The organism is Paraburkholderia sp. SEWSISQ10-3 4 (assembly GCF_030464785.1).
In the GTDB taxonomy this organism is placed as follows: Bacteria; Pseudomonadota; Gammaproteobacteria; order Burkholderiales; family Burkholderiaceae; genus Paraburkholderia; species Paraburkholderia aspalathi.
The window spans coordinates 56432-114102 of sequence record NZ_JALPRI010000024.1; the positions used below are offsets into that span (position 1 = coordinate 56432).

The window sequence follows — 57671 nt, forward strand, 5'->3', positions numbered from 1 at the left end:
GATTACCGCATTGGCGTCGCGCTACGTGACACGTCGCGCGCGCGCCGCCAAAACCAACCACAACACGCTGGTCATTCGCACGTCCCCGTATTCCGAATCTCATCTACCGATGTAATCTCACGCGGGTCGTTTTCTTCTATTACGCAATCCGCATCATCAACAGGAACGGACCTTGCGGTTGCGCGCGCCGTCGCGTATAACTTTCGAAGACCGAGATTTACCGTGTGCGCCCGTCGCCGGGCATTTGCCGCTGTATTGCACTACCGCCGTTCAATCAGTCGAAGGCAACTCAACCAGCGAGGAACATCTTGGATCTCGAAACCGTGCGCGTATTCATCATGACCCGAGGCATCGACCTCGGCACCAAAGTACTCGGCGCAATTGTCTTGTGGATCGTCGGCCGGTGGGTCATTGGCCTCATCACCGGCTTGCTTCGCAAACTGTTGTCGAAAAACGGCCGCGTCGATCCAACACTCGCTCATTACCTCGGTTCGATTCTCGGCGCACTGCTGAACCTGCTGCTGATCCTTGCAATCCTGCAGGTGTTCGGCGTCCAGACTACTTCGTTCGCCGCGTTGCTCGCCGGACTCGGCCTTGCAATCGGCACGGCGTGGGGCGGCTTGCTCGCCCACTTCGCGGCAGGCATCTTCATGCAGGTGCTGCGGCCGTTCAAGGTGGGGGATTTCGTGATGGCGGGTGGCGTCACGGGCACGGTCTCGGAACTGGGGCTATTCGGCACGACCATCGTAACGCCCGACAATGTGGTAACCATTGTGGGCAACAACAAGATCTTTTCGGACACAATCTCGAACTACAGCGCATTGCCGGTGCGGCGCGTCGAGCTGACCGCGAAGATTGCGAACGGCGTCGATCCTACGGATGCGATGGTCCGGTTGAAGGCAGCCGTTACGCAGATCCCCAACGTGGCCGAGAGTCCTGCACCGGATATCGAAGTGTTGAGCTTCACGCCGGAGGGACCGTTGCTGTGCGTGCGGCCCTACACGCACACCGACCATTATTGGCAGGTCTACTTCGACACCAACCGCGCGATCATCCAGACCTTCAAGGATGCGGGCTATCCGACACCGGAAACACCGATCGCACCGCGCATCATCAGTTGAGCATGATCGGGGTTTAGTAGGTCTCTAGATCCAGCCCGACGTCCGCTAAGGTGAAGCGTTCTTCGCTGTCTCAGCGCTTCAACCGATCAGACGCCAGAGCGCAAAACGAAAACGGCGTCGCGAGATTCGCGACGCCGTTTGTTCGTTCAGCTTCTTACTAGGTGAAGCGTTAGTGGCTACCCGGCTTGGCCGCGGCGTTTTTACGTGTCATCTTCCATACCGCGCCGAGCACAACCGGCACCACGGCCGCGCCGATACCCACCAGCACGATCAGGTTCAAATACTGACGGATGAACGGAATGTTGCCAAAGAAGTAACCGAGAAACACTAGCAACAACACCCAAAGCAGCGCACCCAGAATATTGAAAAGCTGGAACCGGCTAACCGTCATCTCCGACGCGCCCGCCACGAATGGCGCGAAAGTCCGCACCACCGGAATGAAACGCGCCAGCACGATGGTCTTGCCGCCGTGTTTTTCGTAGAAGTTATGAGTCTTCTGCAGCGCGCTGCGGTCGAGGAAGCGTTCAAGGAAAGGGATGTGCGAATTGAACACCCGAGGCCCGATAGACCGCCCGACCATGTAATTAACCGTGTTGCCGACGACCGCAGCGATGAGCAGCAGCACGATCAGCAAACCGAGATTCATCTCGCCGGTCGCGCAAAAAGCGCCACCGATGAACAGCAGCGAATCGCCCGGCAAAAACGGCAGAACGACCAGCCCGGTTTCGCAGAACACGATCAGAAACAGCACCGCGTAAACCCAGGCGCCGTACTCGTGAATAAAGACTCCCAGAAACTTGTCGATGTGCAAGACAAGGTTGGCGAACTGTAGCAGCGTGTCCAAAAAGCGTCCTTTATTAAGCGAATGTGAGCGTGGCGGGAGCGGCCGCGTCAGCAGCCTTGCGGGCGATGCGCAGCGAGCGCGTGCTCGTCGCCGGAAATTGACCGCGTCATGATACCGAAAGTGCCCGGCTGCGATTAAAAAACTGCCGTGCGCGGGCAATTTCGGCGCCGTGCAGCGATTCGGCAGTTCTGTGGTCCCCGGCCGCAAGACCGCGGCGATTCCTACCTTCGGCCCGCATCCAGCCTGTTCGCGCCGAATCGCTATAATTTCGCCATGTCAGAATTCTCCGAAACGCCTGCCGGCATCGCCGACGCGGCCGCAGTTTCCGCCGCAGCGCCCGTCCCACGCCCGTTGCGGGCGATCCAGCCCCTGCCCGATCAGTTGATCAGCCAGATTGCCGCCGGCGAAGTGGTCGAGCGGCCGGCCTCGGTGGTCAAGGAATTGCTGGAAAATGCGCTCGACGCCGGCGCGCAGACGCTGCGCATCCTGCTCGACGAAGGCGGCGTCAAACGCATCTCTATCACCGACGACGGCTGCGGCATCCCCGAAAACGAGCTCGCGCTCGCGCTGATGCGTCACGCGACCAGCAAGATCCGCTCGCTCGCCGAACTGGAAGCGGTTGCCACGCTGGGGTTTCGCGGTGAGGCGCTGGCGTCGATTGCATCCGTCGCGCAGATGGCCATCACGAGCCGCACGGCCGACGCACCGCACGCCGTGCGCGTCGACGCGCAGACCGGAGTGCTCAGCCCCGCCGCGGGCACCCAGGGCACCACGATCGAAGTCCGCGAGCTGTACTTCAACACGCCCGCGCGCCGCAAATTCCTCAAAAGCGAGCAGACCGAACTCGGCCATTGCCTCGAACAGATTCGCCGCGCTGCGCTGGCGCGGCCGGATGTGGCGATTTCGGTCCTACACAACGGTAAGGCGGTCGAACACTGGAACGCCAGCGAACCGCCCGCGCGGGTCGCGAAAATTCTCGGCGAAACCTTTGCGACGGCTCATTTGCCGCTCGACGAATCCGCTGGACCCCTCGCCGTCTACGGCTGCGCCGGCTTGCCGACCGCGAGCCGCGGACGCGCCGATCAGCAGTATTTTTTCGTCAATGGCCGATTCGTGCGCGACAAGCTGCTCACGCACGCCGTGCGCGCCGCCTACGAAGATGTGCTGCACGGCGACCGCTATCCGTCCTACGTGCTGTTTCTCGATCTGCCGCCAGAAGCGGTCGATGTGAACGTGCATCCGTCGAAAATCGAAGTGCGGTTTCGCGATTCACGCTCGATTCACCAGTTCGTATTCCACGCCGTGCAGCGTGCGTTGGCGCGGCACGCGGGCGCGTCGCCGGAAACGACCGCCGGTGGGCACGCGGCGCATCTGGAAGCATCGCCGGCTGGTCCGGCTTCGTTCGGCGCTACACCGCTCGGCGGCGCGGGCGTTGGAAGCGGCGGTGGCTTTGGCACCAGTGCAGGCGCAGGCGGCTTCGGCGGCGGCTTTGGTGGCGGATCCTCGCAGCCGGGCAATACCTGGATGCGTCAGGCGCGCATGACACAAGGCACGCTACCGGTTGCCCAACCGTTGGCCTTCTACGACGCCCTTTTCGGCCGTAGAGACACGAACACCGGCACAGCGGAAGGCGCGACGCTCTTCGAAGCGCGCGACTCGGCTACGGACGCGCCGTCCCTGTACAACACCGCAGCGCCATACGCATCGCCTGCGTTCAATGCCCCAGACGAGCAGCCGCTGGGCTTCGCCCTCGGCCAGATTCACGGCATCTACGTGCTCGCGCAGAACGCGCATGGACTCGTAATTGTCGATATGCACGCCGCGCACGAGCGCATCCTGTACGAGCAGTTCAAGAACGCGCTAGCCGATCGCACGATTGCCGTGCAGCCGCTGCTGATCCCGCAAACCATGCAGGCCGATCCGATCGAAATCGGCACAGTCGAAGAAGAGCGCGACACGCTGGACGCACTCGGCTTCGACCTCGCCGTACTGTCGCCAACTACGCTCGCGATCCGCGCCGTGCCCGCCTTGCTGAAAGACGCCGATCTGCAGGCGCTGGCCCGTGCGGTCCTCACGGACCTGCACGCGTTCGGTGGTTCACACGTATTGACCGAGCGTCAGCACGAACTGCTCGGCACGCTCGCCTGCCATCACGCGGTGCGCGCGAACCGGCGTCTGACGCTCGACGAAATGAACGCCCTGCTGCGCCAGATGGAGGCGACCGAGCGCGCCGACCAATGCAACCACGGGCGTCCGACGTGGTATCAGTTGACGCTGTCCGATCTCGATCGGCTGTTCATGCGTGGGCAATGACGGTGCGCCTGATTACGTTGATTTGGTGCGCGCCGTCTTGCCCATGACCTCAAGCATTTCACGCACACCCACGCCGATCCCTTGCCTGCTCGGCCCGACCGCGTCCGGCAAAACCGCTGCCGCGCTGGCGCTGGCCGCACGGCGGCCGGTGGAAATCATCAGTGTCGATTCGGCGCTGGTGTACCGCGAGATGGATATCGGCACCGCCAAGCCGACAGCGGAAGAACGCGCGGTGGCGCCGCATCATCTGATCGACATCGTCGATCCGACGGACGCATATTCGGCGGCGGAATTTCGCAGTGACGCGTTGCGCCTGATCGGCGAGATCAGCGCGCGCGGACGGCTGCCGTTGTTGGTCGGCGGAACAATGCTGTACTACAAGGCGCTCACTCAAGGGCTAAACGACCTGCCCGCCGCCGATGCCGATGTTCGCGCGACACTCGACGCCGATGCCGCACGCGACGGCTGGCCGGCAATGCATGCGCGGCTTGCCGCTGTCGACCCCGTTACGGCCGCACGCCTCGCGCCGAACGATTCGCAGCGAATTCAACGCGCGCTCGAAGTTTTCATGCTGACAGGGCAAGCAATGTCCACTCTGCTAGCCGCGCCCGCACAAACGGATGACGCCGCTTTGGCTTGGCGCTTTGTGCCCATTGCGCTCGAGCCATCCGATCGGAGCTGGCTGCATGCGCGCATCGAAAAGCGCTTCGACGCCATGCTGGCCGACGGCTTTATCGACGAAGTGGTGAAATTGCGCGAGCGCGGAGATCTATTGCCCGAGATGCCGTCCATGCGCTGCGTGGGATATCGGCAGGCCTGGGAATATCTCGACGGAGCGGTCGATTACTCGACCATGCGAGACAAGGGGGTGTTTGCTACCCGGCAATTGTGCAAACGACAGCTCACATGGCTGCGCAGCATGACAGAGCGGGTTGTTGTTGATTGCTGCGACCCCAATGCTACTGGGCAGGTCGTGAGTTTGATTGAAGAGCTAACTTGAGGTTTCACCCGCGCGGCGCGTTCTTTCTGTACGCCGCGCAGGCAAACCAGCCTTGGGTCAAGCTGAGGCTGGTTACACGACTACCGTCTGCGCTTCACCGGGCGCGCTTTCGCGAATCACGCCGATTTTCCAGACCTGCTCGCCAGCCGCCGACAAAGATGCGATCGCAGCGTCAGCATCCGCAGCTGCAACCACCACCGCCATGCCGATCCCGCAGTTGAACACACGGTGCATTTCCGCATCCGCCACGCCGCCGTGCTTCTGCAGCCACGAGAACAGCGGCGGCATCGGCCAGCTATGCTGATCCAGCTCAGCCGTCAGACCTTCACGCAAAACGCGCGGAATGTTCTCGACCAAACCACCGCCGGTAATATGCGCCATACCCTTCACAGCGATCTGCTGCATCAAGGCCAGCAAAGGCTTCACATAAATATGCGTGGGCGCCATCAGCGCATCGGCCAGCGAGCGGCCGTCGAAATCCGCATTCAGATCCGGCTGTGCGCGCTCGATGATCTTGCGCACCAGCGAAAAACCATTCGAATGGATGCCGCTGGAGGCCAGGCCCAGCACCACATCGCCGGGGGCGATCGTGCTGCCGTCGATAATCTTGCTCTTTTCCACCGCGCCGACCGCAAAACCGGCCAGATCGTATTCACCGTCCGGATACATGCCCGGCATTTCAGCCGTCTCGCCGCCGATCAGCGCGCAACCCGACAGTTCGCAGCCATGCGCGATACCCTTCACGACCGTCGCCGCGGTACCGACGTCCAGCTTGCCGCAAGCGAAATAATCGAGGAAGAACAGCGGCTCAGCGCCCTGAACCAGAATGTCGTTCACGCTCATCGCCACCAGATCCTGGCCGACGGTGTCATGTTTGTTCAGTTGGAACGCGAGGCGCAGCTTGGTGCCGACACCGTCCGTGCCCGAAACCAGCACCGGTTCCTTATATTTCTTCGGCACTTCAAACAGCGCGCCAAACCCGCCGATGCCACCCAGTACGCCGTCGCGCATCGTCTTTTTGGCAAAGGGCTTGATCGCGTCGACAAGGGCGTCGCCTGCGTCGATGTCCACGCCAGCGTCGCGATACGACAAACCTTGGGCCGAATCAGTTGAATTCGGGGCGGATTTCGGTTGATTCATGGGGAAGCGCTCGAAGGTCGGTAAAATGCGATTTTACCCGATGCCGACCAGAGTTGGCGCTTCGGCGCTTACTCTGATCCCATACAGTTGCCGGCCGGCTGGCTGGAATTTGAATCATCCTGAATCCTCCGGTCACGACGACACCAGGGAAATAACTTTGCAACAGAACTCCTCGATCCTGACACCTGTGCAGCGCCGCGCCTTTATCTGGCTGGCGATCGCGCTAGTCGTCGGCATTCTGCTCTGGCTCCTGAGCCCGGTCCTCACGCCGTTCCTGCTGGGCGCCATTCTCGCGTACATTCTGCAACCGGGCGTCGCGTGGATGGTGCGCCGGCGCGTGCCGCGCGGACTCGCCGCCTTGCTCATGATGCTGCTGTTCTCGTTGCTGATGACGCTGCTCGTACTGCTGGTGCTGGCCGTCATCCAGAAAGAAGGGCCACAACTGAAACAGCAGGTGCCCGTGCTGTTCGCCCACGTGAGCGCCTGGCTGCAACCCAAGCTGGCGCTGCTGGGCCTCGCCGACTCGCTCGATTTCGCCAGCATCCGCGATCTCGTGATGGGCCAGCTCGAAGGCAGCGCGCAGCAGGTCGCGCTCTACGTATGGACCTCCGTTCGCACCAGCGGCAACGTGATGATGACGGTGGTCGGCAATCTCGTGATGGTGCCGCTCGTGCTGTTTTATCTGCTATACGACTGGAACCGCATGCTCGCTCGCATGCAGAGCACGGTGCCGCGCCGCTGGCTCGACAAGACGCTGCAACTCGCGCGCGACATGGACCAGATGCTGTCGCAATACCTGCGCGGCCAGCTGCTCGTGATGGGCGTACTCGCGGTCTATTATGCGATTGCGCTGACCATCGCCGGCTTCGAGATTGCGCTGCCGGTGGGTATTTTCACGGGCCTCGCTGTGTTCATCCCGTACATCGGTTTTGCAACCGGTCTCGCGCTGGCGCTCCTCGCGGCACTGCTACAGTTCGGCGACTGGTACGGCTTCGGCGCGGTCGCGCTGATTTACGGCGTCGGCCAGATCGTGGAGAGCTTTTATCTCACGCCGCGCCTCGTCGGCGAACGGATCGGCCTGCACCCGCTCGCGGTAATCTTCGCGTTGCTCGCGTTCGGGCAGCTGTTCGGCTTTTTCGGTGTGTTGCTGGCGTTGCCGGTCAGCGCCATTCTGTCGGTAGCCATGCGCGAGTTGCGTCAAAGCTATCTGACGAGCACGCTTTACAACAACTGAGTCACTGATTGCTCATTGACTCTTCATGGACGTTTTAGGGCCCGCGATCCGGGCCATTTGCGGCCTAAGCCTCATTTTCGGCATTAACCTACTGTGCTTCGTCAACTGACGCTCGATCTCGGCACCCCGCCGCCATCGACATTCGACAATTTCTTCGCAGGCGCCAACGCCGAGCTGGTCACGCGGCTGCGCGAGCTCGACAACGCGCTCGCGGCCGGGCCAGTGGCCGATCGCACCTTCTATGTCTGGGGCGAAGCCGGCAGCGGGCGCACGCATCTGCTGCAGGCGCTGGTCCACGAAGCGCCGCCGGGTCATGCACGTTTTGCCGGTCCGCAGAGCAGCCTCGCCGCTTTCACGTTCGACCCGCGCGTCGCGCTGTATGCAATCGACGATTGCGACGGCCTGTCTGCGGCACAGCAGATTGCCGTGTTCAATCTGTTCAACGAAGTGCGCGCACATCCTACCAGCGCGCTCGTCGCCGCAGGCAATGCGGCACCGATCGGCATGACGGTACGCGAGGATCTGCGCACCCGCCTCGGCTGGGGCCTCGTGTTTCACCTCGCGCCGCTGCCGGACGAAGGCAAGGCCGCGGTGCTGAAACACGCGGCGCGCGAGCGCGGCATCATGCTCGCCGACGACGTCCCCGCCTACCTGCTCACGCATTTTCGCCGCGATATGCCGAGTCTGATGGCCTTGCTCGACGCGCTCGACCGCTTCTCGCTCGAACAGAAACGCGCGGTTACGCTGCCGCTCCTGCGCACCATGCTGGCCTCGCCCGACGCCGACGATCGGCGAGCCGCGCCGCCTTCATCCGCCTCATCCGCGTCCCCCGCCGCCGCTTCAAGTAAAATAGGCCCCCATGGCTAACCTCGCACTCTTCGACCTCGACCACACCCTCATTCCCACCGACAGCGACCACGAATGGGGCCGCTTCATGGTGAAACAAGGCATGGTCGACGCCGAAAACTTCGCTCGTGAAAACGACCGCTTTTTCGCCGACTACAAGGCCGGTAAGCTGGACATTCACGCTTATCTGATCGCCATGCTCACGCCGCTCGCCAAGTACACGCGCGCCGAGCTCGCCGACCTTCACGCGCAGTACATGCATGAAGTAATCAAGCCGGCGATCTTTCCGGTCGCGCTGGAGCTGGTCAGGGAGCATCGTGAAGCCGGCGATCTCTGCTGCGTGGTCACGGCAACCAACGAATTCATCACCCGTCCGATCGCGCAGGCGTTCGGCGTCGACGCGCTGATTGCCTGCGAAGCGGAAACCGTCGACGGCCAGCCGCATTCGCCGTACACCGGCCGCCCCACCGGCACGCCGAGCTACAAGGAAGGCAAGATCGTCCGTACCGAGGCGTGGCTGGCATCGCTCGGCAAGACCTGGAGCGACTTCGAGCACAGCTATTTCTATAGCGACTCGCACAACGACATCCCCCTGCTCGAAAAGGTCACCGATCCGATCGCGACCAATCCCGACGACACATTGCGCGCCCATGCGCAGGCCAAAGGCTGGCGCATCCTCGAACTCTTTCAACCCTCGTGATCAAAAAACTTATCCGCAAGCTATTCGGCCAGGACCCGGCGCCCGCTGACGACACCCCGCCCGCCGAAGCAGACGAAGCCGGCGAGGCGCCGGCACGCAACGCGTCCAGCGCCACCAAAGCGCGCCGCAAACCGGCGCGCCCGGCCGCCAAAACCGTGCGGGACCCCGACGTGCCGGTCATCATTCCGCACGACGTGCATGGCATCGATCAGTCGCTGATCTCGAGGAACGCGATTCGCGTCACCGAGGGTCTGCAGGAAGCGGGGCATCGCGCGTTTATCGTCGGCGGTGCGGTGCGCGATCTGCTGCTCGGCATCAAGCCGAAAGACTTCGACGTCGCGACCGACGCCACGCCCGAACAGGTGCAGAAGCTGTTCCGCCGCGCGCGCATCATCGGCCGCCGGTTCCAGATCGTGCACGTGCAGTTCGGCCAGGAAATCATCGAAACCTCCACGTTCCGCGCGCTGGTCGATCCGCCCGCAGCCGACGCGGCGCCGCCGCGCCGCCTGAAGCGCGACGAGCTCGACCGCCGCACGCACGCCGTGGACGCCAGCGGCCGCGTGCTGCGCGACAACGTCTGGGGCGAGCAGCACGAAGACGCCACGCGCCGCGACTTCACGATCAACGCGATGTACTACGATCCGGCCACGCAAACCGTGCTGGACTATCACAACGGCATGGCCGACATGCGCGCGCGTCTGTTGCGCATGATCGGCGACCCGGCCACGCGCTATCGCGAAGATCCAGTGCGCATGCTGCGTGTGGTGCGTTTCGCCGCCAAGCTCGAGTTTGAGATCGAAGACACGACCCGCGCGCCGATCGCCAAAATGGCCGATCTGATCAACAACGTGCCGGCCGCGCGTCTGTTCGACGAGATGCTCAAGCTGATGCTGTCGGGCCACGCGCTTGCCTGTTTGAAACGTCTGCGCCAGGAAGGCCTGCATCACGGTCTGCTGCCGCTGCTCGACGTGGTCCTGGAGCAGCCGATCGGCGAGAAATTTATCACGCTCGCGCTGACCAATACGGACGCCCGCGTGCGCGCCGGCAAACCGGTTTCGCCGGGCTTCCTGTTCGCCACGCTGCTGTGGCACGACGTGCAGACGCGCTGGCAGCAATTTGAAGCGAACGGTGAATATCCGGTGCCGGCCCTGCATCGCGCGATGGACGAAGTCCTCGACATGCAAACCGAGAAACTCGCGATCCACAAGCGCTTTTCGTCGGATATGCGCGAGATCTGGGGTCTGCAGCTGCGCCTGGAGAAACGCTCGGGAAGAAGCGCGCTGAAGCTGCTGGAACACCAAAGATTTAGAGCGGGGTATGATTTCCTCCTGTTGCGCTGCGAATCGGGCGAACTCGAAGAGTCGGTCGGAGCGTGGTGGACGGAGTTCATCGAAGGAGACGTCGCTGCGCGTGAGACATTGCTCACGCAAGGCGGGAAGGACCGAAGCCCCAGAAAACGACGGCGGCGCAGCAGTGGCGCGAGGAGCCGCAAACCGGGCGACGGAATGGAGGGCGGCACGCAAGCCGAACGCACAGCCAGCGATGCGGGTCATGACGGCCCGCACGAAGACTGACACAGCGTTGGCTATTGCCGTCGAACGATAGTTGCAGGAAGTTATGCCATGACGGTTGCCTATCTCGGCCTCGGCGCGAATCTCGGGGACGCGCGCCAGACCCTGAAAGACGCGGTGGTGTGCCTGGCACAACAGCACACCATCTCCGTGCTCGCCAAGTCGAGCCTGTATCGCACTGCCCCGATCGACGCGGGCGGTGACGACTATTTCAACTGTGTCGTGAAGGTCGAAACGACGCTCCCCGTGCGGCATCTGCTAGCGCTATGCCACAAAATCGAGCATCAGTTCGGCCGTGAACGGCCGTTTCGCAACGCCCCGCGCACGCTCGATCTGGACATCCTGCTATACGGCGATCAATCGATCGACGAAGCCGATCTGATCGTGCCGCATCCACGTTTGATCGAACGCGCCTTTGCACTCGTGCCGCTCATCGAGATCGACCCAACGCTGATCATCCCGCAACACGGCCGTGCCGAGGCGCTGCTGAATGGCGTGAGCGATCAACGCATCGAAAAGGTGAAGGGCCCCTGCCAGTGTCCGATGCTCAATGCATTGAGCGCCGGCGCCCCAACTGTGGACAAGGGCCGTTGCGAATGAATTCGCCGCCACTCACTGTCACTGCACCTCAATTACGACCGCCCTTCGGCTATCTGGCGATCGAAGGGCCGATCGGCGTCGGCAAAACCTCGCTCGCGCGGCGGCTCGCCCAGCGCTGGTCGATGCAGGAACTGTTCGAGCGGCCGCAGGACAATCCCTTTCTCGAACGCTTTTATCGCGACACCACGCGCTATGCGCTGCCCACGCAATTGCACTTCGCCTTGCAGCGCGCGCAGCAGGCCCAGGAGGTGGCAGCCGCGCATGTGGCGGGCACACCGCTGATCGCCGATTTCATGACGCAGAAGAACGACATTTTCGCGCGTCTGACACTGCAGGAAGACGAGTGGCAGCTTTATCGCGCCCTCGCCGCGCGAATCGACGTGAGCGCGCCAGCGCCGGATTTCGTGGTCTACCTGCAAGCCAGTCCCGAAGTGCTGTTCGCGCGCATCCAGAAACGCGCGGTGCCAATGGAACTGCAGATTTCCGATGCATATCTGCACGCGCTCTGCGACGCCTACAACGAGTTTTTCTATCACTACGACCGCACACCCGTGCTGACGGTCAACGCTGAACACCTGAATCCGCTCGACTCGGACGCGGACCTTGCGCTACTCGCCGAACGCATCGAAACCATGCGCGGCCGCAAGGAATTCTTTGTCAAAGGCACGTCGCTTTAAGCGACGCGCCGCTCTTCTTTCCAACGGATTTCCCCATGACCTATTTGCAGGAAGCGAGCCGGAACGCCATCACCGTGCCGAAACTGCAGGCAATGCGCGACGCCGGCGAAAAGATCGCCATGCTGACCTGTTACGACGCGAGCTTCGCCGCGCTGCTGGATCGCTCGGGCGTCGACGTGCTGTTGATCGGCGACTCGCTCGGCAATGTGCTGCAAGGCCAGACGACCACGCTGCCGGTCACGCTCAGCGAAATCGCGTATCACACGGCGAGCGTCGCGCGGGCGCGGCCCTCGGCGCTGGTGGTCGCCGATCTGCCATTCGGCACGTATGGGACGCCGGAAGACGCCTTCAGGAGTTCCGTAGAACTCATGCGCGCCGGCGCGCAGATGGTGAAACTCGAGGGTGGTGAGTGGCTCGCGGACACGGTGCGCTTTCTGGTCGAGCGGTCGATTCCGGTGTGCGCGCACGTCGGCCTTACGCCGCAATCGGTGCATGCGCTTGGTGGCTTCAAGGTGCAGGGCAAGACCGACGCCGGCGCGAGCCAGGTTCTGCGCGATTCCCTTGCCGTGCAGAATGCAGGCGCCCAACTGATCGTGATAGAAGCGATTCCCACGCTGCTCGGCAGTGAAGTCACCAAGCAATTGCGGATTCCGACGATCGGCATCGGCGCGGGTCTGGATTGCTCGGGTCAGGTGCTGGTGCTGCACGACATGCTGGGAATTTTCCCAGGCAAGCGGCCACGCTTTGTGAAAGATTTCATGCAGGGGCAGCCGAACATTCAAGCTGCAGTGGAAGCGTATGTGCGTGCCGTGAAGGACGGCTCGTTCCCGGGGCCGGAGCATACGTTCTGACCATGCGGTCCGTTCGCGGACTACATTGATCGGGCGCGGTTGCGCGTGTTTGGGACCCGTCCGATATCGCCTGAAAACGTGGTCGTCTATCTTCGTCTACCCATTAACGCGGCGCTGCCGCGAGCCGAAGAGAGATGACCATGAGCCCCTTTTGCCTGATCGACATAGCGGGAATCCGCGAGCACACGACCGCACCGCATGATGTGCGGGAATCGACTTGGCGCGAACGCCTGTTTGGATGGGTGATGCGCGTGCTACATGTTCGCCAGAGTTGAGCCGCCGTGGCGGCATGCGGCGCCCGAAGCCGGGAGCGCGGCTGTCGCGACGCCACGCCCCTTTCGCCTTAGCCCAGCACGCGCGCCTTTGCCGCGCCTCGCAGCGCGTTGCACACCAGAAGCGCTTCAGCATTCTGCACATCGACTCGAGTCAGTACGCGTTCAGCAGCGCGAAGGTCGGTATCCTCCAGCAACACACCTCGCATGATCCCGGGCAGCACGCCCGACTCTAATGGCGGCGTCCACCACCATCCCGCCAGCTTCACAAACACGTTCGACCGGCCGCCTTCGGTCAACTCACCGCGCTCGTTGAAGAACAGCGTGTCGAAAGCACCCTTCGATTCGGCTTCGCGCCAACCGCGATCGTATTCGGCGCGGCGCGTGGTTTTGTGGCGCAGCAGCGGATCATTGGCGTCCATCGTGGGGAAATTGTGATCCGGCCCGAGCAGCACGCCGACCGTCGCGTCGACCAGCGGCGTCAGCACTACCGTCGTTATTTGTAGCGTGCCGTCTTTGCTCAACGCGAGTCGCATACGGTGCGGAGTTTGCATTGGCAACGCCGCACATTTCTCCGCGATTTGCGCGCGAATGTCGTTTTCGTCGTCGAGCTTGAAACCCAGCGTCGCGGCGCTCGCCGAGAGTCGCGCGAGATGACGCGACAGATGCCGCACGCCTTCTTCCCGCGTCGCATACATCGTTTCGAAGAGCTCGAAACCCGGCTCGGCGCCGGTTAGAAAGCTGGCCTTCAATTGGCACTCCGCATATTCGTCGGCAGCGACGCTGTCGAGCACGATGCCTGCGCCGACCCCCATCTTGCCTTGCAGTTCGCCCGGTTGTGCGCTCGGGGTCAAGGTCAACGTGCGGATCGCGACGGATAGGCAAAAGTTGCCGCAAGCGTTTTCGCTTGTAGTGGCATCGAGCCAGCCGATCGCGCCAGTGTAGAGGCCACGCGGCGTGCTTTCCAACTCCTCGATCAGTTGCATCGTGCGATGCTTCGGCGCACCGGTGATCGAGCCGCATGGGAACAGCGCACGCATGATCTCGGCGAAAGACGTGCCGGCGCGCAACGTCGCATGCACCGTCGACGTCATCTGCCAAACCGACGCATACGGCTCGACCGAAAACAGCGCCGGCACGCTAACCGAACCCGTCTGCGCCACGCGCGACAGATCGTTGCGCAACAGGTCGACGATCATCACGTTTTCAGCGCGATTCTTCGGGTCGTTCGCGAGGAAATCGGCGGCACCACGATCGACGACAGGATCTTCCGAGCGTGGCGCCGTGCCTTTCATCGGACGGGCGCGCAACAACGAGCCTTCCTTCTCGATGAACAACTCCGGCGAGCACGACAGCACCCACTCGTCGCCCGGCAACCCGATCAACGCGCCGTACGGAACCGGTTGACGCACTCGCAGCCGCCGATAAAGCGCGGTCGGCGAGCCGAATACATCGAAACCAAGCCGATACGTGTAGTTGACCTGATAAGAATCGCCCGCGCGCAGAGCGGCATGGATCGCATCGATCGCTTCGTTAAATTGCTTTGGATCGACGCTCGCACGCACGTTTGCGGTACCCGCCACCGACGCCTCAACGGTTCCGCCGTCGCGCGCCATGAGCCACGCGTCGACCTCGTCGCGTGACAGCTTTTCGCAACGTTCGAACAATAAAAAACGCAGCGTGGCATGGCCACGCTGCGTTTCTTTCAATGCCTGGTGAGAAAGGCCGCCGTCCAGAAGATGCCGGCCAAACTCATAGTCGGCGAGCACGACAGCATGCAAACCACACCGTGTGTCCGCGGCCACAGTCTCGCACACATTTTCGAGTTGCGCGGCGTCCGCACAAACCCGTTCATGCACAAAACCCGTGTACAGACGACTCGAACGGCGCGCCGCCGTCGCGTCGCAGTCGTCGAGCAACGCGAACACTGCGTCGCGCTCATCTGCCGTCATGCTTACCGCCACATCAAACCGCTATTAATCGAAGAAGCTCTTCACCCGATCGAACCAGCTCTTGCTCTGCGGGCTATGCCGCGCGCCGCCTTCCACGAGTGCCTTCTCGAATTGCTGAAGCAACTCGCGCTGCGGCTCGGTGAGCTTGACCGGCGTTTCGACTTGCACGTGCACGTAAAGATCGCCGGCAATACTCGAACGCAGCCCCTTGATCCCCTTGCCACGCAGACGGAACGTCTTACCCGACTGCGTGCCTTCCGGCACCGTGAAGCTCGCGCGACCCGCAAGGGTCGGCACTTCGATTTCGCCGCCGAGCGCCGCCGTAGTAAACGGAATCGGCATCTGGCAATGCAGGTCATCGCCGTCACGCTCGAACACCGAGTGCTGCTTGATGTGAATCTCGACGTACAGATCGCCCGACGGACCGCCGTTGATGCCCGGCTCACCGTTGCCGGCCGAGCGGATTCGCATGCCGTCGTCGATACCTGCCGGGATCTTCACTTCCAGCGTCTTGGTTTCCTTCACCTTGCCCGCGCCGTGGCAATGGCCGCACGGCTCGGGGATATAGGTGCCGGTGCCGTGACACTTCGGGCAGGTCTGCTGGATGCTGAAGAAGCCCTGCGACATCCGCACCGAACCCGAGCCGCTACAGGTCGGGCAGGTTTCCGGCTTGGTGCCGGGCTTCGCGCCCGAGCCGTGACAGATCTCACACGACACCCAGCTCGGCACGCGAATTTGCGTGTCGTAGCCGTGCGCGGCCTGTTCCAGCGTGATTTCCATGCTGTAGCGCAGATCGGCGCCGCGATACACCTGCGGGCCTGCGCGGCCGCCACCGCCGCGTGCGGCACCGCCGGCCGCCTGGCCGAAGATGTCGCCGAAAATATCGCCGAATGCATCGGCAAAACCGCCGAAGCCTTGCGCACCCGCGCCGCCCATATTCGGGTCGACGCCCGCGTGGCCGTACTGATCGTACGCGGCACGCTTTTGCGAGTCCGACAGCATTTCATAGGCTTCCTTCACCTCTTTGAAATGCTCTTCCGCATCCTTGTTGCCGGGATTGCGGTCGGGGTGGTGCTTCATCGCAAGCTTGCGATAAGCCTTCTTGATTTCGTCGTCGCTCGCGTTCTTTGCGACGCCCAGAACCTCGTAGTAATCCCGTTTCGCCATATCGGTTCAACGCCACTCGCGCAATGCGACGCGGTGGCTCCTCTTGAATGCTGGAGTCTTGCGACTCGTCCGGCCGCTGCTCACGCCGTTTTTACGCGGCTTAAACAACGCCCTCCATAAAACAAATGTGCCCGGAGAGCCCAAAAAGGCTCACCAGGCGCGATAACCGCTTTGCAGGTTCATGCACCCGGACGGGAGCAAACCGTTTTGCAGCCAGGCCGCACACATCGCTGTGTGCGGCTTTACGGTCAGATTGCGACCCGGCTTTAGTCTTTCTTCACTTCCTTGAACTCGGCGTCGACCACATCGTCCTGCTGCTGGTGGCTCGCGCCACCTGCCGATGCGCCCGCACCTGCCGCGCCCGCTGCCGCAGCTTCGGCACCTTGCGCAGCCTGCATGTCGGCGTACATCTTTTCGCCCATCTTTTGCGAGGCGGTGGCCACCACTTCGATCTTGGCTTCGATCGCGGCCTTGTCGCTCGAACCGCTCTTCAGCGTTTCTTCGAGGTCCTTCAGCGCGGTTTCGATCGCTTCCTTCTCAGAGGCTTCCAGCTTGTCGCCGTATTCGGTGAGCGCCTTCTTCGTGCTGTGGACCAGCGCGTCGCCCTGGTTGCGGGCATCAGCCAGCTCACGCAGCTTGTGATCTTCTTCCGCGTTCGCTTCGGCGTCCTTCACCATCTTCTCGATTTCGGCTTCGGACAGACCCGAGTTCGCCTTGATCGTGATGCGGTTTTCCTTGCCGGTCGCCTTGTCTTTCGCGCCGACGTGCAGAATGCCGTTCGCGTCGATGTCGAAGCTCACTTCGATCTGCGGCGTGCCGCGCGGTGCCGGCGGAATGCCTTCAAGGTTGAACTCGCCCAGCAGCTTGTTGCCCGCTGCCATTTCGCGTTCGCCCTGGAACACCTTGATCGTCACGGCGCCCTGATTGTCATCAGCCGTCGAGTAGACCTGTGCGTGCTTGGTCGGGATCGTGGTGTTCTTGTTGATCATCTTCGTCATCACGCCACCGAGCGTTTCGATGCCGAGCGACAACGGGGTCACGTCGAGCAGCAGAACGTCCGTGCGGTCGCCCGACAGAACCTGGCCTTGAATCGCGGCGCCAACGGCCACGGCTTCGTCCGGGTTCACGTCGCGGCGCGGATCCTTGCCGAAGAATTCCTTAACCTTTTCCTGCACCTTGGGCATGCGGGTCATACCGCCGACCAGAATCACGTCGTCGATTTCGCCGACCTTCACGCCTGCGTCCTTGATAGCCATGCGGCAAGGTTCGATTGTGCGTTCGATCAGCTCTTCAACCAGTGCTTCCAGCTTGGCGCGCGTGATTTTCAGGTTCAAGTGCTTCGGACCCGACGCGTCGGCCGTGATGTACGGCAGGTTGATTTCGGTTTGCTGGCTCGACGACAGTTCGATCTTCGCCTTTTCAGCCGATTCCTTCAGGCGTTGCAGCGCGAGCACATCTTTCGACAGGTCGACGCCTTGTTCCTTCTTGAACTCGCCGATGATGTAATCGATGATGCGTTGGTCGAAGTCTTCACCGCCGAGGAACGTATCGCCGTTCGTGGACAGCACTTCGAACTGCATTTCGCCGTCAACGTCAGCGATTTCGATGATCGACACGTCGAACGTACCGCCGCCCAGGTCATACACCGCGATCTTGCGGTCGCCCTTTTCGGCCTTGTCCAGACCGAATGCCAGCGCAGCTGCGGTCGGTTCGTTGATGATCCGCTTCACTTCCAGACCGGCGATGCGGCCTGCGTCTTTGGTAGCCTGACGCTGGCTGTCGTTGAAGTACGCGGGAACCGTAATCACAGCTTCGGTGACCGGCTCGCCGAGGTAATCTTCAGCGGTCTTCTTCATCTTGCGCAGCGTTTCCGCCGAGATTTGCGGCGGTGCGAGCTTCTGGTCGCGCACTTCGATCCATGCGTCGCCGTTATCGGCTTTCATGATCTTGTACGGCATCAGCGCGATGTCTTTCTGCACTTCCTTTTCTTCGAAGCGGCGGCCGATCAGGCGCTTAACCGCGTACAGCGTGTTCTTCGGGTTCGTGACCGACTGACGCTTCGCAGGCGCGCCGACGAGAATTTCGCCGTCTTCCATGTAAGCGATGATCGACGGCGTGGTGCGCGCGCCTTCCGAGTTCTCGATCACCTTGACCGAATTGCCTTCCATGATCGCCACGCACGAGTTGGTCGTGCCGAGGTCGATGCCGATGATTTTGCCCATTTTTACTAATCTCCTGACTTTGATCGCTGCGGGAATCGCCGTTTTTGCCCATCTGGCGGTACGGCGATCCGCTCTGAATTCCTACCTGCACTCAACATAAGTGCGTCCGCATCGTTTTCAAGACCTCTTTTGCGATGCGGTCTTTAATTTTTTTCAATCGGTCGAACTTTTGCCGCTTTTTTCACCATTTGCCGTGCTGCCGACCACATTGGCCGCACGGATCGTTTCCCGCGCGACCACAACCGCCGCCTCGAACTGCCCGAGACTGCGCCAGCCGGCTGCCCGGCCGAGCCGCTTGCCTCGATAAAAGAAGAGCCATGTGGGCACGCTGTGAAGCATGACCGCAGTGGCGTCGACGGGAATGTTGGCCATGACGGCGCCTGTCAGCCGGACCGGCTGATACACCGCTTCTGCAGTAGCCCGTGCCGCGGCGCGGGCTGCTTACTTCGGTGCCGCGACAGTCACGAGAGCCGGACGCAGCACGCGGTCGGCGATCACGAAGCCTTTTTGCAGCACAGCAACGACAGTGTTCGGTTCCTGGTCGGCCGGCACCATCGAAATAGCCTGGTGACGGTGCGGGTCGAACTTCTCGCCAACCGGGTTCAGGGCGACGACGCGGCCCTTCTCCAGCGCGCCGGAGAGCTGGCGCAGCGTGAGCTCGACGCCTTCGCGGACCTTCTGCAGGTCGTCGGACGAGTGGGCAACCGCTGCTTCGAGGCTGTCGACCACCGGCAGCAAATGCTCAGCGAAGCTTTCGATCGCGAACTTGTGGGCCTTGGCGACATCTTCCTGGGCGCGGCGGCGCACGTTCTCAGTCTCCGCCTTCGCCCGCAGGAAGCTCTCCTGCATCTCGGCAAGCTTCGCTTCTGCCTCGGCCAATGCGGCTTCCGCGCCGGTTGCCGGCGCTTCAGGCGCTGCGTTTGCAGCCGCGTCCTGCTGGGGTGCCGCAGCCTCGGCGGCCTGGCGCGCGGTTTCGTCGGCGGGCGTGGGATTCTGGCTCGTCGGGTTCTCTTGCGTGTTTTCCATGTCGCTGAAAGTCGTTTAAAAGTTAAAGCTATCGGTGGCGGCAACGCGTCAAAAACTGCCGCAATTTGTGCGTTGCAAAATTGCGACAGACAACTTACTACGTTAACGCGTATCGAAACGCCAGATGGGGCCGGAAAGACCCAATTCAAGCGCCTCTCCCGGAACTTTTCACACCGCGGACGTGCGGCAGAAATGCCCGGTTACAACCATTATTGCGTCGCAATCAGATTGAGATTGAGTGCGCTCAACAAGTGGCCTATGCTCCATTAAAGCGTCGGAAAAGACACGTTAACCCTAATCTAACGTAAGCCTTACCGATAATTTTCAATTCCACCTGATTCGCCTGTTTCCATCTGAATCTTCCCAAGGGGAGTACCGTGAAACTGACCTTTGCAATATCGGTGGTCGCATTGGTACTGATCGCGGGCACCACGACCATCTGCATGTCCGGGGCCGTCAACGATCACACCACCGAGTACGGCGGTGTGCACGCGACGATGGAACAATTGTTCAATCCCCACCTGAAAGTTTGTCGATAGTGCGCCGGTCGCGCTTTGTCGGTCTGCCGTGCAAAGCGGCGGCCGGTTCGCGGTATGTCTTGCGCCGCTCCTGCTCGACCTGTCGCTTCACCTTGCTCTCTTCCGTTTCCGCATAGAGCGTCTGCGCGACGCTGGCCGGGCCGCGCACGTCGCACACGCCCAGCACTTCCACCTGCCAGACAATCCGCTCGATTTCGATCTCGACCAGGTCGCCTACGCGCACCTCCTTGGCCGGTTTGACGCTCGCGCCGCCGATGCGCACGTGCGCTTTTTCGACGGCATCCGCCGCGAGCGAGCGTGTCTTGAAGAAGCGCGCCGCCCAAAGCCATTTGTCGATGCGCAGCTTCGCGCCCGGTTCGGTTGAAATCCTGTAGTTCATGAGCCTGCTTAAGCCCCAGTCGTGTGCGGCACCGGCACTGCTTGCACGGGCCAGCCCTGCAGATTCTGCGCGACGATCTCGCCAAGCGCGGCAATCCACGGCTGCGAGGCGTTCAGGCAGGGAATCCGATGAAACTCCTTGCCGCCCGCCTGCAGGAACTCGTCGCGCACCTCCATGCCGATTTCTTCGATCGTTTCAAGGCAGTCGGCGGTAAAACCCGGACAGAACACGTCGGCACGCCGCACGCCCGCCGAGCCCAATTCCTTCAGCGTGGGCGCGGTGTACGGCTGCAACCACTCGGCCTTGCCGAAGCGCGACTGAAACGTGACGCGGCATTCCACCTGCGTCAATCCCAGCGCCTGCGTCAACAACGCGCCGGTCTGCTGGCATTGCTCGTGGTACGGATCGCCGAGATCCATCGTGCGCTTGGGCACGCCGTGGAAGCTCAGCACCAGCTTGTCGCCCGCCGCGAAATCCGGCCGGCCGTGCTGATGCCAGTAGTGGTGCACCTGAGCGGCGAGCGCGGCGATATACGCCGGATGCTCGGCGTACTGCCGCACCGTGCGGATTTCCGGCTGATTGCGCATGCGCTTCAAGGCCGAAAAGGCGTCGTCGAAAGCCGTGGCCGTGGTCGACGACGAGTATTGCGGATACATGGGCATCAGCAGCACGCGCTCGGCGCCCGCCAGCTTGAGCTGGTTCAGCATGGCCGGAATGCCCGGCGTGCCATACCGCATTGCGTAGTCGACCAGTACCGTGTAGTCGTTCAATTGCAGCAGATGGCGCAAACCCTCCACCTGCTTCTCGGTGAAGACACGCAGTGGCGAGCCTTCCGGCATCCACACGGCCGCGTACTTCTTCGCCGACGCGGGGCTCCGGAACGGCAAAATCAACGTGCGCAGGATCACCTGCCACAGCAGCGCCGGAATTTCGACCACACGCGGATCGGACAGGAACTGCGCAAGATAGCGCCGGACCGCACGCGGCGTCGGCGCGTCGGGCGTGCCGAGATTGATCAGCAACACGGCGACACGGTGTGACGTGGCGTTCTGTGATGGCCGCTCGAGGTCGAAGCGCATAGGCAGCAGGGATAACCGCTTGGGGCGGAGAGTCGGTTCAGGTGGAATTCATTATAGCGGCGCGGTCCATTGCAAGGTCCGCCAGGGCCCCCTGGCCATTCGGCCAATTGGCAAGCCGCGCGCCGTCGCGCATTATTTGCAGCATGAGATGTACCGCAGCCAACGGTGACCGCAGGTTACTGCTGGCTGAGCGTCAGGGAAAGCAGCCGCGCAGTGATGTCCACGATTGGGATCACGCGGTTGTAAGCCATGCGGGTCGGCCCGATCACGCCGAGCGTGCCGACGATCTTGCCGTTCACCTCATAAGGCGCGGTGACGACGCTCATTTCCTCGATCGGCACGAGATTCGACTCGCCGCCAATGAAAATCTGCACGCCCGCGGCGTGACTCGACACGTCGAGCAACTGAAGGAGACTGGTCTTTTGGTCGAATACATCGAACAGCTTGCGCAAGCGCGCCATGTCCGACGACAGGTCGGCGACTTCGAGCAGGTTGCGCTCGCCGGAAATCAGCACGGTCTCGCCGGTGTCGGACTCATCCGTGCTGGCCGTGACCGCGGCGTGCATCAGCGTGGTCATGTCGCCGCGCAATTCGTCGATTTCTTCGCGCAGGCGGCGGCGCACGTCGTCGAACGAGAGGCCCGCGAAGTGCGCGTTGATGTAATTGGAGGCTTCCACCAGCTGCGACGGCGAAAAGTCGCGCTGGGTGGCCATGATGCGGTTCTGGACGTCGCCTTCGGGCGTCACGATGATCAGCAGAATGCGCTTGTCCGACAGGCGCATGAATTCGATCTGCTTGAACACGTGGCTGCGGCGCGGCGTGAGCACCACGCCGGCGAACTGCGACAGATTGGACAGCACGCTGGCCGCCGCGGCGACGACTTTCTGCGGTTCGCCCGCCTGCAGCGTAGTCTTGACGATACGCATCACCGCTTCTTCGTCCGCGGCGGATTCCACCGTCAGCATGGTGTCGACGAACAGCCGGTAGCCGCGCGGCGTCGGGATCCGGCCCGCCGACGTATGCGGACTGATGACGAGCCCCAGGTCCTCGAGATCGGACATCACGTTGCGGATCGTGGCCGGGCTCAGTTCGAGGCCGGAGTAGCGTGACAACGTGCGCGAGCCGACCGGCTGACCTTCGGCGATGTAGCGCTCGATCAGCGTTTTAAGGAGGGTTTGTGCGCGGGGATCTAGCATGACGGAAAATTTTAGCTCAATGGTGCGGCTACAGCGAGCGCTAACGGCGCCAACCCCTGACAATCGCGCCGCCGGTTGGCGGGGCGACGCCAGGTATTCTGTGCGGCGCCTTGACTGGCGCTGTGTGCAGCATCCTTGCCGGCGCGCATGTCATCAAGGCTTCACCATTCTAACGATAATCCTCCAATGCGCTGGCAGCCCGTTTGCGCAGGCCCGTCACCGGGTCTGTCTGCGGTTCTTTTCAGGCCCTACCTATGGTGTAATGCCGGCATGCAAGTGACCAGCCAGTTCAAGACCGTCGCGCTCGTCGGGCGCAACAATACGCCGGGCATCGGCGAGCCGCTGACCGCGCTCGCCTCGTGCATCGCGAAGCGCGGCTTCGAGGTCGTATTCGAAGCCGACACCGCCGCCGAAATCGGCGTCACCGACTATCCGGCGCTGCGCCCCGCCGAGATCGGCGCGCGCGCCGACGTTGCCGTGGTGCTAGGCGGCGACGGCACGATGCTAGGCATTGGCCGCCAGCTTGCGCCCTACCGCACGCCGCTGATCGGCATCAACCACGGCCGCCTGGGCTTCATTACCGACATTCCGATCTCCGACATGCGCGAGATCGTGCCGCAAATGCTCTCGGGTAACTTCGAGCGCGAAGAGCGCATGTTGCTCGAGGCGCGCATCATGCGCGACGGCGCCCCGATCTATCACGCGCTTGCCTTCAACGATGTGGTGGTCAACCGCAGCGGTTTCTCGGGGATGGCGGAACTGCACGTCTCGGTGGACGGGCGCTTCATGTACAACCAGCGCTCGGACGGCCTGATCGTCGCCACGCCAACGGGTTCGACCGCCTACGCGTTGTCTTCGCAGGGGCCGATCCTGCATCCGCAACTACAAGGCATCGTGCTGGTGCCGATCGCGCCGCATGCGTTGTCGAACCGGCCAATCGTGCTGCCGGACGACTCGAAGGTGAGCATCCAGATCGTCTCGGGCCGCGAAGTAAACGTCAACTTCGACATGCAGTCGTTCACTTCGCTGGAATTGGGCGACACGATCGAAGTGCGCCGCTCGCGCCATACGGTGCCGATGCTGCACCCGGTCGGTTACAGCCATTTCGCCACGCTGCGCAAGAAACTGCACTGGAACGAATACCCGTCGCACGAAGAAGATACCAAGCCCTGAGCGGTCCCCGAGCGCCGGAATGCCGGACCGCCGGGCTATCGGAACACGAACGCCGCTGCCGAACCCTGAATCTCAAGCTCACCAGACGACCTCCATGCTTCGCCACCTCTCGATACGCGACTTCGTCATCGTCGCCGCGCTCGACCTCGAATTCGACAGCGGCTTTACCGTTTTCTCAGGCGAAACAGGCGCCGGCAAGTCGATCCTGATCGACGCGCTGGCCCTCGCGCTCGGCGCCCGCGCCGAAGCAAGCGTGGTGCGCACCGGCGAGAGCCGCGCCGACATCACCGCGGAATTCGAGACGCATGCGCAAGTCGAGCAATGGCTCGATGAGCAGGCGCTCGGCACGACCGCCGACGACGGCCATCACGGCAGCACCGTCATGCTGCGTCGCGTGGTGGACGCAAATGGCCGCTCGCGCGCGTTCATCAACGGCACGGCGGCGACGCTCGCGCAGTTGCGCGAAGTCGGCGAGATGCTGGTGGACATTCACGGGCAGCATGCGCATCAGTTGCTGATGCGTCCTGACGCGCAGCGCGAACTGTTCGACACCCACGCCGGCCTCACGGAAACCGCGGTAGCTGTCACGCGGGCATGGCGGTCGTGGCGCGACAAGGTGCAGGCCGTGGAGCATGCGCAAACGCGCGACCGCGAGCTGCAACTGGAGCGCGAGCGTCTCGCCTGGCAGCTCACCGAACTGGACAAACTTTCGCCGCAACCGGGCGAATGGGAAGAGGTCAACGCCGAGCATCGGCGCCTGTCGCACTCGGCCAATCTGATCGACGGCGTGCAAGGGGCGCTCGGCGCGCTGTCCGAATCTGACGAAGCGATGATCACGCATCTCGCCTCGATCGTGTCGAAGGTGCGCGACCTCGCCGAGATCGACCCGGCGCTGAACGACGTGCTGGCGGCACTGGAACCAGCCGAGATCCAGTTGCAGGAAGCGGCGTATTCGCTCAGCCACTACGCGCAGAAACTCGAACTGGATCCCGACCGGCTTGCCCAGGTCGAAAAGCGTCTCGACGCGCTGCACTCGGCCGCACGCAAATTCCGCCTGCAACCCGAGACGCTGCCTGAAGAACACGAAGCGCGCCGCGCGCAACTTGCCGCGCTCGACGCCGCCGCCGATCTCGACAGCCTCCACGCGGCCGAAGCCAAAGCCAAAGAAGCCTTCCTCGCCGAAGCGAAAAAGCTCTCGAAGGCGCGCGCCAAGGCCGGCAAGGCTCTAGGTGCAGCGGTAACCACCGGCATGCAGGAACTGTCGATGAAAGGCGGCAGCTTCGATGTGGCGCTGGTGCCGTTGCCGGAAGGTGGCGCGCATGGGCTCGAACAGGTCGAATTCCGCGTCGCCGGTCATGCCGGCGTGCCGCTGCGGCCGCTCGCGAAGGTCGCCTCAGGCGGGGAACTGGCGCGGATCAGCCTCGCTCTCGCGGTCATTGCGAGCGCCGCGAGTCCGACTCCAACCCTGATCTTCGACGAAGTGGATACGGGAATCGGCGGCGGCGTCGCCGAAGTGGTCGGGCGCTTGCTGCACCAACTGGGGCAAGCGCGTCAGGTGCTGTGTGTCACGCACTTGCCGCAAGTCGCCGCACGCGGCGACCATCATTTCCAGGTGGCGAAGTCGGGCAATGGCAAGGGTGGCACGGTCAGCAGCGTGACCTCACTCGACCGCGCGAGCCGCGTCGAAGAAGTCGCGCGCATGCTCGGCGGTCTGGAGATCACCGCCACCACCCGCAAGCACGCGAAGGAAATGCTGGCGGCCTAGGAACGCGGGACGGAAATCATCGCGGAGCCTCAGCCGAACACCCGCTTCCACAGCTTCAGTACCGCTTCACGCTCCGTCACCACCAGCGCGGGATCGACCCGCGCCTTTTCCATCCCGTCGAGCCGCAACTGGTGCTGCAACTTCCGGTAGGTCCGATACGCCGCCCCGACCGTCTCCGCTTCCGCCTCGCTCATCAAGCCGAAGCGCGACACTTCGCGCAGCAACGCGATATTGCCGGTATTGCGGATCAGTTCAGGATCGCTCGCCGCATGCAGCAACACCCAGTACTGCACGGTGAATTCGATATCGACCATGCCGCCGCGATCGTGCTTCAGGTCGAACAGCGCCGTATGGTTCGGATGCCCTGCCTCGACGCGCTCGCGCATCTCGACGATTTCCTTCGCGAGCGGCGCGGCCTCACGCGGCGTGGTCAGCACCTGTTCGCGAATCTGCTCGAATTTCGCACCGATTTCGGCGTCGCCCGCGCAGTAGCGCGCGCGGCTCAATGCCTGATGCTCCCACACCCACGCGGTATTCGCGGCATCGCCTTCGCGTAGTTGATAACGGCGGAACGCATCCAGATCGGTGACGAGCAGGCCCGACTCGCCGTTTGGCCGCAACCGCAAGTCGACGTCGAACAAGGTGCCCGCGCCGGTCGCCGTCGTCAGCCAGGTGATGAGGCGGCGGGTGTAGGTGGCGTAGACGTCCGCAGCGGCATCGTCCGGATCGTCGTAGAGGAAGATGACGTCGAGGTCGGACGCGTAGCCGAGCTCCTTGCCGCCCAGCTTGCCGTACGCGATCACCGCAAACTTCGGCACCTCGCGGTGGCGTTTGGCCAATTGGTTCCAGACGGCTTCGAGCGTGACGTCGAGCACGGCATCGGCGAGCTCGGACAGGCGGTCGCTCACATGCTCGACGCTCAACTTGCCGGCCAGATCGATCAACAGGATGCGGAACACCTCGGCCTGGTGCGCGTGGCGCAGCAGATCCATCTGTTGTTCGATGCCATCCGCCGCGGCCAGACGCAAGCGCAGCGTGCGCTTGAATTCAGGCCAGTCGAACGGACTGTCCATCGCCTCTTCGTCAAGGAGTTCGTCGAGCAATTGCGGGTGGCGGATCAGGTAGCCAGCGGCCCAGTGTGAACCACCCAGCACCGACAGCACCCGATGCAGCGCCTGCGGATATTCCGTCAGCAGCGCAAGGTACGCGCCGCGCCGGCTCACGGCTTCGAGCAAGTCGAAGAAACGCGCCACCGTATCGCCGCGCCGTTCGACCGGCTCCAACGTACGCGCGGCTTCCAGCGCACGCTGCGCGACGATATCGAAGCGCTGGCGGCTACGCTCGGCGAGCCCCGCGTAACGCGACGACTGCCATATCGCACGCAAGCGCGCCAGCAACTCGTCCGGCTCGGACACACCCAGTTCGATCAGACGCGCGCGAAGCGCGTCCTCAGCGCTGTCGTCGGCGAGCGCGCTGCTCCAGATCCACACCGCCGCGCCGTCTTCCGGTGCGCCGCAGCCATCGCGGCCGCTCACCTTGTCGGCGAAAATCTGGTCGAACTGCTGTTCGACGAACTCGCGGTGCGCGTCGAGCTTGAGCATCAGCGCGGCATAGTCGTCGCAACCCATGGCTTGCGCGAGCGCCACACGCTCCTCAGGATCGACCGGCATCGCGTGAGTTTGCGCGTCGTTGCGGTATTGCAGACGGTGCTCGAGTTCGCGCAGGAAACGGTAAGCCTGTGAAAGCTTCACGCAGACCGAGGTATCGAGCAGCCCGTGCGTGGCCGCGTGCCGCAAGACTGCGAGCGTCGGTCGAACCCGGAAGCCGGCATCCTGGCCGCCGCGGATCAACTGAAACACCTGAGCGCTGAATTCGATTTCGCGGATGCCGCCGCGGCCCAGCTTGATGTCGTCGGCCTTGTCGGGGCGCATCGAGGCACGCCGCTGCGCTTCCTGGCGAATCTGCAAATGCAGCGCGCGGATTGCGCTGATCACACCGAAGTCCAGATAACGCCGATAGACGAACGGCGTGACGATCGCATCGAGCTGCTTCTGCAGCCGACGCGCTGCGTCGCTCGCGCCTTCGGACACGAGCCGGCCCTTGATCCACGCATAGCGCTCCCACTCGCGGCCCTGCACGTAGAAATACTCTTCGAGCATGCCGAGGCTGCACACAAGCGGCCCGGAATCGCCGTTCGGCCGTAAGCGCATATCGACCCGGAACACGTAACCGTCGGCGGTCACCTCGGCCAGTGCGCCGATCAGGCGCTTACCCAGTCGCGTAAAAAAGTCCTGCGTCGCAATCGGCGAACGCTGACCGCCCGCGGTCTCACCGTCCTCTTCATAAATGAAGATCAGATCGATATCCGACGACACGTTCAGCTCACGCCCACCCAGCTTGCCCATCCCGACCACGCCGAGCGCGAGCCGCTCGCCCTGCGGTCCGCGCGGTTCGCCGTAGAGCGTTTCGAGCTCGGCGGACACGACCGCAAGCGCACGCTGAATCGTCGTCTCCGCCAGATCGGTCATTGCGCCGGTGACTTCGGCGACATCCGCCTCGCCCGCCAGGTCACGCTCCATCACGGCGCAAAATACCTCCGTGCGCAATTGGCGTAAGGCCCGTTTGAGTGCATCCTCGCTCAACGGGCCGTCGGCCGCGCCGGCTGCCTCGGCGCACAGTGCGTCAAAGCGCGCGTCGATCCGTTCGCGCGTGAGGGGTGCGGAGGCGAGCGCCACCACCTGCGCCACGATTTGCGGACGGGCCGCCGCAGCACGCGCCGCGTAATGTGAATAGTTGGAACTCAGGAGTGTTGCGTCAGTCATCAAGGGTCTGGCTCGCTCGTTGCTTTATCAGCGTTGTTCAGTTCGCCGCAACACACAGGTCCGGCAGCCTCGCACAGGTCGCGAGACGGCATGGAGAAAGGGTTTGCCGGAGGTCCGCCGACGCTTTCCCGTGTGTTACATTTCGTCGTTAATTCGCAAAACTACCATACGCCACCCGCCGCAGCATGTCCGAGCGAAACGAATCCGCCGACCCGCACGAAACCAGGCAGGTCCGGCCTGCGAGCGGAAGCGCCCACATGGTGCTGCATCGGACGTCCCATGTAGTGCTGGCGCTCGCACTCGCCTTCTACTTTATCGCGGCGGGTCTGTTTCTCGGTTTGCGTTATGTCCTGCTGCCGCGCGTCGACTCGTTCCGCCCGCGCATCGAAGCCATCGTTTCCGAGAAGCTGCACGCACAGTTCACCATCGGCAAGCTGGCGCCGCACTGGAGCGGCTTTCAGCCAGGCCTCGACGTCACCGATATCGTCATCCGCGACCCGGAAGGCAAAGCGGCCCTAACCATTCCGCACGCCACCGCCGCGCTTTCGTGGAAGTCGCTCTGGCAGTTCCATCCCGCGCTTTCCAGCCTGATCGTCGATCAGCCGGACGTGCTGGTGTCGCGCAGCAGCGACGGCGTGATCTCGGTAGCGGGCGTGCCGGTGCCCACCCGGCACAGCGGCAACGACACCCTGTCCACATGGCTGTTGCGCCAGCAGGCGATCGTGGTGCGCGGCGGCGTGCTGCGTTGGCGCGACGCTGAGCATGACGCACCGGAACTCGCCCTGCGCGACATCCGGATCGCGATTCTCAACGAAGGCTACGATCACCGCCTCGCGTTGCAAGCGCCCGCCGACGGCCATGTCCTGCACGGGCCGATCGACTTCCGTACGCATTTCAAACACGCCCGGCTCTCGGCGATCGGCAAGCCGGTCAACTGGGCGGGCCAGGTCTATATGTCGACCGGTCCGGTCGATCTGCCGACCCTCGCGCGCTACATCAACTTCCCGATCGAGATGTTCGCCGGCCGCATCGACAATGCGATCTGGGCCGACTTCGCCGATGGCCGCATGAAGTCGGCGAGCGGGCAACTGGCCGGCACGGATGTCTCGATGCGGGTCCGCCCGACCCAGCCCAAGCTGGTGGTACCGATCGCCAATTTCTCCTGGGGTCTCGACGTCAACCAGGGCGACTACACGCTGCAACTGAACCACTTGCACGCCGAGCTCGGCCAGCCGCCGCTCGACGACGGTACGCCGCTCACCCGCACCCTCGCGCTAACCACGCTGCACGGCCGCTACCGGACCGCCTCGCTGCAGCATGGGCAACTCGTCAGCGTCAGCGGTGACCGCGTCGACCTGGGCATCCTCGCCGAATTCAGCCGCGCGTTGCCGTTGCCGCGCCCCCTGCTGAACAACCTGGTGCGCTTCAATCCACGCGGCATGGTGTCGAACTATGTGATCGAGGTCGAACGCGGCAAACCGGAGTCGGGCGAAGCGGGCAGCGACCACCGGCCAAGCGGCGCCGAGCCGATCGAGCGCTATCGTTTCAAGGGCGATCTGCAGGGCATCAGCATCGCCGCGCAGGAACCACCGCCAGGGCTCACCCCGCTGAATCACCCGCGCGCAGGCATTCCCGGCATCGAGAACCTGTGGGGCAGCGTCGATGCAGACGAAAACCACGGCACCGCGACGCTCAACACCTCCAACGTCGCGATTACGTTGCCTGGCGTGTTCGACGACCCGCGCCTGACACTCGACCGCCTGCATGGTCGGGCGGACTGGACCATCACGCCGAAGGCGCCGGGCGAAAACCACCCCGCCTTCACCGTCAAGCTGGCCGACTTCGGTATCTCGAACGCGGACGCCGACGCCACCGCCACCGTCGACTACAGCAACCCCGGCCATGGGCGCGGCTCGCTCAACCTGAAGGCCGACTTCCAGCGCGCACAGGTCACGCGCATCGTCCGTTATCTGCCGACCAGCATCAGCGAAAAGCTGCGCATCTACCTGGGCCATGGGCTGCAAGCCGGCGTCTCGCGCGGCGCGACGATCGAAATCCACGGCGATCTGACCAAATTCCCCTACTCGCGCGCCCCGGAGGCCGGGGTCTTCCATATCGTCGCGCCGTTCAAGGGTGGCAAGTTCGACCCTTCGCCGTACCCGCCGCGCAAGATGAAGAACGGCACGCCGAACGTGTGGCCGCCGCTGGATGGCATCGACGGCGTGTTCGAACTCAAAGAAAACTTGCTGCGCTTCGATATCGACCGCGCCCATTACAAGCGGGTCGCTTTGAACAAGGTGAACGGCAAGATCGACGATCTCGGCACCAGGGCTTCCGACCTCATCATCACGGGCAACGGCCGTGGGCCGCTTGCCGACATGCTCGACTACGTCAACGAAAGCTCTCTCGGCATCATGTCCAAACATGCGACCGAGAAAGTGCGCGCCGAAGGGCCCGCAGCGCTGGCGCTCAAGCTGACCGTACCGCGCACGCCGAAGCCGCACATCGCTGTGGAAGGCGCAGTGGGCTTCCAGAACAACCGTTTGACGGTCGATAACGTGCCGCCGTTGTCGCAACTCAACGGTAAAGTCCGTTTCACCGAACATACTGCGCAGGTCGACCGGCTCTCGGGCCAGTTCCTCGGCGGCGATGTCCACGCGAACGGCGGCCTGAAACAGGACGGCACGTACGCACTCGACCTCGGCGGCCATATCGCCGTCGACGCCGCGCGCGGCCTGAATCTGCATGGTCCGGCCGCGCAGGTGCTGACGCGCATGAGCGGCAGCGCGCCCTACGCGCTTAACGTGCACGGCGCCAAGGGGCGCTTGCCGGAAGTCACGGCGAACTCCGATCTGACCGGCCTCGCGCTCGACTTCCCCGCACCGTTCAATAAGCCCGTCGGCACACCGATGCCGCTGCACTTCGCGGTCAGCCCCTACGCCAGCGCAAGCGAAGCCGATCTGGAACGAGCCGACCTCACCTTCGGCCCGATCGCCGCCACCTACCTGCTGCGTTACCAGCCGAAAACGCCGCCGACGGTCGTGAGTGGCGCGATCGGCGTCAACAAGCCCGCCGACTTGCCGTCCGAAGGCGTGATCGCCGCCGTCGACGTCGAAGCGTTCGACGCTGATGCCTGGCGCGCGCTCGTCACGCAGATGCGCAACAAGGACGCGCCCACTCCCGCGCCCGCCGCTGCGCCGGCCACACCGAATCCAACCCTCGCGCAATTCCTGCCGAGCCGCTTCGCGGTGCACGTCGGCACGCTGACACTGCTCAAGCGGCACTGGGACAGTGTGATCGTCGGCGCGTCGCATGCGGACGGCAAATGGCAGGCCAACATCGCGTCGAACCAGGTGTCGGGCCACGTGTCCTGGCTGCCGGGCGCGAACAAGGAATCGCCCGGCACGCTGCAGGCGCGCTTTGCCCGGGTGGTCATCCCCTCGGCCACGGATAAAGACCTGCTCGGCCAGGCCATTTCGGCGCCGGCGCAGAACATGCCGTCGATCGATCTGGTGGTCAATGAGCTGATCGTGCGCGATCGCGACATAGGCCGGCTCGAAGTCGACGCGCACAACTTCGAAGAAGACGGTGTGCCGGTCTGGCAGCTCGACAAGCTGGACATCACCAACCCCGCCGCCACGCTGACCGCCACCGCGAACTGGCGAACCTCGACGGGTCTCGGCAACACCGCCGACGAAGCGACGCCGCGCCGTACCGTGTTCGATTTCAAACTCGACATCAAGGACGCCGGCGGGCTGCTGGAGCGCTTCGGCCAGCCGCACACGCTCAAGGCCGGCAACGGCACACTGTCGGGCAAGGTGGTGTGGCGCGGCGGGCCGACCACCATCGACTATCCAACGCTCAACGGCAATCTCGCCGTCGATCTGCGCCATGGGCAGATTCTCAAGGTCGACCCGGGCGTCGCGAAACTGCTGGGCGTACTCAGCCTGCAAAGCCTCGCACGCTTCGCCACGCTCAATTTCCGCGACGTCATCGGCGAAGGGTTGCCGTTCGAGCGCGTCACCGGCACGGGCGAGATTCACAATGGCATCGGCCGCACCGAGAACTTCGAGATGGTGACGGCGCCGGCGCGCGCCGAAATGAAGGGCTCGGTGGATCTCGCGCAGGAAACCCAGGATCTGCACGTGCAGATCGTGCCCACTGTCAGCGCCGGCGCCGCCGTGATCGCCGCGACCGTGATCAATCCGCTGCTCGGGCTGGGCGCGCTGGTGGCCGATCTGGCGTTCAGCAAATCGGTGTCCACGGCGTTTGCACGCGAGTACGCGATCACCGGTCCGTGGTCGAAACCGCACATCGAGCGGGTGAAGGGCGATCGCGGTAAGATGGACGCTCCGGCTTCGACCGTGGAAGCGCACTGAGCCCGATCCTGTGTTTGATCAGAAGAGCGCCGTGCCGCCCCGCAGTCCCCAGCCAGCCTTGAACGACGTATGCGGCGCCTACGGTTCGCGCCGCCGCCTTGCCGGGAGTTTTTCGAAACGCTCATGAGCGAAACACACGTCTCTTCATCCTCGTCCACCGCTTCGTCCACTGCCTCGCCCGGCGCGGCGTCCAGCGGATCTTCCGAAAGCGCGTTCCGCGTGGCCGCGCTGCAAATGGTGAGCACGCCGGATCGCGAACGCAACCTGGCCGAAGCGGAGCGCCTGATCGCGGAAGCCGCCGCCGACGGCGCGCAGCTGGTCCTGCTGCCCGAGTACTTCTGCTTCATGGGCTTCAAGGACACGGACAAACTCGCCGTGCGCGAGCCCTACCAGGACGGCCCGATCCAGCGCTTTCTCGCCGACGCCGCGCGCCGCCACAAGGTCTGGGTGATCGGCGGCACCTTGCCGTTGATGTCGCAGGAACCGGCGCGCGTGCTGAACACCACGCTGGTGTTCGACCCGCAAGGCAACGAGGCCGCGCGCTACGACAAAATCCATCTGTTCAATTTCGAAAAGGGCGAAGAATCGTTCGACGAGGCACGCACCATCTGCCCCGGCGGCGAAGTCCGCACCTTCGAGGCGCCGTTCGGCCGGGTCGGCCTGTCGGTCTGCTACGATTTACGCTTTCCGGAGCTGTACCGGCGCATGGGCGACTGCGCGCTGATCGTGGTGCCGTCGGCGTTCACTTACACCACCGGCCGCGCGCATTGGGAGATGCTGCTGCGCGCCCGGGCGGTCGAAAACCAGTGTTACGTGCTGGCCGCCGCGCAAGGCGGCAAACATGAAAACGGCCGCCGGACATGGGGCCACAGCATGCTGATCGACCCGTGGGGCGAAGTCGTCGCGGTGCGCGACGAAGGCCCCGGCGTGGTGAGCGGCAATCTCGAGCGTGCGCGCATCGACGAAGTGCGGCAGAGCCTGCCCGCCTGGCGTCACCGCGTGCTGAGCTGCTGACGTATTACCTGACATTGAAAGTGCGGCGCCCGTCACTCATATAGTGATGCAAGCGCTAACCGAATCCTTCGTATCGAGCAGAACATACTTCGCATGAACATCATCGAACCCGGTATCCGTAATCTCGCCACCGCCAAGGACATCCTCCTGACGCCCTACGGTCTCGACGAATCCCTGCTCACCCGCACGCTCGCCGAAATCTTCACGCACAAGATCGATTACGCCGACCTGTACTTCCAGTACACGCGCAGCGAAGCATGGAGTCTCGAAGAAGGCATCGTGAAGTCGGGCAGCTTCAGCATCGACCAGGGTGTCGGCGTGCGCGCCGTGGCGGGCGATCGCACTGCCTTCGCGTATTCGGACGATCTGTCGCCCGAAGCAATTCGTCAAGCGGCGCTCGCCACCCGTTCGATTGCCAAGGCGGGCGGCGGCAAGCAGAAGATCAAGGTGGCCTCGTCGCTGACCGGCATCGCCGGGCGCGATCTGTACCTGCCGTCCGATCCGCTGCATTCGCTCGACGCGACCGCCAAGGTCAAGCTGCTCGAGCGTATCGAACAGATGGCGCGCGGCCGCGATCCGCGCATCCAGCAAGTGATGGCAGGCCTCGCCGGTGAATACGACGTGGTGCTGGTCGCGCGCAGCGACGGCGGCTTTGCGGCCGATATCCGTCCGCTCGTGCGCGTGTCGGTTACGGTGATCGCCGAGCAGAACGGCCGCCGCGAAATCGGCAGCGGCGGCGGCGGTGGCCGCTTCGACTACGGCTATTTCACTGACGAAGTGCTGTCGGGTTATGTCGACGACGCCGTGCATGCCGCGCTCGTGAACCTCGACGCCCGCCCGGCTCCGGCCGGCGCGATGACCGTGGTGCTCGGACCGGGCTGGCCCGGCGTGCTGCTGCACGAAGCGATCGGCCACGGCCTCGAAGGCGACTTCAACCGCAAGGGATCGTCGGCGTTTGCGGGTCGAATCGGCGAGCAGGTTGCGGCCAAGGGCGTGACCGTGGTCGACGACGGCACGCTGCCGAACCGCCGCGGCTCGCTGAACATCGACGACGAAGGCAATCCGACCCAGTGCACGACGCTGATCGAAGACGGCATCCTGAAGGGCTACATCCAGGACACGCTGAATGCACGCCTGATGAAGATGCCGGTCACGGGTAACGCGCGCCGCGAATCGTATGCTGCGCTGCCGATGCCGCGCATGACCAACACGTACATGCTCAACGGCGACAAAGACCCGCAGGAAATCATCGCGTCCGTGAAGAACGGTTTGTACGCGGTGAACTTCGGCGGCGGCCAGGTCGACATCACGAACGGCAAGTTCGTGTTCTCGGCCTCCGAGGCGTACATGATCGAAAACGGCAAGGTCACCTACCCGGTCAAGGGCGCGACGCTGATCGGCAGCGGGCCGGAATCGCTCAAATTCGTCAGCATGATCGGCAACGACATGAAGCTCGATTCGGGTGTCGGCGTGTGCGGCAAGGAAGGCCAGAGCGTGCCGGTGGGCGTCGGTCAGCCGACGCTGCGTATCGACAAGATGACGGTCGGCGGTACGGCCTGATTTTGATGTAGACGCATACTTCGTGCATACAATGCTCGAAGTATGCGGATTTACCGCATTTTTATACCCTGCAGCTTGCCAGCCGAGCTTGCACGGGTTATAAAGGCACTCACCCTTTTTGACCAGCGACCCAATTTCGCCATGTCCGCCAAGTTTTACTTTTACTTTTTTTGGCATCTCAGACCGCTGGCGGATCGAGAGGGGTGTTAGTGCACGCAAGACACCCAGAATTCACGAAAACCGCCAGCTAGCCTGGCGGTTTTTTTTCGCCTCACGCCTTTGAAACTTTTGCCGTTGAAATCTTTTTGATTGTTGTTCGCCGTGGCATCGCTGCCTGATTGCCGTCTGATCGCAGCCTTCATTGCCCGCGCGAACACGCTACGACCGATTCAGGAGAATAAACATGCCCCCGCACAACACCGACGATGTCCGCATCCGCGAATTGAAAGAACTCACGCCGCCCGCTCACCTGATCCGCGAATTCGCTTGCGACGAAACGGTGTCCGACGTGATCTACAACTCGCGCAACGCGATGCATCGCATCCTGCACGGCATGGAAGACCGTCTGATCGTCATCATCGGACCGTGCTCGATCCACGATACGAAGGCGGCGATGGAATACGCCGGGCGTCTCGTCGAACAGCGCAAGCGCTTCGCCGGCGAACTCGAAATCGTGATGCGGGTGTACTTCGAAAAGCCGCGTACGACGGTGGGCTGGAAGGGTCTCATCAACGACCCGCATATGGACAACAGCTTCAAGATCAACGACGGCCTGCGCACCGCGCGCGAACTGCTGCTGCGTATCAATGAGCTCGGCCTGCCGGCCGGCACCGAATACCTCGACATGATCAGCCCGCAGTACATCGCCGATCTGATCTCGTGGGGCGCAATCGGCGCGCGCACGACCGAATCGCAAGTGCACCGTGAGCTGGCTTCGGGACTGTCGTGCCCGGTCGGTTTCAAGAACGGCACGGACGGCAACGTCAAGATCGCTGTGGACGCAATCAAGGCCGCGTCGCAGCCGCACCATTTCCTGTCGGTTACCAAGGGCGGCCACTCGGCGATCGTCTCGACCGCCGGCAATGAGGACTGCCACATCATCCTGCGCGGCGGCAAGACGCCGAACTACGACGCGGACAGCGTCAATGCGGCGTGCGCCGACATCGGCAAGGCGGGTCTCGCGGCGCGCTTGATGATCGACGCGAGCCATGCGAACAGCTCGAAGAAGCACGAGAACCAGATTCCGGTGTGCGCGGACATCGGCCGTCAGATTGCTTCGGGCGACGAACGGATTGTCGGCGTGATGGTGGAATCGCATCTGATCGCGGGCCGCCAGGATCTGCAGGAAGGCTGCGCGCTGACCTACGGCCAGAGCATCACCGATGCCTGCATCGGCTGGGACGAAAGCGTCGCCGTGCTGGAAGGTCTCGCCGAAGCCGTCAAGCAACGGCGTGTGACGCGCGGCAGCGGCAACTAAAAAGTCTCTGCGCGACTCTGCGCGATCGCTGTAGTTGGTTCATCGAAAACCCGGCTCATGCAGCCGGGTTTTTTGTTAGCCGAACGGACGAATGGTGCTCCGTGCGCCGCCTCTGTACCGTAACAACTCGTTGCCGGGTCGGATACGACTTGACCAGGCTGGGTGTTGCGTATAAGATTTTGTACATGAAAGGCGGTTATGGAGCACGAAAAAGAAATTCGCTGGATGGGTTCCAGCTATCACGATTTACACGCCTTTCCCGAAGAGCCACGTCGGCGAGCCGGATTTCAGCTTGGCAAGATTCAGGCAGGTCTCGACCCAGACGACTGGAAGCCGTTTGACTCGATCGGCGCTGGAACACGCGAGATTCGCCTCAAGGAGGCTGACGGTATTTACCGCGTGATGTATGTCACCAAGTTCGTGGAAGCGCTGTATGTGCTGCATTGCTTCCAGAAGAAGACGCAGAAGCTACCGCCGCAGGATAGAAAGATTGCCGAGATGCGGTACCGCGCCATCATCAATGATAGGAAAACTTAACAAATGACGATCGACACAAAAATCCGTCACGTAACAAAACCCGGCGCAAACCTGTTTCTCGAACTCGGTTTTTCCGCCGAAGAAGCGAAGCGCCTGCACGCCGCTTCGCAGAAACAGATCAACGACACGCGGCTGCTCAAGGAACAACTGATGACCGAGCTGTCCAGCTGGATCGAGCAACATCATCTGAAGCAGGCCGAGGCGGCCGAGATTCTGATGGTGTCGCGTCCGCGCGTGTCAGATGTGGTCAACAAGAAGACCACCAAGTTCACTATCGATACGCTGGTCGAAATGATGAGCCGGATCGGCAAGCCGGTCACACTGGCTGTTGGGTAAGGTGCACGGCGCGCCCTCGCTTTCGCACCTGGCTTGCCGCGCGCCCTTGTTTTACTGCACCGCGCCTGAACCGAACACTTCGGTGTGAATCCGCGCCACATCCACACCGAGCGAGGCCAACGCCTCGCATTGCGCGCGCATGAACGGCACCGGTCCGCAGATGTAGTAATCCGCATCGGGAACGATCACCTTGTCGGCGATTTTCATGAGGTCGAGGCGGCCCTCGAAGTCGTAGTCGATAGCAGCGCGGTCGCAGGCTTCAATGGCTTCGTAGAACACCGCACGCGTGACGTTGGGATGCGCTGCGACCGTATCGTTCAGCCACTGCCGGAACGCGTGCACGCGGCCATTGCGGCAGGCATGCACGAAGGTCACACTGCGCTCACTCTGGTCGGCAAGCAACGTAGACAGCATCGAGGTCATTGGGGTCACGCCCACGCCGCCGCTCATCAGCACCACGGGTGTCCTCTTCTTGCGATCCAGCGTGAAGTCGCCCGCTGGTGCGCTGACATGCACCACCGCGCCCACTTCCACACCGTCGTGCAGGAGGTTCGATACGTGGCCGGGTGCCATATCTTCCCGACCGGCTTCGCGCTTTACCGAGATACGCAGCCAGTTGCCGTTCGGCGCATCCGACAAGCTGTACTGCCGCGGCTGATCGACGCCGAGTTCATCCACGAAACGCTTCACGCTCAGATATTGGCCAGGCTCGAAACCGCAGGCCGGTGAGCCATCGGCGGGCGTCAGATAGAACGACGTGATTTCATCGCTCTCCACTTCCTTGCGTGCAACCTTGAAGGGCCGGAAGCCGCTCCACGCCGCACCTTCGTAAAGCTTGGCCTCTGTGCCGATAAAAATATCCGCGAGCTGCCCGTAAGCGACTTCCCACGCGCCGAGCGTCTCCTGATCGACTGCATCGCCGAGCACATCAACGATTGCGCCTAACAGGTGGCGTCCCACGATCGGATACTGTTCCGGCCGGATATTCAGACTCACGTGCTTATGCGCGATGCGTGAGACGGTGGGACCAAGGGCGCCGAGGTTATCGATATTGGCGGCATATGCGTATACCGCCTTCGCCAGCGTCTCCGGCTGATTGCCGCTCTTCTGGTGAGTCTGGTTGAACACGTTCTTCAACTCAGGATGGTGCGCGAACATGCGCTTGTAGAAGCGTTTGGTGATGGTCGTGCCGTGCACGGCAAGCACGGGAACGGTGGCTTTGACGCGGGCGATCTGGTCGGCGGTGAGTGCGGTCATAACGATTTCTCCTTAAAGATGCATTTACAATACCTCTTTAAGGAGAAGCTCTGCCCGGACAGATTGTCACAGGAGCTTAAAGGGACTGAAGCGTCGTGTTAGCCGGCGCTACGATCGTGCTGCCACAACACGTCGCTGCCACCGTCCGCGCGATTGAGCACCCGCGCGAGCACGAACAGCAGGTCGGACAGCCGGTTCACATACTGGCGCGGCGCCTCATTGACCGCCTCGCTTTCACCGAGCGCGACGATCGACCGTTCGGCGCGCCGGCACACCGTGCGGCACACGTGCGCAAGTGCGGCTGCGCGCGAGCCGCCGGGCAGAATGAATTCCTTCAATGGCGGCAGGGTGGCGTTGTAATCGGCCAACCAGTCGTCGAGCTGGCCGAGATGCGTGTCGGTAATCATCGTGTGGCCGGGAATGCAAAGCTCGCCGCCAAGATCGAACAGGTCGTGCTGAATCGCAACCAGCGCCGCCCGCACCGTGTCGGGCAGCGTTTCGCACAGCAACACGCCGAGATTCGAATTGAGTTCATCGACGTCGCCGATTGCGGCAATGCGCGCGCTGTCTTTGCGCACGCGCCGGCCATCGCCGAGACCGGTGCTGCCGTCGTCGCCCGTACGGGTGGCGATTTTGCTCAAGCGGTTGCCCATGATGTCTCCCATGCATTCATTCAGTAACGATGCGTCTGCGCGACGCCGGTGAATCCACCCGGCGAACCCGGTAAGCAAGCCACCGGGTTATCCATATTGCGCGCATCGTGAGGTCGCCGCCATTATAGGAGCGGCAGCCGTCCCCGACGCCGGCCCGCGGGTGATCGGCGTAAAATGAAGCACAAGCTGTAGAACAGCTCCGCCCCAATATCAGGAGACATGCGTGAATCATCCCGTGCCGCCGGCCCCGCTACGCCGGCCGTTTCCCGCCGAGTTACTGACTGCCCTCAAAGCCGTTTTCGGCGAACGCGTGTCCACCGCCGAAGCCGTGCGCACCCACCATGGCCGCGACGAATCGCCGTTCGATCCCCAACTGCCCGACGCCGTCGTATTCGCGCGCAATACGGAAGACGTGCAAACCATCGTCAAACTGTGCGGCCAGTACAACGTACCGATCATCCCCTACGGCAACGGTTCGTCGCTTGAAGGACATCTGCTGGCAGTGCAAGGCGGCGTGTCGATCGACCTGTCGGAAATGAACCGGGTCTTGTCGATCAACGCTGAAGACCTGACCGTCACCGTCGAACCCGGTATTTCGCGCAAGCAGTTGAACGAAGCACTGCGCGACACCGGCCTGTTTTTCCCGATCGACCCGGGTGCTGACGCGAGCATCGGCGGCATGTCGGCCACGCGCGCCTCGGGCACCAACGCCGTGCGCTACGGCACGATGCGCGAAAACGTACTCGGACTGACGGTGGTTCTCGCCGACGGCCGCGTGATCAAGACCGGCACGCGTGCGCGCAAATCGTCGGCGGGTTACGACCTCACGCGTCTGTTTGTCGGCTCGGAAGGCACGCTCGGCGTGATTACCGAAATCACCGTTCGGCTGTATCCGCAACCGGAAGCGGTCTCGGCGGCGGTCTGCACGTTCCCGTCGATGGGCGATGCGGTGCGCGCGGTCATCGAAACGATTCAGATGGGCGTGCCGATTGCACGCGTCGAATTCGTCGACTCGCTCGCGATCCGCTCGATCAATCGCCATTCGAACCTCACGTTGCGCGAGGCGCCTACGCTGTTCTTCGAATTCCACGGCACCGAAGCCGGCGTGAAAGAGCAAGCCGAACTGGTGCAGGAGCTCGCCGCGCAAAATGCCGGCGAAGGCTTCGAATGGGCAACCCGGCCGGAAGACCGCAGCCGCCTGTGGAACGCGCGCCACAACGCGTATTTCGCGATGCTGCAACTGAAGCCCGGCTGCCGCGCCGTCACGACAGATGTCTGCGTGCCGATCTCGCGCCTGGCGGAATGCGTGATGGAAACCGAGCAGGATCTGAAGACGTCGCCGCTGCCCTGCCCGATCGTCGGCCATGTCGGCGACGGCAACTTCCATGTCGCGATCCTGATCGACCCGAACAAGCCGGAAGAGCTCGTCGAGGCCGAGCGCCTGAACCATCTCATCGTGCAACGCGCGCTGCGCATGGACGGCACCTGCACGGGCGAGCACGGGGTTGGTCTGCACAAGATGAACTTCCTGCTCGAAGAACACGGCGAAGTCGCGGTCGACACGATGCGCTCCATCAAGCACGCACTCGATCCGCATAATCTGATGAACCCGGGCAAGATCTTTTCCTGGGCGGCTTGACGCTTCATCAGCACTCAGCTCAGCTCAGTTGCATCGGCGGCAGCGGCAACGCCTGCTGCCGCACAACGAGGCTTGACCGGGCACGCAGCGTGAAAGACACCAGGAGACAAGTCATATGAACGCACCCGTCGAACTGACGGCCGAAGTTCTCGCCCAGCGCCAGCGCGAAGTCGTGCAGGCGCTGATGGCCGTGCTGCCGAACCATTGTCTGCTGTATCGCGAAGAAGACACCGTTGCCTACGAGTGCGACGGTCTCGCCGCGTACCGGCGTCTGCCGCTCGCGGTCGCCTTGCCCGAGACGGAATCGCAGGTCCAGCGCATCGTGCAGATCTGCCACCGGCTCGACGTGCCGATCGTGCCGCGCGGCGCGGGCACCGGTTTGTCCGGCGGGGCGATGCCGATCCGGCACGGCGTGGTGGTGTCGCTCGCGCGCTTCCGCAAGATCGTCGAAGTCGACTCCTATGCCCGGACCGCGACCGTGCAACCGGGGGTGCGCAATCTGTCGATCTCCGAAGCCGCCGCGCCCTACGGCCTTTACTACGCACCCGATCCGTCGTCGCAAATTGCCTGCACGATCGGTGGCAACGTCTCCGAGAATTCGGGCGGCGTTCACTGCCTCAAGTACGGCCTGACCGTGCATAACGTGCTGCGTGTTCGCGCCGTGACGATGGAAGGCGACATCGTCGAATTCGGCTCGCTCGGGCCTGACGCGCCCGGGCTCGATCTGCTCGCGGTGCTGATCGGCAGTGAAGGCATGTTCGCGATCGTCACCGAAGTCACCGTCAAGCTGATCCCGAAGCCGCAAACGGCACAGGTCATCATGGCCAGTTTCGACGACGTCGTGAAAGGCGGCAACGCGGTCGCCGGCATCATTGCCGCAGGCATCATTCCGGCCGGTTTGGAGATGATGGACAAACCGGCTACCCGCGCGGTCGAAGAATTCGTCAACGCGGGCTACGACCTCGACGCGGCGGCGATCCTGCTGTGCGAATCGGACGGCACGGCTGAAGAGGTCGCCGACGAAATCGTGCGCATGACCGCGGTGCTGCGCGAACAGGGTGCAACCCGCATCCAGATTTCGCGCTCGGAGAATGAACGGCTGCGCTTCTGGTCCGGGCGCAAGAACGCCTTTCCCGCGGCAGGCCGCATTTCGCCCGACTACTACTGCATGGACGGCACCGTGCCGCGCCGCAGTATCGGACCGCTGCTGGCGCGCATCGAGGTCATGGAGAAGAAATACGGCCTGCGCTGCATCAACGTGTTCCATGCCGGCGACGGCAACATGCATCCGCTGATCCTGTTCAACGGCAACGATATGGACGAGTGGCACCGGGCCGAAGCCTTCGGTTCCGACATTCTCGAAACCTGCGTGGAGCTGGGCGGCACGGTAACCGGCGAACACGGCGTGGGCATCGAGAAAATCAATTCGATGTGCGTGCAGTTCTCGCCCGAAGAGCGCGACGCATTCCACGCGGTCAAACGCGCCTTCGACGCGCCGGGCTTGCTCAATCCCGACAAGGGCATTCCCACCCGCGCGCGTTGCGCCGAGTACGGCAAGATGCATGTGCGCGGCGGCTTGCTGCCGCACCCGGACCTGCCGCGGTTTTAAGACGGCTGACGACGCTGCCGGCCCAAGACGGGCTCGCAGCGTTGCATGGCGCAGCCGCCGCCCGGCTCCGTGCCGCCCGTCCACATATCGGGACCCCCGCCCACGACCAGCCCGCCCCCTGCCCGCCCGTTTCCCACCGACGCATCCACAGGCCCCAAGCCCCAAGCGCTTCCCCGCTCCCACCCTGATTACCCGATGCGGGTCCGCTCCGGGTTGCCAGCGCGCCGCCGCCCGGTACAATCAATCGAAACACAACGAAGCAGGACACCATGGAAGAGGACGACATCGTCGCCGTTTGGTCTGAACGCGTGCGTTCAGCCAGCGCCGAAGGGCGCACACTGCGCATCCGTGGCGGCGGCACCAAAGACTGGTACGGTCAGACGCTGGAAGGTGACATCCTCGACACGCGCGCTTATCGCGGCATCATCGCCTACGACCCGGCCGAACTGGTCATCACGGCGCGCGCGGGCACGCCCCTGCTGGAGATCGAGGCCGCGCTCGCCGAGCACCATCAGATGCTCGCCTTCGAGCCGCCCCACTTCGGGCCACAGGCCACCTTCGGCGGCTGCATCGCGGCGGGCATCGCCGGTCCACGCCGCCCGTCGGCCGGTGCGGCGCGCGACTTCGTGCTGGGTGCGGTCATCATGAACGGCCAGGGCCAGGTCCTGCATTTTGGCGGCCAGGTGGTGAAGAACGTCGCCGGATACGACGTCTCCCGCTTGATGGCGGGTTCGCTGGGCACCCTTGGGCTGATCCTCGAACTGTCGGTCAAGGTCCTGCCGCTACCGCAGGCCGAAACCACGCTCAAATTCGACATGAACGGCACCGATGCGGTCCGCAAGCTCAACGAATGGGGCGGCCGCCCACTGCCGATCACGGCGAGCGCATGGCGTCACGGCACGCTGGCCGTGCGGATGGCCGGCGCGGAAGCCGCGGTCAAAGCGGCGCGCACGGCGCTCGGCGGCGAAGTGGTCGATGCCGTCGAAGCGGAGCGCTTCTGGGCCGGCCTGCGCGAACAGACCGACTCGTTCTTTGCGGCCATCCCGCCGAAGGCCGCGCTCTGGCGCCTCGCGCTGCCGTCCATCACCGAGCCGATGCAATTGCCCGGCGCGCAACTGATGGAATGGGGCGGCGGCCAGCGCTGGTGGATCACCGACACCGACGCGCAAACCGTGCGTATCAGCGCCAAACAGGCCGGCGGCCACGCCACCATCTTTCGTAGCGGCTACGGCTACGACCGCAACGCCGGAGTCTTCACACCGCTGCCCGCACCGCTGATGAAAATTCATCGCGGCCTGAAAACCGCCTTCGACCCGGCCCGCATCTTCAATCGCGGCCGCCTCTACCGCGACTTCTGAGCGACGCGATGCAAACCAACCTCGCGGACTTCATTCGCAATACACCCGATGGCGACGAAGCCGACGCCATCCTGCGCAATTGCGTGCATTGCGGCTTCTGCACCGCGACCTGCCCGACCTATCAGATACTCGGCGACGAACTCGACGGACCACGCGGCCGCATCTATCTGATCAAGCAGATGGTGGAAGGCGCGGCGGTGACGCGCAGCACCCAGGTTCACCTGGACCGCTGCCTCACTTGCCGCAACTGCGAGACAACTTGCCCTTCCGGTGTGCAATACGGCAGGCTGGTCGAGATCGGCCGCAAGATCACCGAGGAAAAGGTCACACGCCCGTTCGGCCAGCGGATGGTGCGCCGGCTGCTTGCGAGCTTCGTGCCGAACAGCGCACTGTTCACGCCGACCATGCGAATCGGTCAGCATATCCGCCCGCTCCTGCCGAAGAAACTGCGCGACAAGGTGCCCGCGCGCCAGCGTCCGCTCGAATGGCCGACCGCGAAACATCCGCGCAAGATGTTGATGCTCGCGGGCTGCGTGCAACCGTCGATGATGCCGAACGTCAATGTCGCGACGGCACGGGTGCTCGATGCGCTCGGCGTGGAAACCTTGATCGCGCCCGAAGCAGGCTGCTGCGGTGCGATCCGTCTGCATCTGGGCTACAACGACGAAGCGCTCGACGACCTGCGCGCCAACATCGACGCGTGGTGGCCGTACATCGAACAGGGGGTCGAAGCGATCGTAATGAACGCGTCAGGCTGCGGCGCGACGGTCAAGGAATACGGGCATCTGCTGCGCAACGACCCTGCGTATGCGGAGAAGGCGCGCCGCGTGACCGAGCTGACGCGCGACGTCGCGGAGATCCTGCCGGAGTTCGAAGAAGCGCTCGTCGCCGTGACGCGCCGCCGCGCGATCCATACGGTGGCGTTCCATCCGCCGTGCACGTTGCAGCATGGTCAGCAGGTGCGCGGCAAGGTCGAACATCTGCTGACGGCGCTCGGCGTGGAAGTGCGCCTGCCCGCCGACAATCATCTCTGCTGCGGCTCGGCCGGGACCTATTCGCTGACCCAGCCCAAGCTCTCGTACGCGCTGCGCGACCAGAAGCTCGAGCGGCTGCAGGCGCAGGAACCGCAGGTGATCGTGTCGGCCAACGTCGGCTGCATTGCGCACCTGCAAAGCGGCACGTCCACGCCGGTCGCTCATTGGATCGAACTGGTGGAGCATATGCTGTCCGCCTGAGCGATACGTTTTGATGAGAAGCGCGGCACGTGGCTTGCGGCACCTCACCGCAAGCGCGTGCGCCTATCCCGCAGCGGCATAAAGCGGCACGAGATGGCGGCGTCCGTATAATTCGATCATCGCTTTTCGCCAGACTTCCGGTTCCGTTCCATGCCCGATCTGATTCACAACCTCGAAGCGGTGCAGCAGCGCATCGCTCTCGCCGCGCAGGTGGCCGGACGCGACCCGCGTTCGATCACCCTGCTCGCGGTCTCGAAGACGTTTCCCGCCGAAGACGTGCGTGCCGCCTACGCAGCCGGCCAACGCGCGTTCGGTGAGAACTACGTGCAGGAATCCATCACCAAGATCGAAGCGCTGGCCGATCTGCGAGCCGCGCTCGAATGGCATTTCATCGGACCGTTGCAATCGAACAAGACGCGCCCGGTTGCCGAGAATTTCGACTGGGTGCATTCGGTCGACCGCCTGAAGATCGCACAGCGGCTCTCGGAGCAGCGCCCGGACAACCTGCCGCCCTTGAACGTCTGCCTGCAGGTCAACATTAGCGGCGAAGCGTCGAAAAGTGGTGCGAGCATTCCCGAGGCCGTCGAAGTCGCACAGGCAATTGCCGCGCTGCCTAAGCTGAATCTGCGCGGCCTGATGGCGATTCCGGAGCCGGCCGGCAGCATCGAAGAACAGCGCGCGCCGCATCGGCAACTGCGTGAACTGTTCGAGCGTCTGCGTAACGACGGCCTCGAACTCGATACGCTCTCGATGGGCATGTCGAGCGACCTCGAAGCCGCCGTGCTGGAAGGCGCGACGATCGTGCGCGTCGGCACGGCGATCTTCGGTGCACGCGATTACTCTCACTGACCGTTTCAGACCTTTCCCTTCCCGACACCTCACGGCACTTCTTTCGGAACATCATGAAAATTGCTTTTATCGGCGGTGGCAATATGGCCGCCGCGTTGATCGGCGGTCTCATCAAGCGCGGCGTCGCGCCCACTGACCTGTACGCAATCGACCCCAACGAAGACGCGCGCAAACGCAATGAGCAACAATTCGGCGTCAAGACCGGCGCCGCCGCGGACGCTGCGCTCGCGTCGTACGACGCCGTCGTGCTGGCAGTGAAGCCGCAGATCCTGAAGAGTGTCGCCGAGGCACTGGCGCCGCATCTGCAGGCCTCGCAACTGGCAATCAGCATCGTCGCGGGTATTCGCATGGATGACATGTCGCGCTGGCTGAACGGCCACGCGCGCATCGTGCGCGTGATGCCAAATACGCCGGCGCTGATTGGCATGGGCGTCACGGGCCTGGTTGCGACCGGCAGCGTCGACGAAGCCGGCCGCGCGCTCGCCTCGCAGGTGCTGGGCGCAGTTGGCGAAACGGTCTGGTTCGACGACGAAGCGAAGATCGACGCCGTCACCGCGATTTCGGGCAGTGGCCCTGCTTACGTGTTTTATTTCATCGAGGCGCTGCAGGAAGCGGCACGCCAGCTCGGTATGGATGAAGCGCAAGGCCGCGCGCTGGCGGTCGCGACCTTCACCGGCGCGGCACAATTGGCCGCGAACTCGGACGAGCCGCCGAGCCTGTTGCGCGAACGTGTGACGTCGAAGGGCGGCACCACGGCGGCCGCGCTGGCCTCGTTCGAAGCGAGCGGGATCAAGGATGCGATCGTCCGCGGCGCGCTTGCCGCCAATGCGCGCGCCAACGAAATGGGCGACGAGTTCGGCAAGCTGTAAGGGCGATCAGCTGGCAATTGCCAGCACAAGAGCAGGAAAGTAGAAAGTACGCTCAAGGACGCTGCGCCTCGAACTCATCCGAGGCGGCGTCCGCGGCGGAACAGAAGCGCGCAAGAACTAAAACGAAGCCGCCGCGTAATGCGCTGCGATACCGACAAACAACGCGCCGCCGAGCCAGTTGTTATGACGGAACGCCGCGAAGCACGCCATGCGCTCGCGATTGCGGATCAGCGTGTAGTGATAGATTGCGCAGCCCACCGCCGCCGCCCATCCCAGCCAATACAACACACCGAAGCTGAGCATGACGCCGATGCCGACGTAAATCCCCAGCGTCGCCGCATAGCACAGCATGATCGCCGCCACGTCGAAGCGGCCGAAGGTGAGCGCCGACGTGCGGATACCGATCTTGATGTCGTCGTCGCGATCGACCATCGCGTATTCCGTGTCGTAGGCAACCGACCAGAACACGTTGGCCAGCAGCATGACCCAGGCGAGCATCGGCACGTGATCCTGAATCGCGGCGAACGCCATCGGAATACCGAAACCGAACGCGATGCCGAGATACGCCTGCGGAATCGCAAAGAAGCGCTTCGTGAACGGATACGACCCGGCGACGAACAGCGCCGCCACCGACAATTCCTTGGTCAACGTATTCAGCGGCAGAATCAGTAGAAAGGCCAGCAGCGACAAGCCGGCCGCCAGCGCCACCGCTTCCCATGCCTTGATCTTGCCCGACGTGATCGGGCGGTTTTCCGTGCGCTTCACGTAGCGATCGAAGTCGCGATCCGCGTAGTCGTTGATCGCGCAACCCGCCGAGCGCATCAGCACCGTACCCACCGTGAAAATCACCAGCAGCGGCCACGACGGATGACCGTCGGAGGCAATCCACAGCGCATTGAGCGTCGGCCACAGCAGCAGCAGGCTGCCGATCGGCTTGTCCATGCGCACGAGGCGCAGATACAGGGGAAGTCGGGCGAACATGGGCGGATTCGGTGAAGTGCAGACGGTGCCGCTATTTTACGGGATGCGGACTGAAGGCAGTCTTCAGGCGGGCGAAGCTGGCCTTCTGGGTGCCAGAACCGGGGCCGCAACCGTAGCCGGGCCTCGAGCTACAGCTGAATGCAGATCGGGCACCGCAAAAAACAAAGCCTCCCGCAAACGGAGGCTTTGTTTGTTTTGCTACTCAACTCAACTTAACGCTAAAGCATTTAAGCCAACATCGAGCGCAGCATCCACGCAGTCTTTTCGTGAGTTTGCATGCGTTGCGTCAGCAGGTCAGCGGTCGGCTCGTCGTTGGCGGCTTCCGTCGACGGGAAAATCGCGCGTGCAGTACGCACCACGGCTTCCTGACCTTCCACCAACTGCCGGATCATTTCTTCCGCCGCCGGCACGCCGTCCGCTTCCGGAATCGACGACAGCTTCGCGAATTCCTTGTAGCTGCCCGGCGCATGCACGCCCAGTGCGCGGATGCGTTCAGCGATCGAATCGACCGCGAGCGCCAGCTCGTTGTACTGCGTTTCGAACATCAGATGCAGCGTGTTGAACATCGGACCCGTCACGTTCCAGTGGAAGTTGTGGGTCTTCAGATAAAGCGTGTAGGTGTCGGCGAGCAAGCGCGACAGACCTTCTGCGATCTTCTTGCGATCCTTGTCGCTGATTCCGATATTGACGTGCTGTACAGCTTCTTTCTTGGCCATGATGACTCCTTTGAAGAGTGATACGAACCGGTAGGTAGAGTGACGGCGTGCGGCTAGCAAACCCGGCACGTCGAACGCCCGCCAGTTTAGCTTAGAAAGCCGCTGCGTTCGTGTGACGCGTGGTCGCTTGCCGCACCCGCGGTCCCGCGTTCAATCACGCACCCAATGCATGTTGCACGGCTTGCGCGACGATCACCACGAGTCCGCTCGAGAAGATCGCGAATCCGACTGCCTTGCGCAGCGTCGATGCGTAGTGCCGTTGCTTGCCGCGAGCGGCCGGCGAGCCGCCAATGGTGGACATCATCATCTGGATCATGATCGTGCTTCCTCGATTCGTATCAATACCGGCGGGGCGCCGATGCGCCCCGTCCTGCTACATCAACTCACTGCAACTGCTCACTTCTTGCCGCCTTCCGCAAGTTCGGCCAACGCGGCGATCACACCTTCCGCATAGGCCGGATCGGCGCGACGGAAATGCTCGATCTGACGCGCGACGATCTCTTGCGGCACACCGTTGATATGACGTGCGATGTTGCCGAACAGACGCTGACGCTGTGCCGCATCGAAGAGCGCAAACAGCATGCCCGGCTGCGTGTAGTAGTCATCGTCCTCGCGATGCTCGTAGCGATCGACCGTCCCCGCTGCGAGCGGCGGCTCCGCCGCGTTGGTGTCCTGCGCGAAGTCGCCGAAGCGATTCGGCTCGTAGTTCACGTTGCCGCCGAGGTTGCCGTCCGTGCGCATCGCGCCGTCGCGATGGAACGAATGGTGGACCGGGCAGCGCGGCGCATTCACCGGAATCTGATGGTGATTGATCCCGAGGCGATAACGCTGCGTGTCGCCATACGAGAACAAACGGCCTTGCAACAGACGGTCCGGCGAGAAGCCGATACCCGGCACCACGTTGGCGGGCGTGAACGCGGCCTGCTCCACATCCGCGAAATAGTTCGCCGCGTTGCGATTCAATTCGATCGTGCCGACGTCGATCAACGGATAGTCCTTCTGCGACCACACCTTGGTGATGTCGAACGGATTGAAGCGGTACTTCGCGGCTTCCGCTTCCGGCATCACCTGAATAGCAAAACGCCATTTCGGGAAGTTGCCTGCGTCGATGCTCGTGAGCAGATCCTGTTGCGCGCTTTCACGGTTCTGTGCGACCACTTGCGCCGCTTCGGCATCGGTAAAGTTCTCAATGCCTTGCATCGACTTGAAGTGGAACTTCACCCAGAAACGCTCGTTGTTGGCGTTGATGAACGAGTACGTGTGCGAGCCGAAGCCATGCATCTGGCGGAAGTTCTGCGGAATGCCGCGATCGCTCATCAGGATGGTGACCTGATGCAACGACTCCGGATGACGCGACCAGAAATCCCATGCCGCGATATTGCTGCGCATGTTGGTGTACGGGTCGCGCTTTTGCGTGTGGATGAAGTCCGGAAACTTCAGCGGATCGCGGATGAAGAACACCGGCGTGTTGTTACCGACCACGTCCCAGTTGCCTTCTTCCGTGTAGAACTTGATCGAGAAACCGCGCACGTCGCGCTCCGCGTCGGCGGCGCCGCGTTCGCCCGCCACCGTCGAGAAGCGCATGAAGAGCGGCGTGTCCTTGCCGACCTCGGCGAACACTTTCGCCTTCGTGAAACGCGAGATGTCGTGCGTGACTTTCAGCGTGCCGAATGCGCCCGAACCCTTGGCGTGAACGCGGCGTTCCGGAATCACTTCGCGATCGAAGTGAGCGAGTTTTTCGAGCAGCCAGACGTCTTGCAGGACGACCGGACCGCGCGCGCCGGCGGTCATCGAGTTCTGGTTGTCGGCGACGGGTGCGCCGGCTGCATTGGTGAGCTTACGTTCGGACATGCGGTACTCCTGAGTGGCTTTGATCGGAAACGGAATGCGGGGAGAGGTGCGGCGCGCTGATGCCTACGGCTTATGCGGATAGGGCCCGATCGACCAGCAATGACAATGCAACCGTGCCCATACCGCGCACCGACGCGGCGAAGGTGCCGGTGCTGCCGGTGGTCATGCGGACGGGTTGAGCGAGGACAGTTGGGACTTGCTGCGAGTTCGGCTGCGTCATGATTTCCTCCGGGTCTGATGGGATCGGGCGATCCATGGAGGAAACTATAACAATGCTATCGAATTAACGTGTTTGATTAATTATATCTATTCGATAGGGAGTGCGGTTGTCGGCGCCTTGAGTCCCGCCGGACCGGCTGCAGAAAATGTGCGGCGGTCCGGCGTGGGCGCGGTTTGGCCGGTCAGTTGACGGCGACAGGCAGATCGAGCTTTTTTACACCCGTCAGATCGCAGGCGTTGATGGCGTCACAGATGGCGTCGATCGCGGGCGTCCGCGTGAAGCTCTTACGCCAGGCAAGCACCACACGGCGATCCGGCACCGGTTCGTCGAAGGCGACGTAGCTGAGCAGGCCGGCGTCGATACCGCCGGCGTGCGGCTTGACCTCCTGAACCGACATGCGCGGCAACACGGTAATGCCGACGCCGCTCGCCACCATATGACGGATGGTTTCCAGCGACGAACCTTCGAAGGTCTTCTGGATGCCGTCCGCGTTCTGCGAGAAGCGCATCAGTTCCGGGCAGACGCCCAGCACATGGTCGCGGAAGCAGTGGCCGCTGCCGAGCAGCAGCATGGTTTCCTGCTTCAGATCCTCGGCGTCGATCTTCGCGCGGTTTTCCCACGCGTGACCGGACGGCAGTGCGACGACAAACGGCTCGTCATAGAGCGGACGTTGCATGAGACCCGTTTCCGGGAACGGCAGCGCCATGATGGCGACGTCGATTTCGCCCTGCTTGAGCAGTTCGATCAGCTTGACCGTGTAATTTTCCTGCAGCATCAGCGGCATCTGCGGGACGCGCTTGATCATCTGTTTGACGAGCGTAGGCAGCAGATACGGCCCGATCGTATAGATGACGCCGAGGCGCAACGGCCCGACCAGCGGGTCTTTGCCCTGTTTCGCGATCTCTTTGATGGCGAGCGTTTGTTCGAGGACGCGCTGTGCTTGCGTGACAATCTGTTCGCCGATCGGCGTGACACTGACTTCGCTGGTGCCGCGTTCGAAGATCTGTACGTTGAGCTCGTCTTCGAGCTTTTTGATGGCCACCGACAGGGTCGGCTGGCTAACGAAACACGCTTCGGCGGCCCGGCCGAAGTGCCGTTCGCGGGCAACCGCGACGATGTATTTCAATTCGGTGAGCGTCATTGGGGGACCAATCAGTGCGATGAGTTCGATAGGTTCTAGTTATACACCTATAGGGTCGGTTCGCCAACTTTTTGGTCCTTTGCCGGCCTGGCTGACGAGCGTATCTGCCGTCAAGGACCTGTCGTCAAGCCTTCAAATACTGCTCCCGCGCCCCGAGCCAGCGGGCCAGATGCTGCAACACCACCTCCGGATACTTTTCGAGCAAAGCCGCGGCGGCCTCTCTGGCCGGCTCGATGAGCCACTGGTCATTCTGGAGATCGGCAAACCTCAACATGGCCGCGCCCGACTGTCGGGCGCCAAGAAACTCTCCCGGACCGCGAATCTCGAGGTCGCGCCGGGCGATTTCGAAGCCGTCAGTCGTCTCCCGCATGGTCTGCAAGCGCGCACGCGCCGTCATCGACAGCGGACCGGTATAGAGCAACACGCAGACCGAAGCCGCACTTCCGCGTCCTACCCGCCCGCGCAACTGATGCAACTGCGCGAGACCGAAGCGCTCGGCATGCTCGATCACCATCAGCGACGCATTCGGTACATCGACACCCACTTCGATCACCGTCGTCGCCACCAGAAGCTGCACTTCGTTGCGCGTGAACGCATCCATCACCGCGGCCTTCTCCGCCGGCGCGAGACGTCCATGCACCAGTCCGACATTCAATTCGGGCAACGCGGCCACCAGCGTCTCGTAAGTCTCCACCGCGGTCTGCAACTGCAGGGTCTCGCTTTCCTCGATCAGCGGACACACCCAGTACACCTGGCGACCCGTCAACGCAGCCTCGCGCACGCGGCCGATCACCTCTTCGCGCCGCGCATCGGAAACGAGCTTGGTCAGAATCGGCGTGCGCCCAGGCGGCAATTCGTCGATGGTCGAGACGTCGAGGTCGGCGTAATAGGTCATCGCCAGCGTGCGCGGAATCGGCGTCGCCGACATCATCAATTGGTGCGGCTGGAAATCGCGCGCCCCGTCGGCGGCTTTCTGCGCCTTGGCGCGCAAGGCGAGGCGCTGCGCCACGCCGAAGCGATGCTGTTCGTCGACGATTACCAACCCCAGCCGCGCGAACTCGACTGCGTCCTGGATGATCGCGTGCGTACCGATCACAAGCTGCGCAGTACCAAGTGCCGCTGCTTCAATCGCAGCGCGCTTTTCCTTCGTCTTAAGACTGCCGGCGAGCCACGCGACGCTTACGCCGAGCGGCTCCAGCCAGCCGCGCAATTTGCGCGCGTGCTGTTCGGCGAGAATTTCGGTCGGCGCCATCAGCGCGGCCTGGTAGCCGGCGTCGATCGCCTGTGCCGCGGCCAGCGCGGCCACAATCGTCTTGCCACTGCCCACGTCACCCTGCAGCAAGCGCTGCATCGGATGAGGCTGCGTCAAATCGAGCGCGATCTCGCCACCCACGCGCTCCTGCGCCGCCGTCAGCGAAAACGGCAGCGCCTTCAGCAACCGCGCCACCAGTGCCGCTTCGTCGCCCAGCTTGCGGCGTGGCATGGCCGGCGCCGCGCGCGTGCGGCGCTCGTCATGGGCGCGCTTCAACGACATCTGCTGCGCCAGCAATTCTTCGAACTTGATCCGTACCCACGCTGGATGCGTGCCATCCATCAGCGCGTTTTCATCGGCCTGCACGCCCGGGTGATGCAGCGTGCGCACCGCCTCCATCAGCGCCGGCACGCCAAGCGGCTGCAAATAAGCCTGCGCGATCGGCTCGGGCAGCAACTCCGGCAACGAGGTGCGCGACAACGCGTTGTCGATCGATTTGCGCAGATACGCCTGCGTCACGCCCGCGGTGCTCGGATAGACCGGCGTCAGCGCCTGCGGCAGCGGCGTGTCTTCATCGACCACGCGCACCGCCGGGTGCACCATCTCCATGCCGAAGAAACCGCCGCGTACGTCGCCGCGCACGCGCAGCCGCGCGCCGATCGCCATCTGCTTGACCTGCGAGCCGTAGAAATTCAGAAAGCGGAGGACAAGTTCGTCGCCGGCGTCGTCGCGCAGTTTCACCAGCAACTGGCGGCGCGGGCGATAGGCGATCTCGTTGTCGAACACCACGCCTTCGGTCTGCGAGATGCCACCCGGCAGCAAATGCCCGATCGGTGTCAGCGAGGTCTCGTCTTCGTAGCGCATCGGCAGATGCAGTACCAGATCGATGTCGCGCGTGAGGCCGAGTTTGGCGAGCTTGTCGACGGGTTTGGCCGCGGGCTTGGCGCCGGCTTCGGCTGCAGGCTTCCTGGCGGCTTTGCCCGCGGATTTGCCGGCAGGCTTGTCGCCGAATGGGTCAACCATTTCGCCTTCACGCGCGGCTTGGTCGCTCTCCGGCGCGACACCCCCGCCAAGGTCGTTCTGGTCGGCCGCCGCTGCTTTGCCCCGCGAGACGCGGCGCTTCGGCTCGGCGCTCACTTCATCGGTAGCGGAGGGCAATCGGCGTTCGGACAAAGGCATGGGTTGCTTCGCAAGTACAATATCGGCTGTCAAAGGTGTCGCCGCCAAGCAGCACGCGGGCTCGCGGGCCGCTCCGGCGTCCCGCAATCATAGCCGCCCGGCTCCGGCTTCGGCTCAATTCAGTCCCAATTCGCTTCCAGTCGTCCGCATGTTTACGCTTTCCGATTTCGATTTCGATCTGCCGCCCGAGCTGATCGCGCAAGTCGCGCTGCCCGAGCGCAGCGCCAGCCGTCTGCTCGAAGTGGCCCACACGGCCGACGCGACCGACGCCGCGCACCTGATCGACCGCCGCTTTGCCGAGTTGCCCGAGTGCATCGCGCCCGGCGATCTGCTGGTCTTCAACGATACCAAAGTCCTGAAGGCGCGCGTCCTCGGCCAGAAGGCCAGTGGCGGCAAGATCGAAGTGCTGGTAGAGCGCCTCACGGGCGAACGCACGGCGCTTGCGCAGATCCGGGCGAGCAAGAGCCCGCAGCCGGGCACCACGATTCGTCTCGCCGACGCGTTCGACGTGACGGTCGGCGAACGCGTCGAGCCGTTCTACACACTGCATTTCCCGGACGACTGCCTCACGCTGATCGAGCAATTCGGCCGCCTGCCACTGCCGCCGTACATCGAGCACGACCCCGACGCGACCGACGAAACCCGCTACCAGACGGTGTTCGCGCAAAACCCGGGCGCGGTGGCCGCACCCACCGCCGGCCTGCATTTCGATGACGCACTGCTCGCGCGACTCGACGCTCGCGGCGTGGAGCGCGCGACGCTAACGCTGCACGTCGGCGCGGGCACCTTCCAGCCGGTGCGGGTGGAGAATCTGGCCGAGCACAAGATGCACAGCGAGTGGTACCACCTGCCGCAATCGCTCGCCGACAAGATCGCGGCGACGCGCGCGCGGGGCAACCGCGTGATCGCGGTGGGCACGACGTCGATGCGCGCGCTCGAAGCCGCCGCGCGCGATGCCGAAGCCGCCGGACGCCCGCTCGGCGCGGCCAGCACGGAAACCGACATCTTCATCACGCCGGGCTATAAATTCCGCGTGGTCGACAGGCTGGTGACCAATTTCCATTTGCCGAAGTCGACATTGCTGATGCTGGTGTCGGCGTTCGCAGGTGTCGAAACGATTCGCGAGGCTTACCGCCACGCGATCGAACAGCGTTACCGCTTCTTTAGCTATGGCGACGCGATGCTGCTCACGCGCCGCGACGCTTGAACCATTGTTTTTTACCCAGCCGCCGTGGCCTACCCGGCGGCGTTCACCATTTGCGCCGGACTGTTCTCCGGTAGCACAGGAGTCCCCCATGACCGACGGTCATACCCACGATACAAGCGGTACCTGCAGCACCTGCGCGAGCCACGGCGAGCGCCCTGACAACGGCCTCAAATTCGAACTGCTCGGCACCGACGGCCAGGCACGCCGCGGGCGCGTTACGCTGAATCATGGCGTGGTCGAAACGCCGATCTTCATGCCGGTCGGCACCTACGGCACGGTGAAGGCGGTCCAGCCGCGCGAGCTCGAAGAAATGCACGCGCAGATCATCCTCGGCAACACCTTCCACCTGTGGCTGCGCCCGGGCCTGGAGACGATCGAGGCTCACGGCGGCCTGCACGGCTTCATGGGCTGGAAGAAGCCGATCCTGACAGATTCGGGTGGTTTTCAGGTGTTTTCACTCGGTGATCTGCGCAAAATCACCGAAGATGGCGTCACGTTCGCATCACCTATCAACGGCGACAAGCTCTTCCTGTCGCCGGAAGTGTCGATGCAGATCCAGAAGGTGCTGAACTCGGACATCGTCATGCAGTTCGACGAATGCACGCCCTACGCGACCAACAACGTGCCGACTTCGCATCAGGAAGCTGCCGATTCGATGCGCATGTCGATGCGCTGGGCCCAACGCTCGATCAACGAATTCAACCGCCTCGGCAATCCGAACGCGTTGTTCGGCATCGTCCAGGGCGGCATGTTCGAAGACCTGCGCGACGAGTCGCTGGCGGGTCTCGCGGAGATGGATTTCCACGGTCTCGCGATCGGCGGCCTGTCCGTCGGCGAGCCGAAAGAAGACATGATGCGCGTGCTGAACCACATCGGCCCCAAGCTGCCCGCCGACAAGCCGCACTACCTGATGGGCGTCGGCACGCCGGAAGACCTGGTGGCGGGCGTAGCCGCCGGCGTCGACATGTTTGACTGCGTGATGCCGACCCGCAACGCGCGCAACGGCTGGCTCTTCACCCGTTTCGGCGACATCAAGATCCGCAACGCCGCGCACAAGAACTCGCTGCGCCCGCTCGACGAGCAATGCGGCTGCTACACCTGCCGAAATTTCACACGCGGCTACCTGCATCATCTGCATCGTGTAGGGGAAATCCTCGGTGCGCAGTTGAACACGATTCACAACCTGCACTACTACCTCGAGTTGATGCAGGAAATACGCGACGCGATCGACGCAAAACTGTTCGAGCCTTTCCGCAAGCGCTTCCACGAGGACCGCGCGCGCGGCATCGATTAGCCGGCATTTGGGAATCAGCTGACGAAATTGCCGGAGGAATCTGCTGGCGTCGCGCGGAAAACCTTACAATTAACTTTCGCGCACGGCAAAAAGGCCTTAAACGGTTGATCGGAAAGCCGATTCGCCGCGCCGACCCCTGTCAGGCCAGTGGTAGAATAACCGGCTGATTTTTTTGATCGTTTTGATTTATAACGGAGAGACCAACGTGTCGTTCATTTCCAATGCCTTTGCCCAAGGCACAGCAACAGGTGGCATTGAATCGAACCTGATGAGCTTCCTGCCGCTGATCCTGATGTTCGGCGTGCTGTACTTCATCATGATTCGCCCGCAAATGAAGCGCCAGAAGGAACACCGCAACATGCTCGCCGCCATGGCGAAGGGCGACGAAGTGGTGACGAATGGCGGCATCGTCGGCAAGGTGACCAAGGTGGGCGAAGCTTACGTCGGCGTCGAAATCTCGGAAGGCACGGAAATCACCGTGCAAAAAGCGTCGGTCACGACGATTCTCCCGAAGGGCACGATCAAGTCGCTGTAAGGCCTGCTCTCTCGCGTCCGGCGCGGCCTCGCCG

48 protein-coding genes and 1 pseudogene (1 of these 49 cut by a window edge) are annotated in these 57671 nt (G+C 63.0%); 29 read left to right on the forward strand and 20 right to left on the reverse strand.

All coding sequences use genetic code 11. From position 1 onward, the window contains the following. Positions 1-115, forward strand: partial view of a hypothetical protein gene (locus M0D68_RS30765; RefSeq protein WP_200651192.1) — the 3' end only. 257 nt of this gene lie to the left of the window's left edge; only the last 115 of its 372 coding nucleotides appear in the window; its start codon lies beyond the left edge, outside the window; it ends in the stop codon at positions 113-115. Positions 116-308: 193 nt separating this feature from the next. Further along, the gene (locus M0D68_RS30770) at positions 309-1121 is read left to right on the forward strand and encodes a mechanosensitive ion channel family protein (RefSeq protein WP_093644669.1); all 813 of its coding nucleotides are present in this window, start codon (positions 309-311) and stop codon (positions 1119-1121) included. Between the two features lie 169 nt (positions 1122-1290). Here the strand turns inward: M0D68_RS30770 and M0D68_RS30775 are convergent, their stop codons facing one another. Then, positions 1291-1965, reverse strand: a complete 675-nt coding sequence (locus tag M0D68_RS30775) for a DedA family protein (protein WP_093644667.1) — start codon at positions 1963-1965, stop codon at positions 1291-1293. Positions 1966-2238: 273 nt separating this feature from the next. On the opposite strand from M0D68_RS30775, the gene mutL reads away from it, so the two are divergent. Both mutL and miaA read left to right on the forward strand, forming a co-directional pair. Continuing rightward, positions 2239-4278, forward strand: coding sequence for a DNA mismatch repair endonuclease MutL (gene mutL / locus M0D68_RS30780; protein ID WP_200651161.1), 2040 nt, complete (start codon positions 2239-2241; stop codon positions 4276-4278). A 43-nt stretch (positions 4279-4321) separates the two neighbouring features. Continuing rightward, positions 4322-5278, forward strand: coding sequence for a tRNA (adenosine(37)-N6)-dimethylallyltransferase MiaA (miaA, locus tag M0D68_RS30785; RefSeq protein ID WP_200651162.1), 957 nt, complete (start codon positions 4322-4324; stop codon positions 5276-5278). Positions 5279-5350: 72 nt separating this feature from the next. Here the strand turns inward: miaA and purM are convergent, their stop codons facing one another. Further along, entirely contained in the window at positions 5351-6418 is a 1068-nt protein-coding gene (gene purM, locus M0D68_RS30790; RefSeq protein ID WP_200651163.1) for a phosphoribosylformylglycinamidine cyclo-ligase, read from the reverse strand. A gap of 157 nt (positions 6419-6575) precedes the next feature. Between purM and M0D68_RS30795 the strand changes: the two genes are divergently transcribed. The 7 genes from M0D68_RS30795 to panB all read left to right on the forward strand — a co-directional run bounded on the left by M0D68_RS30795 (position 6576) and on the right by panB (position 12897). Then, entirely contained in the window at positions 6576-7652 is a 1077-nt protein-coding gene (locus M0D68_RS30795; RefSeq protein WP_093644661.1) for an AI-2E family transporter, read from the forward strand. 93 nt (positions 7653-7745) lie between these two features. Continuing rightward, positions 7746-8519 carry a DnaA regulatory inactivator Hda gene (hda, locus tag M0D68_RS30800; protein ID WP_054040965.1) on the forward strand — a complete coding sequence of 258 codons (774 nt, stop codon included), beginning with the start codon at positions 7746-7748 and terminating at the stop codon, positions 8517-8519. Continuing rightward, a complete protein-coding gene (locus M0D68_RS30805; protein WP_093644659.1) occupies positions 8512-9198 on the forward strand; it encodes an HAD family phosphatase in 687 nt (228 codons plus the stop codon). Before hda ends, M0D68_RS30805 begins: the two co-directional genes overlap by 8 nt. Then, positions 9195-10772, forward strand: coding sequence for a polynucleotide adenylyltransferase PcnB (gene pcnB / locus M0D68_RS30810; protein ID WP_093644657.1), 1578 nt, complete (start codon positions 9195-9197; stop codon positions 10770-10772). Before M0D68_RS30805 ends, pcnB begins: the two co-directional genes overlap by 4 nt. 48 nt (positions 10773-10820) lie before the next feature. After that, complete coding sequence (gene folK / locus M0D68_RS30815; protein WP_200651164.1) at positions 10821-11369, forward strand: 2-amino-4-hydroxy-6-hydroxymethyldihydropteridine diphosphokinase; 549 nt, start codon at positions 10821-10823, stop codon at positions 11367-11369. Then, positions 11366-12046 (forward strand): deoxynucleoside kinase, encoded by a 681-nt coding sequence (locus M0D68_RS30820; RefSeq protein WP_093644653.1) that lies wholly within the window; start codon positions 11366-11368, stop codon positions 12044-12046. The genes folK and M0D68_RS30820 overlap by 4 nt, the downstream gene beginning before the upstream one ends. 35 nt (positions 12047-12081) lie before the next feature. Continuing rightward, the gene (gene panB, locus M0D68_RS30825; RefSeq protein ID WP_200651165.1) at positions 12082-12897 is read left to right on the forward strand and encodes a 3-methyl-2-oxobutanoate hydroxymethyltransferase; all 816 of its coding nucleotides are present in this window, start codon (positions 12082-12084) and stop codon (positions 12895-12897) included. Positions 12898-13240: 343 nt separating this feature from the next. On the opposite strand, the gene pabB is transcribed toward panB, so the two are convergent. The 5 genes and pseudogenes from pabB to grpE all read right to left on the reverse strand — a co-directional run bounded on the left by pabB (position 13241) and on the right by grpE (position 19536). Then, complete coding sequence (gene pabB / locus M0D68_RS30830; protein WP_200651166.1) at positions 13241-15121, reverse strand: aminodeoxychorismate synthase component I; 1881 nt, start codon at positions 15119-15121, stop codon at positions 13241-13243. 24 nt (positions 15122-15145) lie between these two features. Then, entirely contained in the window at positions 15146-16288 is a 1143-nt protein-coding gene (dnaJ, locus tag M0D68_RS30835) for a molecular chaperone DnaJ (protein ID WP_054040973.1), read from the reverse strand. Positions 16289-16554: 266 nt separating this feature from the next. Continuing rightward, on the reverse strand, positions 16555-18510 hold the full coding sequence (gene dnaK, locus M0D68_RS30840) for a molecular chaperone DnaK (protein ID WP_093644647.1): 1956 nt from the start codon (positions 18508-18510) through the stop codon (positions 16555-16557). A gap of 153 nt (positions 18511-18663) precedes the next feature. Next, positions 18664-18849: pseudogene (locus M0D68_RS30845) on the reverse strand (thioredoxin); the annotation flags it as partial. A 102-nt stretch (positions 18850-18951) separates the two neighbouring features. Continuing rightward, a complete protein-coding gene (gene grpE, locus M0D68_RS30850; protein ID WP_054040977.1) occupies positions 18952-19536 on the reverse strand; it encodes a nucleotide exchange factor GrpE in 585 nt (194 codons plus the stop codon). Between the two features lie 377 nt (positions 19537-19913). On the opposite strand from grpE, the gene M0D68_RS30855 reads away from it, so the two are divergent. Further along, positions 19914-20075, forward strand: coding sequence for a hypothetical protein (locus tag M0D68_RS30855; protein WP_012431795.1), 162 nt, complete (start codon positions 19914-19916; stop codon positions 20073-20075). On the opposite strand, the gene M0D68_RS30860 is transcribed toward M0D68_RS30855, so the two are convergent. The 3 genes from M0D68_RS30860 to hrcA all read right to left on the reverse strand — a co-directional run bounded on the left by M0D68_RS30860 (position 20047) and on the right by hrcA (position 22729). Next, positions 20047-20454, reverse strand: a complete 408-nt coding sequence (locus M0D68_RS30860) for an RNA-binding S4 domain-containing protein (protein WP_054040979.1) — start codon at positions 20452-20454, stop codon at positions 20047-20049. The genes M0D68_RS30855 and M0D68_RS30860 overlap by 29 nt on opposite strands. Positions 20455-20462: 8 nt before the next feature. Beyond that, entirely contained in the window at positions 20463-21533 is a 1071-nt protein-coding gene (gene hemH / locus M0D68_RS30865; protein WP_200651167.1) for a ferrochelatase, read from the reverse strand. A 176-nt stretch (positions 21534-21709) separates the two neighbouring features. Then, on the reverse strand, positions 21710-22729 hold the full coding sequence (hrcA, locus tag M0D68_RS30870) for a heat-inducible transcriptional repressor HrcA (protein WP_054040981.1): 1020 nt from the start codon (positions 22727-22729) through the stop codon (positions 21710-21712). Between the two features lie 270 nt (positions 22730-22999). Here hrcA and M0D68_RS30875 point away from each other — a divergent pair, with 270 nt between their 5' ends. Together M0D68_RS30875 and recN are read left to right on the forward strand one after the other, a co-directional pair. Beyond that, the gene (locus tag M0D68_RS30875; RefSeq protein WP_093644643.1) at positions 23000-23902 is read left to right on the forward strand and encodes an NAD kinase; all 903 of its coding nucleotides are present in this window, start codon (positions 23000-23002) and stop codon (positions 23900-23902) included. Between the two features lie 94 nt (positions 23903-23996). Beyond that, a complete protein-coding gene (recN, locus tag M0D68_RS30880) occupies positions 23997-25667 on the forward strand; it encodes a DNA repair protein RecN (RefSeq protein WP_200619337.1) in 1671 nt (556 codons plus the stop codon). Between the two features lie 29 nt (positions 25668-25696). On the opposite strand, the gene glnE is transcribed toward recN, so the two are convergent. Beyond that, positions 25697-28489, reverse strand: coding sequence for a bifunctional [glutamate--ammonia ligase]-adenylyl-L-tyrosine phosphorylase/[glutamate--ammonia-ligase] adenylyltransferase (gene glnE, locus M0D68_RS30885; RefSeq protein ID WP_200651168.1), 2793 nt, complete (start codon positions 28487-28489; stop codon positions 25697-25699). Positions 28490-28674: 185 nt separating this feature from the next. On the opposite strand from glnE, the gene M0D68_RS30890 reads away from it, so the two are divergent. The 6 genes from M0D68_RS30890 to M0D68_RS30915 all read left to right on the forward strand — a co-directional run bounded on the left by M0D68_RS30890 (position 28675) and on the right by M0D68_RS30915 (position 37792). Continuing rightward, positions 28675-32868, forward strand: a complete 4194-nt coding sequence (locus M0D68_RS30890; RefSeq protein WP_200651169.1) for a YhdP family protein — start codon at positions 28675-28677, stop codon at positions 32866-32868. Positions 32869-32991: 123 nt separating this feature from the next. Beyond that, complete coding sequence (locus M0D68_RS30895) at positions 32992-33882, forward strand: carbon-nitrogen hydrolase family protein (protein ID WP_200651170.1); 891 nt, start codon at positions 32992-32994, stop codon at positions 33880-33882. Positions 33883-33975: 93 nt separating this feature from the next. Further along, on the forward strand, positions 33976-35442 hold the full coding sequence (gene tldD, locus M0D68_RS30900) for a metalloprotease TldD (protein ID WP_054037784.1): 1467 nt from the start codon (positions 33976-33978) through the stop codon (positions 35440-35442). Positions 35443-35845: 403 nt separating this feature from the next. Next, positions 35846-36919 (forward strand): 3-deoxy-7-phosphoheptulonate synthase AroG, encoded by a 1074-nt coding sequence (gene aroG / locus M0D68_RS30905; RefSeq protein WP_093644635.1) that lies wholly within the window; start codon positions 35846-35848, stop codon positions 36917-36919. Positions 36920-37117: 198 nt separating this feature from the next. Beyond that, positions 37118-37456, forward strand: a complete 339-nt coding sequence (locus M0D68_RS30910; RefSeq protein ID WP_200651171.1) for a type II toxin-antitoxin system RelE/ParE family toxin — start codon at positions 37118-37120, stop codon at positions 37454-37456. A 3-nt stretch (positions 37457-37459) separates the two neighbouring features. Further along, positions 37460-37792: a helix-turn-helix domain-containing protein gene (locus M0D68_RS30915; protein ID WP_063494819.1), complete on the forward strand. Its 333-nt coding sequence runs from the start codon at positions 37460-37462 to the stop codon at positions 37790-37792. Positions 37793-37843: 51 nt separating this feature from the next. Here M0D68_RS30915 and hmpA read toward each other — a convergent pair whose 3' ends face one another. Both hmpA and M0D68_RS30925 read right to left on the reverse strand, forming a co-directional pair. Next, on the reverse strand, positions 37844-39049 hold the full coding sequence (hmpA, locus tag M0D68_RS30920) for an NO-inducible flavohemoprotein (protein ID WP_200651172.1): 1206 nt from the start codon (positions 39047-39049) through the stop codon (positions 37844-37846). Between the two features lie 98 nt (positions 39050-39147). Beyond that, positions 39148-39702, reverse strand: coding sequence for a cob(I)yrinic acid a,c-diamide adenosyltransferase (locus M0D68_RS30925; protein WP_200651173.1), 555 nt, complete (start codon positions 39700-39702; stop codon positions 39148-39150). Positions 39703-39925: 223 nt separating this feature from the next. Here M0D68_RS30925 and M0D68_RS30930 point away from each other — a divergent pair, with 223 nt between their 5' ends. The 6 genes from M0D68_RS30930 (at position 39926) to proC (ending at position 47261) form a co-directional block, all read left to right on the forward strand. Beyond that, positions 39926-41341: an FAD-linked oxidase C-terminal domain-containing protein gene (locus M0D68_RS30930; protein WP_093644631.1), complete on the forward strand. Its 1416-nt coding sequence runs from the start codon at positions 39926-39928 to the stop codon at positions 41339-41341. A 115-nt stretch (positions 41342-41456) separates the two neighbouring features. After that, positions 41457-42950, forward strand: coding sequence for an FAD-linked oxidase C-terminal domain-containing protein (locus tag M0D68_RS30935; protein ID WP_093644629.1), 1494 nt, complete (start codon positions 41457-41459; stop codon positions 42948-42950). 269 nt (positions 42951-43219) lie between these two features. Continuing rightward, complete coding sequence (glcE, locus tag M0D68_RS30940) at positions 43220-44308, forward strand: glycolate oxidase subunit GlcE (RefSeq protein ID WP_266226257.1); 1089 nt, start codon at positions 43220-43222, stop codon at positions 44306-44308. A gap of 8 nt (positions 44309-44316) precedes the next feature. Further along, positions 44317-45543 carry a glycolate oxidase subunit GlcF gene (gene glcF / locus M0D68_RS30945; RefSeq protein ID WP_093644625.1) on the forward strand — a complete coding sequence of 409 codons (1227 nt, stop codon included), beginning with the start codon at positions 44317-44319 and terminating at the stop codon, positions 45541-45543. A 150-nt stretch (positions 45544-45693) separates the two neighbouring features. After that, positions 45694-46392: a YggS family pyridoxal phosphate-dependent enzyme gene (locus M0D68_RS30950; RefSeq protein ID WP_200651174.1), complete on the forward strand. Its 699-nt coding sequence runs from the start codon at positions 45694-45696 to the stop codon at positions 46390-46392. A 53-nt stretch (positions 46393-46445) separates the two neighbouring features. Continuing rightward, complete coding sequence (gene proC, locus M0D68_RS30955; protein WP_200651175.1) at positions 46446-47261, forward strand: pyrroline-5-carboxylate reductase; 816 nt, start codon at positions 46446-46448, stop codon at positions 47259-47261. Positions 47262-47378: 117 nt separating this feature from the next. On the opposite strand, the gene ubiA is transcribed toward proC, so the two are convergent. The 7 genes from ubiA to recG form a co-directional block, all read right to left on the reverse strand. Next, positions 47379-48242, reverse strand: a complete 864-nt coding sequence (gene ubiA / locus M0D68_RS30960; protein ID WP_093644619.1) for a 4-hydroxybenzoate octaprenyltransferase — start codon at positions 48240-48242, stop codon at positions 47379-47381. Positions 48243-48469: 227 nt separating this feature from the next. Continuing rightward, positions 48470-48958, reverse strand: coding sequence for a Dps family protein (locus M0D68_RS30965; RefSeq protein WP_027777895.1), 489 nt, complete (start codon positions 48956-48958; stop codon positions 48470-48472). 154 nt (positions 48959-49112) lie between these two features. Next, positions 49113-49274: a hypothetical protein gene (locus M0D68_RS30970; RefSeq protein ID WP_200651176.1), complete on the reverse strand. Its 162-nt coding sequence runs from the start codon at positions 49272-49274 to the stop codon at positions 49113-49115. An 80-nt stretch (positions 49275-49354) separates the two neighbouring features. Then, positions 49355-50809, reverse strand: a complete 1455-nt coding sequence (locus M0D68_RS30975; RefSeq protein WP_200651177.1) for a catalase — start codon at positions 50807-50809, stop codon at positions 49355-49357. A 70-nt stretch (positions 50810-50879) separates the two neighbouring features. Continuing rightward, a complete protein-coding gene (locus M0D68_RS30980) occupies positions 50880-51029 on the reverse strand; it encodes a hypothetical protein (RefSeq protein WP_167378513.1) in 150 nt (49 codons plus the stop codon). 181 nt (positions 51030-51210) lie between these two features. Then, entirely contained in the window at positions 51211-52170 is a 960-nt protein-coding gene (locus M0D68_RS30985) for a hydrogen peroxide-inducible genes activator (protein WP_054037761.1), read from the reverse strand. Positions 52171-52294: 124 nt separating this feature from the next. After that, a complete protein-coding gene (gene recG, locus M0D68_RS30990; protein ID WP_200651178.1) occupies positions 52295-54601 on the reverse strand; it encodes an ATP-dependent DNA helicase RecG in 2307 nt (768 codons plus the stop codon). Positions 54602-54749: 148 nt separating this feature from the next. Here recG and queA point away from each other — a divergent pair, with 148 nt between their 5' ends. The 3 genes from queA (at position 54750) to yajC (ending at position 57637) form a co-directional block, all read left to right on the forward strand. Continuing rightward, complete coding sequence (gene queA, locus M0D68_RS30995; RefSeq protein ID WP_266226260.1) at positions 54750-55808, forward strand: tRNA preQ1(34) S-adenosylmethionine ribosyltransferase-isomerase QueA; 1059 nt, start codon at positions 54750-54752, stop codon at positions 55806-55808. An 88-nt stretch (positions 55809-55896) separates the two neighbouring features. After that, positions 55897-57102: a tRNA guanosine(34) transglycosylase Tgt gene (gene tgt, locus M0D68_RS31000; RefSeq protein ID WP_266226262.1), complete on the forward strand. Its 1206-nt coding sequence runs from the start codon at positions 55897-55899 to the stop codon at positions 57100-57102. Between the two features lie 205 nt (positions 57103-57307). Then, positions 57308-57637, forward strand: coding sequence for a preprotein translocase subunit YajC (yajC, locus tag M0D68_RS31005; RefSeq protein ID WP_007179286.1), 330 nt, complete (start codon positions 57308-57310; stop codon positions 57635-57637). Positions 57638-57671 lie beyond the last annotated feature (34 nt).

Coding starts and splice junctions, on each gene's coding strand:
- M0D68_RS30975 (WP_200651177.1), bottom strand. CDS start 50,809: ATGTCCGAACGTAAGCTCACCAATGCAGCCGGCGCACCCGTCGCCGAC.
- panB (WP_200651165.1), top strand. CDS start 12,082: ATGACCTATTTGCAGGAAGCGAGCCGGAACGCCATCACCGTGCCGAAA.
- purM (WP_200651163.1), bottom strand. CDS start 6,418: ATGAATCAACCGAAATCCGCCCCGAATTCAACTGATTCGGCCCAAGGT.
- pabB (WP_200651166.1), bottom strand. CDS start 15,121: ATGACGGCAGATGAGCGCGACGCAGTGTTCGCGTTGCTCGACGACTGC.
- M0D68_RS30935 (WP_093644629.1), top strand. CDS start 41,457: ATGAACGCACCCGTCGAACTGACGGCCGAAGTTCTCGCCCAGCGCCAG.
- hmpA (WP_200651172.1), bottom strand. CDS start 39,049: ATGACCGCACTCACCGCCGACCAGATCGCCCGCGTCAAAGCCACCGTT.
- aroG (WP_093644635.1), top strand. CDS start 35,846: ATGCCCCCGCACAACACCGACGATGTCCGCATCCGCGAATTGAAAGAA.
- M0D68_RS30890 (WP_200651169.1), top strand. CDS start 28,675: ATGTCCGAGCGAAACGAATCCGCCGACCCGCACGAAACCAGGCAGGTC.
- recG (WP_200651178.1), bottom strand. CDS start 54,601: ATGCCTTTGTCCGAACGCCGATTGCCCTCCGCTACCGATGAAGTGAGC.
- tgt (WP_266226262.1), top strand. CDS start 55,897: ATGACCGACGGTCATACCCACGATACAAGCGGTACCTGCAGCACCTGC.
- miaA (WP_200651162.1), top strand. CDS start 4,322: ATGACCTCAAGCATTTCACGCACACCCACGCCGATCCCTTGCCTGCTC.
- dnaK (WP_093644647.1), bottom strand. CDS start 18,510: ATGGGCAAAATCATCGGCATCGACCTCGGCACGACCAACTCGTGCGTG.
- recN (WP_200619337.1), top strand. CDS start 23,997: ATGCTTCGCCACCTCTCGATACGCGACTTCGTCATCGTCGCCGCGCTC.
- ubiA (WP_093644619.1), bottom strand. CDS start 48,242: ATGTTCGCCCGACTTCCCCTGTATCTGCGCCTCGTGCGCATGGACAAG.
- dnaJ (WP_054040973.1), bottom strand. CDS start 16,288: ATGGCGAAACGGGATTACTACGAGGTTCTGGGCGTCGCAAAGAACGCG.
- M0D68_RS30970 (WP_200651176.1), bottom strand. CDS start 49,274: ATGATCCAGATGATGATGTCCACCATTGGCGGCTCGCCGGCCGCTCGC.
- M0D68_RS30895 (WP_200651170.1), top strand. CDS start 32,992: ATGAGCGAAACACACGTCTCTTCATCCTCGTCCACCGCTTCGTCCACT.
- M0D68_RS30860 (WP_054040979.1), bottom strand. CDS start 20,454: ATGAACTACAGGATTTCAACCGAACCGGGCGCGAAGCTGCGCATCGAC.
- M0D68_RS30875 (WP_093644643.1), top strand. CDS start 23,000: ATGCAAGTGACCAGCCAGTTCAAGACCGTCGCGCTCGTCGGGCGCAAC.
- glnE (WP_200651168.1), bottom strand. CDS start 28,489: ATGACTGACGCAACACTCCTGAGTTCCAACTATTCACATTACGCGGCG.
- tldD (WP_054037784.1), top strand. CDS start 33,976: ATGAACATCATCGAACCCGGTATCCGTAATCTCGCCACCGCCAAGGAC.
- grpE (WP_054040977.1), bottom strand. CDS start 19,536: ATGGAAAACACGCAAGAGAACCCGACGAGCCAGAATCCCACGCCCGCC.
- mutL (WP_200651161.1), top strand. CDS start 2,239: ATGTCAGAATTCTCCGAAACGCCTGCCGGCATCGCCGACGCGGCCGCA.
- queA (WP_266226260.1), top strand. CDS start 54,750: ATGTTTACGCTTTCCGATTTCGATTTCGATCTGCCGCCCGAGCTGATC.
- M0D68_RS30925 (WP_200651173.1), bottom strand. CDS start 39,702: ATGGGCAACCGCTTGAGCAAAATCGCCACCCGTACGGGCGACGACGGC.
- glcE (WP_266226257.1), top strand. CDS start 43,220: ATGGAAGAGGACGACATCGTCGCCGTTTGGTCTGAACGCGTGCGTTCA.
- M0D68_RS30980 (WP_167378513.1), bottom strand. CDS start 51,029: ATGACGCAGCCGAACTCGCAGCAAGTCCCAACTGTCCTCGCTCAACCC.
- M0D68_RS30910 (WP_200651171.1), top strand. CDS start 37,118: ATGGAGCACGAAAAAGAAATTCGCTGGATGGGTTCCAGCTATCACGAT.
- folK (WP_200651164.1), top strand. CDS start 10,821: ATGACGGTTGCCTATCTCGGCCTCGGCGCGAATCTCGGGGACGCGCGC.
- M0D68_RS30950 (WP_200651174.1), top strand. CDS start 45,694: ATGCCCGATCTGATTCACAACCTCGAAGCGGTGCAGCAGCGCATCGCT.
- hrcA (WP_054040981.1), bottom strand. CDS start 22,729: ATGCTAGATCCCCGCGCACAAACCCTCCTTAAAACGCTGATCGAGCGC.
- hemH (WP_200651167.1), bottom strand. CDS start 21,533: ATGCGCTTCGACCTCGAGCGGCCATCACAGAACGCCACGTCACACCGT.
- M0D68_RS30915 (WP_063494819.1), top strand. CDS start 37,460: ATGACGATCGACACAAAAATCCGTCACGTAACAAAACCCGGCGCAAAC.
- M0D68_RS30965 (WP_027777895.1), bottom strand. CDS start 48,958: ATGGCCAAGAAAGAAGCTGTACAGCACGTCAATATCGGAATCAGCGAC.
- glcF (WP_093644625.1), top strand. CDS start 44,317: ATGCAAACCAACCTCGCGGACTTCATTCGCAATACACCCGATGGCGAC.
- M0D68_RS30985 (WP_054037761.1), bottom strand. CDS start 52,170: ATGACGCTCACCGAATTGAAATACATCGTCGCGGTTGCCCGCGAACGG.
- M0D68_RS30820 (WP_093644653.1), top strand. CDS start 11,366: ATGAATTCGCCGCCACTCACTGTCACTGCACCTCAATTACGACCGCCC.
- proC (WP_200651175.1), top strand. CDS start 46,446: ATGAAAATTGCTTTTATCGGCGGTGGCAATATGGCCGCCGCGTTGATC.
- M0D68_RS30805 (WP_093644659.1), top strand. CDS start 8,512: ATGGCTAACCTCGCACTCTTCGACCTCGACCACACCCTCATTCCCACC.